Source organism: Kitasatospora sp. NPDC033851 (assembly GCF_055576085.1).
The window spans coordinates 1-57,671 of record NZ_JBVIRL010000036.1 but is presented as its reverse complement, the minus strand read 5'-3'; the positions used below and the strand labels follow the sequence as shown (position 1 = coordinate 57,671).

Below are 57,671 nucleotides of genomic sequence, written 5' to 3'. Positions count from 1 at the left end.
CGAGGTCCGGGCGGGCGGCGCGGACGCCGCGCGGCTGATCAAGCGGGTCAAGGAGCAGCTGCGGCAGGGGCCGGGCGACGGTCTCGGCTACGGCCTGCTCAGGTACGTGAACCCGGCCACCCGTTCGGTGCTCGAGCCCCTCGCGGCACCGCAGATCGGGTTCAACTACCTGGGCCGGTTCGGCGGCCCGCGCGGGGAGCCGGGCTCCCCGGGCGCCGACGGGGCGCCGTCCGGGGTGGACGGTTCCCCGCAGGCCGGCTGTGGCGGCCCGCGCCCGTGGACGCCGGCGGACGAGCACCCGGCACCCGACGGCGGCGTCGACCCGTCGATGCCCCTGCGGCACGTGCTGGAGATCAACGGCTCGGCGCGGGACCTGCCCGAGGGACCGGAGCTGTGCTTCGTCCTCGAGTCACCCCGCGGGCTGCTCACCGGGGCTGAGCTGGGCGATCTCGCCGAGCGCTGGCGGGCGGTGCTCGAGGGCCTGGTCCGGCACGCCTCCGAGGGCCCCGGGGGTCACACCCCGTCGGACTTCTCGCTGATCTCGCTGGGTCAGGAGGACATCGACGAGTTCGAGTCCGCCTTCGGCGGGGCGGGCGGCGGCTGACCCGGGCCCGGTGACGCTGCGGTGCGGCGAAGCGGCGTGGGGTCTCCCGGCCCGCCGACGGGCCGGGAGAGCCTTGGCGCAGCGCGGTGGCGCGCCGGCGACCGGGGGCGGTCTCAGCGCCCGCGCCACACCGGTTCGCGTTTCTGCGCGAAGGCGCGCGGCCCCTCCTTGGCGTCCTCGCTGGCCCGGCGGGCCTGCTCCCACCGGTAGCGGGTGGTGAACGCCTGCTCCAGCGGCAGGTCCACCGAGCGCATCACGGCCTCCTTCAGGGCGCGCTGCGACAGCGGCGCGCAGCGCAGCAGGTCGGCCGTCCACCGCTCGACGCACTCGTCCAGCCGTTCGTCCGGCACGACCTCGTTGACCAGCCCGAAGGCCAGCGCCTCGCCCGCCGACATCCGGCGCCCGGTGAGCAGGTACCCCATCGCGGCCTTGAGCGGGATCTGCCGGGCCAGCCGGAAGGCCCCGCCCGCGCCCGGGACCAGCCCGAGGGTGGCTTCGGGCAGGGCGAAGACGGCGCTCTGCGCGGCGATCACCAGGTCGCAGGCGAGGACCAGTTCGAAGCCGCCGCCGAGGGCGTAGCCGCGGACCCGGGCCAGGACCGGTTTGGACAGGGAGAAACGGTCGGTCAGGCGCGGCCACCCCGGCAGGTCCTTCGAGCCGAAGCTCGTCGGCGGGGCCCCGTCGCGGTCGAGCCGCGCCCGCTCCTTGAGGTCCTGTCCGACCGAGAAGGCGCGTTCGCCCGCGCCGGTCAGCACGACCAGCCGCACCTCGTCGTCGCGCTCGACCTCGTCCCAGACCTCGCCGAGTTCCGTGTGCATCCGCAGGTCCATCGCGTTGAGCACCTGGGGCCGGTTCAACGTCACGCGCGCGACGTGCCCGGCCCGCTCGTAGAGCACGGGCCGGTTCGCCGCAGATGCCTCCTGCACGGGGTCCACGCGGACAGGCTATCGGGGGAGGCGGGCCGTGACATTCCCCTCGTAGCGCGAGTTGTGACCAGAGGGGAAGTTGCGGGCCATGGCGGGGAAGAGGCGCTCGTACGACGCGCAGTTCCGCGCGGGTGCGGTGCGGAACGTGACGGAGACCGGGAAGTCGGCCGCGGATGTCGCGCGGGATCTGGGCGTGCAGCCGAGCACGCTGCGGAACTGGCCCCCCCCCCGGGGCGGGCCCGGGCGAACGCGGAGGCGGCGGGAAGCCTGGGCAAGTCTGAACGGGGCCGGAAACGCAGGCGGTGGGCGTCCTGGGGTGGGGAAGAGCGAAGGGGAGGGTCGGGCCTGGCTGGTAGATCGCTGGCCCGACGGCCAGGCTCCGGGTGTCCTGCATTGCCTTCACGTACATGTGACGTGATCCCAGGATCACGTCACATGTACGCCTGCTCACTTACGGCCGGCCTGGGACTATTGGGCCGGCCCCGCGGGGTCGAGGTCGAGGGGGAACGGGTTGGCGAGCACGGTGGTCTCGCCGGCCTGGACAAGCCGATCGAGGTAGATGCCGCGCTCGAGGTGCCCGAGGTAGAGATGTGGGGCGGGGCCGAGTTCGAGGCGCCATCGTTCACACCGTCGGTCTCGTCAGGGGGTTACCGTTGCGATCTGGCTCGGGGTGTTCTCGGTGATCCAGAGGTTGCCGTCGGAGCCGGTGGCGATCTCCAGCGGGCTCGCGTCCGAGGTCGGGACCGACAGTTCGGTGATCGTTCCCGAGGTCGTGATCTGGCCGATGTCGTTGCCGGTGTTCTCGGTGAACCACAGGTTGCCGTCCGGTCCGGTGGTGATGCCCCACGGGAACGGGAAGAAGGCGGTATCCGTCAGGTCGTAGCCGGTGAACACGCCCGCAGTGGTGACCTGTCCGATCTGTGTTGCTCCGGCGTCCGTGAACCAGAGGTTGCCGTCCGGCCCCGCGGTGATGCCGATGGGCAGTGAGGCCAGTGAGGGGACCTCGTACTCGGTAATCGTGCCGCCGGTGGTGATCTGGCCGATGCTTCCGGACAGCACTTCGGTGAACCACAGGGCGCCGTCCGACCCGGCCGTGATGCTCAGCGGGAAGACGCCGGAGGTGGGGAGCGCGTATTCGGTGACCGTGCCGCCGGTGGTGATCCGGCCGATGTTGTCGGCACCGGGCTCCGCGAACCACAGGGCGCCGTCCGATCCGACGGTGATGCCCCACGGGTAGGCGCCGGAGGTCGGGAGCGCGTACTCGGTGAAGGTGCCCCCGGTGGTGATCCGGCCGATCTTGTCGACGTTCGACTCGGTGAACCACAGCGCGCCGTCCGGCCCGGTGACGATCCCGGCCGGGCCCGCGTTGGTGGTGGGCACCGAGTACTCGGTGAACGTGCCGCCCGTGGTGACGCGCCCGATCGCGTCGGCGGAGTTCTCGGTGAACCACAGGGCGCTGTCCGGCCCTGCGGTGATGCCGACCGGGGCCGAATTGGCGGTGGGTGTCGCCAGTTCGCTGATGGTGGAGGTCAGGCGGGTCTGTGACATCCTCGGTTGGGGGTGCCTCCCCCGGAGGCAGCCGATGAGCCCCGCCGGCCCCCGGTACCGGACGCAGGACTTCACCCACGGGCGCAGGGACCCGGGACGCGGGCGCGAGGAGTCACCGAAGGCGACAGTGCCGGGCGCTGCGACAGCGGCCGTCAGGGCCAGGACGACGAGCGCACGAGAAAGCCGCCTGAGACGGCTTGGACGGTCGGACATGAGACCCCTTTCCGAAGGACACAGCGGGAGCCGGAGCGCCGAACCCGTGGCACCGGCCTTCTCCCCGCCCCGGACCGTGATCGACAAGCACAGCGTGACGGCCGAACGGCCAGGTCGACGGGAGGCGCCCGACCTCAGGATGCAAGATCGTTCCTGCACGCACGAGAGCGTGGAACGCGGCTCGCGAAGCGCACCAGGTTGCGACGCGCCAGCTCACGCCGTGTACCCACGCGGCCCGCGCAAAGACAGGGACATAGGCCGGTGGCATGCTTCCGTACGCCCCACCCGGCCTCGCTGTCACCGGTCACTCCCCGGTGCAGGTCACAGCGACCGGGCCGGGCGCAGCAGCGCGGCGTTGGCCGCGCGGGCTGCCTCCAGCTGGGCCTGGGCCTTGGCCTCTCGCTCCTCGTCGTACCGCTGCTGGTGCAGCAGCAGAAGAAGAAGAAGGAGCGCGGCGGGACGGCGGCCGCGGCACCGACGAGCAGGACGTCGACCAGGCGCATCACCACCGATGCGTAAGACCCTGGCCGCGGGCCTCCTGACCGTCGCGAGCGCCGCCGCGATGACCGTCGCGCCCGCGGCGCACGCCGGATACCCGTTCCCGTACCAGTGCCAGTACACCAACTCCAACGACGACTGGACCTTCAACGGGGGCTTCGGGACCGCCCCCGGCGAGACCATCTGCGTCAACAACTACGAGCTCGCCATGCAGAACGACGGCAACCTCGTCATCTACAACAACACCGCCACCCCGATCTGGTCCTCGGGCACCTGGAACCACTCCGGCGCGACCGCCAAGTTCCAGCCCGACGGCAACCTCGTCGTCTACGCGTACGGTGGCAGCCCGGCGCTGTGGGCCTCGGGCACCTATGGCAACTCGGGCGCGACCCTCGTATTCCAACAGGACGGCAACCTCGTCATCTACGGCCCCAGCCACCAGCCGCTGTGGGCCACCGGCACCTGAGACGGCCTCGGGACTCCGCGCCGACATTCAGCGTCGGCGCGGAGCGCTGAACTCGCCATTGCGGACGGTCCTCCTCCAAGCACTTGAGCGCGGCGGCGGACTCCTCCTCCTGCTGCTCCTGGTGCTTCTCGTGGCAGGGGTAGCAGCGGCCGCCGGGGCGGCGGGTCCACTGTCCGTGGATCCCGTACTCGTGGGTGCTCTCCTCCTTCGGGAGGGTCTGCATCAGCTCGCGGCTCCTGGTGGAGTCGATCCGGTGTCCGGCGGTCGCGCGGGCGGAGGCGGTGCACCTGCTCTGGCACCGGCGCCTGGGGGTCGACCTGGCCGCGCCGCTGGGCGACGCGTATCGGGCGTTCGAGGTCGGTGGGCTCGTCGGCTGCCGCCGGGCCCGGGCGGCGAGCGGGCTCGCGTCTGCCTTCAGAACTGGGGCGGCGGCTGCGGCTCGCTATGTGGCACGTCCGGCGGCCTGCCGGACGCTCCTTTAGCAATGGCTGGTCAAGTCCGCGTTCGCGATCGCTGCAGCCCCCGCGGGCGTGACTCCAGAGCGTGATCATAGGGGAATTCTTGAGAGCCGCCAGCAGGTGAGACTGCGGCACCTCACCGTCCTCACCCTCGACCTGCCCACCGTGCAGACCGGGGCCATCACCCTCTTCCTCGGCCAGGACCGCGACCTCGTTTTCCAGAACGCCTTCGAGCAGATCACCACCGCCTGGCACAACGCCGGCCCCACCCACAGGCTCCCGCGCAGCGGCCGTCGTCCGCACTGACGGATGGGCATGACTGGTATCGGCTGGCCGGGCGTATCCGGTTCCGCTCCGGGTGGTGTCCGGCGGCACCATGGTGGGTGTGAGTGCCCGAGGGTCCGCGCGGGTGCGGCTGCCCCACATCGAGCCGATGCTGGCGACGGCCGGCCCGCTGCCGTCCGGTTCCGGGTGGGTCGGGGAGCTGAAGTGGGACGGGGCGCGGGCCGTCGCGTACGTGCCCGAGGCGGCGCCGGTGCGGCTGCTGGGCCGCTCCGGGGCGGACTTCACCGGACGGTTCCCCGAGGTCGCCGACGCGCTGACGGAGGTCCGGGGCCCCTTGGTCCTGGACGGCGAGCTGGTCGTGATGCGCACCGGCGTCCCGTCGTTCGCCGCGCTGCAGGGCCGTATTCACCACACCCGCCCGGCCGCGGTGCAAGCCGGCGCGGCAGCCGCGCCCGCCCTGTACGTCGCGTTCGACTTGCTGCACACCGGCGAGCGGTCGCTGCTCGGCGAGCCGTACGCGCGCCGGCGCGAGCTGCTGGAGAGCCTGGAGCTGGAGCGGCCGCACCTGCGGGTGCCACCGGTCTGGAACTCGGTCGCCGAAGCCTACGGGTGGACCCGCGAACACCGCCTGGAGGGCGTCGTCGCCAAGCGGCTCGACTCCCTCTACCGACCCGGCACCCGCTCCCGGGACTGGACCAAGATCAAGCACCTGCGCACCGCCGACGTCGTGATCGGCGGCTGGCTACCCGGCGGGCCGACCGGGGACTCGGTGCGCGCCGTCCTGGTCGGCGTCCCCACCACACCCCATGACCGCCTGCTGTTCGTCGGCTCGGTCAGCAGCGGCATGGTCGGCCCCGAGAGACGCGCGCTGGCGGCCGCGCTGCGCCGCCTCGCCGTCCCGGTGTCGCCTTTCACTGCCGGCGGCGGTTTGGGGCTGGCGCGCGGCACCGAGGTCCGGTTCGTCCGGCCCGAGCGCCACGCCGAAGTCGAGTTCCTGGAGCTGACCGACAGCGGCCGGCTCCGGCAACCGGTGTGGCGCGGGCTCCGCGACTGAACTACGGCAGCCGGCCTGGCCCGTTCGGCGGGTCGAAGGTGATGCGATCGGGCCGGCGAGGCCGCCGAGCGCACCCAGCGGGGTCACTGTGCACTACCCGGCTGCGCGGGTACCGCCGCACCGGCCGCCTGCCGAGTCCTGCGGCTCCCGGCCGTGCTCGCGCACTACCAGGAGATCATCCGACGAGCTGAACGCGATCAGCTCACCTACCGCGGCATGCTGGCCGAGCTGCTGATGACCGAGTGCGATAAGCGGGACCGCCGCCGATCCGAGAGGCGCCTGCAGATGGCCGGCTTCCCCCAGCCGAAGTGGTTGTCCGACTTTGACTACTCTGCCAACCCGAACATCAACCAGGCACAGATCGACAACCTCGCCAGCTGCGAATGGATCCGCAAAGGCGAGCCTCTCTGCCTGATCGGGGACTCCGGGACCGGAAAGTCGCACCTGCTGATCGCCCTTGGCTCCGCCGCCGCCATGGCCGGCTTCCGAGTCAAGTGACGCTGGTGTTCGGAGTGGGCTACGGCTGGTATTGGAAGGTGGCGCCGTTGCTGGTGCCGCCCGGGGAGTGGACGGTGACGGTGGCCAGGCCGGCGGCATGGGCCGGTGAGGTGGCCACGACCATGGTGTCGGAGACGGCGGCGAAGGACGCCGGGGCGGTGCCGAAGAGCGCGGCGTCGGTGTAGGTGAGGTTGCTTCCCCTGATCAGGACGTCGTCCCCGCCGGATACCGAACCCTGGGCGGGGCTGAGGGAGGTGATGACCGGTGGTGCGACGTAGATGTAGTAGGCGTTGCCCAGCCCGATGGTGCTGGTGCCGCCTGGTGTGGTGGCCGTGACCAGGACGGTCCCCGTGCCGGCGGGCGCGGTGACCGTGATCTGACTGTCGGAGACCACGTTGGTGTTGGTGGCCGCGGCGGAGCCGAAGTGCACGGCGCTGGTGAGAGCCAGGCCGGAGCCGAAGAGGGTGACGGTGTTCCCGCCACCACTCGGACCCATGGTAGGAATCAGGCCGGTGACGTCCGGGGACGCGACGTAGAAGTAGGGCAGAAGGTTGCTGGTGCCCGCCGAGGTGGTGACCGTGACGTTGACCGACTGCGCGGCTCCCGCGGGTGCCGTGACCGTGATCTGGATGCCGGTGTTGGCGGTGATCGTGGCGGCGTGGGTGCCGAACAGCACCGAGGTCGAGCCCGACAGGTTGGTGCCGGAGATGGTGACGGTGTTCCCGCCGCTGGTCGGTCCCTGGTTCGGGGTCAGGCCGGTGATCACCGGTGCGTTGACGTAGGTGTACGCCACGCTGTTGCTGGTGCCCGCCGAGGTGGTGACGGTGACCGGGACGGAACCGGTGCCCGCGGGAGCCGTCGCCGTGATCTGGGCATCGTTGACCACCGTGAACAGTGCCGAGGCGCTGCCGAAGTGCACCGACGTCACGCCGGTGAACCCGGCACCGTTGATCGTCACCGTGTTGCCGCCGCCCGTTGGCCCGGAGGCCGGGCTCACCGCGGTGATCGCGGGTGTGGCGGTGTAGGTGAAGGCCGCACTGTTGCTGGTGCCCGCCGGTGTGGTGACCGTGACCTGGAGGGTGCCGGAGCCCGCGGGAGCCGTGGCCTGGATCTGCGCATCGCTCAGCACCGCGAACGTCGCCGAGGCGGTTCCGAAGTGCACGGACGACGCACCGGTGAACCCCGAGCCGCTGATGATCACCGAGGTGCCGGCCGCACCCGAGGCCGGGCTCAGACCGGTGATCACCGGCCCGGCACCGTAGGTGTAGGTGACGCCGTTGCTCGTGCCGAGCGGCATGGTGACGGTGACCGCGGCCGAACCGGTGCCCGCAGGAGCGGTGGTGATGATCTGGCTGTCGCTGACCAGTGTGAAGGATGGCACCGGCGCGGTTCCGAACTTCACCGAGGTCGCGCCGGTGAAGCCGCTGCCGCTGATCGTGACGGCCGTACCCCCTGCGGCTGGCCCGTGGTTGGGGTTGATACCGCTGATGACCGGAGCCATCGGGTGCTCCTTTGCATCGCTGATGAGGGTGCCCTGGCCGCCGTAGGCGGGCCAGGGCACAGTGGGTCCGCGGTCGCGGCCCGTCGGATCCGCGCCGATGGAGGCGGTGACGGGAGGGCCGCGCGCCCGCTCCGGTGTCCAGGCTCGGGGCTCGGGGCTCAGACGGTGACGGCGAACTGGTCAGCGGCGACGGCCGGGCTGGTGCCTCCGGGCGTGGTGACCTGAATGTCGTAGGTGGTACCCACCGCCAGGCTGGCGGGGACGTCGAGGGTGAGCGTGCCCACAGCGGAGACGCTGACGTTGTCGGCCGGCACGGCCGCGCCACCGCCGACCGGGGTGAACGTCACGGAGCTGACGTCGACGAAGCAGGTGCCGGCGACGATGACCCCGGCGGTGCCCGCCGGCCCCGTGCCGGGCGTCACGCCGGTGACCGCCGGCAGCTTGTAGTAGGTGAACTGACCGGCCGCCCCGATCGGGGAGCTGGTGCCGCCGGTGGCGGTGACGGTCGCATCCGCCGAGTCGGTGCAGTCGGTGAAGGCGCCGTGACCCGGAGGGGTGACGGTCAGGTGGCTGTCCGACAGAACGGTGGGGACAGCGGTGCCGACCGTGCCGAAGGCCACCAAGGTCGCGGTCGCGAAACCGGTGCCGAAGACGTCGATGGCGCCGGGTGCGGCAGGGCCGATGCTGGGGGTCAGCGACGTGACCGTCGGGGCGGCGACGTAGAAGAAGGCGCTGCTGTTGCTGTTGACCCCGGAGACGGTCGCGATGACGTTGGCCTGACCGGAGCACCCCGACGGGATGATGAGGGTGACGGAGGTGCTGCTGGCGGCGGTGGGCGTGACCGTCCTGGTGCCGAAGTTCACCTTGGTGGTGCTCAAGCTCCCCAGACCGGTGCCGGTGATGGTCATCGTCTGACCCGAGTGGCCCGAGGTGGGCGAGATGGAGCTGATGGAGGGTGCCATGGCGGATCTCCTTCGCTGATGCTGATCGGTTGGGTGCCACAGCGCCTGGGGCGTGAGCACGGCGATGTGGCGCTTTCGCCGTCAACCTGCGGCTCTGTGGTCGAGTTGGGCGCCGTGGGCCGCCCGCCGGCCTCAGCAGGGCGCGGTCAGGGGCGGGGTGGCGGCGCAGTTGTCCGGGGTGTTGCCGGAGACGTTGGTGACGAGCAGCGTGGCGGAGCCGGCGTTCTTGTAGATGCCGCCGCCGTCGACCGTGGCGGTGTTGCCGGTGACGCTGCTGGCAGTCATCGTCAGCGCGGTGTCGGTGTAGATGCCGCCGCCGAACGAGGCGCGGCTGTTGCTGACACCTCCGCCGGTCACGGCGACCGACCCGCCGAGGTTGGCGATGCCGCCGCCCACCCCGAAACCGGCGTCACCGTTATTGATGGCGACCGCGGTCAAGCTGAGCTGACCGTTGTCGGCGGGCAGATGCGAGGGCCCGTCCACCTCGATGATGCGAAACGCGGGCGCTCCCGACGCACGGGAGATCTCGGTGGCCAGCCCGGTCATGGTGATCGGCGTGGTGATGTTCGGCAGCCCCGCCGGTCCACCGGCGCCCCCCGAACTGTGGGCGCTGGTAAGGGTGTAGGTGCAAAACGGTGCCAGGCTCAGGTCCCCGCCTCCGGCGGCGTTGGCCGCATTGAGGGCGCTCACCAACGCGGCTTCGCTGCACGGCACGATCACCGCCAGCGCCGGACGCGCGGTCTGCGCGTGTGCCGCCGGGGCGGTGAACACGAGCGCACCGACAGCGCCGGTCCCGAACAGCGCTCGAAGCATGGTGATGGCTCGCAAGAACGCCTCCTCGGACGTATGAGCCACCCTCGTCAGCCAGTGCACCGAACGAGCACCCCGGCCAACAGCCTCCCCCGATGGGCGCCCTCGCGGACGTGCGGCAGGCACCCACACCACCAACCTGCATGGGCGGCCTTCCCCAACGGAGGGATGGGCGGCCCACCTGATCGGACGCTACGAGTAAGTCATCTGAGCTTCCGTGCAGACAAGAGGGTTGACCGGTAGTTCACCCATTCAGCGGAGCACATCGCGTGTGTCGTTACGGGCGGTGCGGAGAAGGGATGAGCTAACCGCTGCGTCAGAACATGATGTGGCTGCCGTGGCGCGGGGACCGACTCCGCCGAAGCGGTCGCGGCATCGCAGGGCATCGGGGCACTCGGCCGCCTCCAGCGGCATGGCCGCAGGAGCGTGGAGCGGCTTACCGGGACCGCGAAGGTCTCGGCCAGGTGTGACCCGGGCCGCCCCGCCAGGGCCAGGGCGAGCTCCTGCAGTGCGCTCTGCAGGCCCTGGCTCCGCCGACCGTGACGGAGGGTCAGCCCCGCTGCCGGCTCGACAAAGGTCGATCGCGGGCACATCCGTTCACGGCACCGGAACCGTCGGACCCGTACCTGCGACGGCTGGACGACAGTGCGGCGTGTGGGCGTCGGGCCCCGGTGCCGGCGGTGTGGTCGCGCACGCGCTGCCATTCGGCCAGGGCGGCGGCCGCGGTGGCGGCGCTGGATTCGTGGCCGACGTCAGCATGCCGGTCGGCGCACCGCTCCCCGAACCGGGCCTGGTGCAGGGCCTGCTCGCTGGTGTCCAGGGTCTTCCCGGCCGCCCGGCGGCGAACCCGGATGCGGACGTCGCCGAGCAGCGGGTGCTCCTGGGCATCGGGCTCGATGTCGTCGGCCTGGTCGTCGTCGGCGGGGTGCTGGGCCAGGGCGGCGTGCAGCGTCGACCCGGCCTCGGCGTGCACGACGGGTTGGCCGTCGGGGCCGGCCTCGATCACGATCCGGCCCTCCACCAGGGCCACCCAGCCGTCCAGGGCGTCAACGTCCCTCTCCGTCCAGCCGCGGGCCAGACCGGCGCCCTGGTGCGGGGTGCGGATGCCGTCGTCACCGGTCCAGCGCAGCCACATCGAGCCGCGCGCCAGCGGCGAGTCCAGGACCGGGCGGCCCAGATCCCGGCCAGCGGGGGCGGGCCGGCTACGGAGGCGGCCCGCCCCAGCCGCGCGCACGTCGGCGGGGTCGGGGGGTGGTGTCGGTCATCGCGCGGTGCCTCCGGGAGTCGGGAACGGGGTGGGCCGTCCCGGGCGGGGTGGGCCGGGATGGCGAGGCGTACGGGCGGGTCAGCCGGCGACGGTCTCGGCGTGCCGGTGGAGCGCGTCCAGGAGCGCGGTCTGCTGCTCGGTCAGCTTCCCGCCCGTACGGGCCTCTCATGTGGTGTGGGGGGACGAGTTCTGGGCCGAGCTGTCCGGTGAGGACCGGGTCATCGCCCGCAGCCGGCTGAGGAAGCGGCGGCGTAGCGGGCGGGGTCATCGAACGTGATGGCGTCGGCCGCCTGGTGGTGGTCGATGCGTCGCTGCGTTTGACGATGGCGAGGCCCAGGGCGAGGGCCGCGAGGCAGTACTCGACGAGGCTGCCGGTGTATCCGCCGTCGGCCCGGACCAGGGCCAGCAGGTTGTGCGCGGCAATGACCTGGGTGAGCAGGACCTGGGCCGCGGCGCGGTCGCCCACATCCGCTGCGGTGACCATCACCGCGAGCAGCAGGCCAAGGGTGTCGACCACGACGTGCCGCTTGCGCCCGTTGATCAGCTTGCCACCGTCGAAGCCGCGGCTGTCAGAGCCGACGACCGCGTCCGCTCTGACCGACTGCGAGTCGATCACGCCCGCGCCCGGCTCCGAGTCCCGCCCGGCCCGCTCGCGGACCAGGCGGGTCCCACGGTGGGAAGTCGGCAGGTAGGGCCCGCCACTTCGTGCCGTTGTCGACCAGGTAGCGGATCGCGTCCAGCATCGCGCGGTGGCAATAAGCCTCCGGTTGCCCGCCCCGGCCCCGCAGCCAGCCCGGCACCGGCAGCAGTGGCCGGACCACCGCCCACTCGGCGTCCGACATGTCGGTGGGATACCGACGCTCGCGCGCCCCGTGGTCTCTGGCGTTCCCGAACCTGTGAGCCAGACAGTCACACGCGCGAGTGGCCGAAGTGGACCCCACTCCCGCGTTGCCGTAGAAATGCGACAACAGGGCCTCCTGGACCGCACGTTGGCTTCGACGCCCTTCGAGCTACCAAGAGGCCCTGCTCTCATGCACGGCAGCCGCCGCAGTCACCCGATCGACTGACTTCTCGACGAGATCGGGACGACGGCAGTCGCGTCGCTTCTCGTGATCGCTGGGACGGACGAATTCGCACTGCCATCCAGGTAGACGGTCGGCTTGGTGACGCCCCGAGGCCGCCTCGCGGGTTTGAGCCCGGGGCCGCGACTGACGAACCTGGCGAAGAGTCGTGTCTTACCGGCTCGAGGCGCGGCCAACCGCCCCCGCTGTGTCCTACTTCTCCTCCGGCTCCCAGGCGCGGAGCAGGTCGAGCAGCCCTGCGTCTCCGTCAACGTGCAAGGAGTCGGCCTGGATCCGGTCGTACAGGTAGAGGACCAACTCACTGGCCGTGCCGTGGACGGAGGCGCCGGCTGCGTCCGTGTCCTCGCCGGTCGCGGCGGTGGGCGCGGGGATGCGGGTGACGCGTGCGCCGTCGCCGTCGACGGTGAGGCGCCAGGAGCGGCCCTCGGCGGCGTGGAAGTCGAAGGCCGTGGGCTTGTGCGGCCAGGCACTCGGCGTTGCGCAGACGGTGAACAGGAACTCCTCCACACCGTCGAGTGCCAGCTCGACCGGCAGCGGCTGCGGGGCGCCCCCGGCGAGCTGGGCGTCGTAGGTGTGCACCGCAGTCTCCTGGACCCGGTGCCGGGCGGTGCCGCCGGAGGTTTGCGGTGACTGGGACGCGGGCCACCACGTCCAGCAACCGCTCTCCGGTCCTGCCTCGCGCAGGGCGCCCAGCAGAAGCTGCGTCGACGCGTCCAGCCAGGCCAGCAGGGCCTCACGCTCCTGCGGCACTTCCAGCGCGGCGCGCGCGGCGACGGCCTCGGCCGGGGGCGCGTCGGCGGGCCCCGCGCCGACGATGGCGGCCCAGAAGCGGTCTCCCCCGCCCAGGTGCTTCACCAGATCGAACAGCGTCCACCCAGGGCAGGTCGGCACCTGTGCGTCGAGACCGGGCGCGGCGGCGACCACGGCACGGAAGGCGGTCGACCGTTCATCGATCAGTCGCAACAGGTCGGGGAACTCAAGATTCTTTTCCACGCCGGATGTCTATCACCATGCTCCGGTGATCGGACAGCGATTTTCACAGTCGCCGCCGGTTGGCCATTGCGGACGTCCTCGCCTCCCACCGCTCGGGTGACAAGCTGCGCACTGCTGCGAGGACGCTGGTGGTGGCAGTACGCCAGGCGTCGCGCCTGTGGGTGCTCTGGCCTCGCCGTGCGGCCGGGTGCCTCGGCGACGTGACGTCCACCCGGTGCGTGCGGTCATGCTGCCGCTCGATGTGATGGACGCGGAGGTCACGACGGCGGAGGAGGACCGGTCGGGTCGGGAGTTCAGGTGACTCCCGTTCGACCAGCACTCCTCAAGTAAAATGTCTCGTATGCCACACAGTTGGTTCACTCCTGTGAGTGATGGGATGATTCAACTCCCAGGCGTACCAGTTGAGTTATGACGAGCAAGCCGCAGCGCAGAGCCTATCCAAGTGACCTGTCCGACGCCCGCTGGGCCCTGGTGGAGCCGATCCTGACCGCTTGGCGTGTCGAGCGGCAGAAGACCTCACTGGGACTCGCCGGCAGGGCCGCCCACGACGAACTCCTCCCTTCCCGCCGCCGAACGCACGGACCACGGCACGCGAGACACCGCCCGACCCGGCGGACCAGACCCCGGCCGTCGGCACACCGACACCGCACGCCCGCACGGAGGAGACGTTCACCGCCGCCCAGGCCGAACTCCTCGCCGCCGCGCGCGCTCTCGTCACGCGCGGCACGGCCGGCTTCTCCCCCGCCGCCGACCACGTCCTCCAACGCCTGATCACCGCCATCGACCACCGCAACACCGTGGTACTCCCCCATGCCCGCCGGGACACCGCCCACCTCACCCACCGCCGCATCCGCCTCCCCCACACCCCCGCCGACCCAGCGCCTAAGCGAAGCCCTCACGGCTTACCACGCCGCTTGGAACACCACCAGCGACAACGGCGGGTCCGTCTGAACCTCCATCACAACCAACACTGGGAGCGCCCCTCCCACCACGGATCGTCCGAGGCGGAGACCAGGGCGGCCACCTGCTCGCGCTTGGTCGGGGCAGGCAACACCAACCGGCGCGGCAGCGGCAGGCTGGCAGACCACGGCCGGGGGCGGGGACGGGGACGGGGACGGCGCCAGGCAGCAGGGGGCGGCCGGCTGGCCGGCATCCGGGCCGGCAGGAGCGGCAGGGCACTTGGCGGGCCGGCGGCGCAGCTGGACCGGCGAGCACCACAGGGAGCACCACCGGGAGCACCGGTACCAGCCGGCCGGAACCAGAACCCGGCCGGGACGGCGGGACCGCGGGACGGAGCCACCACCACCGGCCGACGGCGGCGTTCAGCGGCACAGGGTTCGCAGGGCGGTGAGGCAGTCCGCAGCACGGCGTTGCGGGTCGGTGTCGGTGCTGGCCCAGGCGATCCGGGCGTCCGGCCGGATGAGGACGGCGGTGACGTCCAGCCAGATTGGATGCGCTGTGTTGGCGTTGACGGCTCCTGCCTGCTGCTCCAGGCCCTCCGTCGGGCACGGTGTCCGCGTCCCGTCGAGGTCCAGCAGTAGGGGTCGGCCGTGGTGCATCAACGGGTGGGCGGTCGTTGCACCTCTCGGGGTGTTCAGGGCGAGGCCGGCCAGTCGGGTGCCGTTCAGCGGGTGCGTGCGGGGTTCGGTGTCGGCGGGGAGCGGGTCGTCGAAACCGGCGATCCGGCGGGCCCACTGGCGGTTGGTCCGTGGTTCGGCGAGCGCGGCGGACCAGACCTCGCGCAGCGCGATCTGCTCCGGGCTCGCTGCCGCGAACAGGGCGAGCTGCGCACGGGTGTTGTCGATGACGGCGCGGGCGGCCGGCCGGCGCTCCGTGTCGTAGCTGTCGAGCAGTCCGTGGGGCGCCCGGCCCTGGAGGGTGGCGGCCAGCTTCCAGCCCAGATTGGTGGCGTCCTGGATGCCCAGGTTCATGCCCTGCCCACCGGCCGGGAAGAACATGTGCGCCGCGTCCCCGGCCACCAGCACCCGTCCGGCTCGGTACCGCGCGGCCTGGCGGGTGGCGTTGCCGTAGCGCGAAAGCCACCGCGGGTTGCGGATGCCGAGATCCCGTCCCAGCAGCGCGCGGGTCTGCTCGCGCACCTCTTCCAGGGTCAGCGGTTCGCCGGTGCCGTGGTGCATGGTGGCCGTGGACAGGCCCGCCAGTCGGTGGACACCGTCGCCGATCGGGGCTGCCAGGAACGAACCGGCCGGCCCGGTGGCGGCGAGCGGCGCGGCAGGTGGATCGTCGAGTTCGACGTCGGCGAGCCACCCGCTCAGGGTGGTGTCCTGACCGGGGAAGCCGATGCCCGCCGCCTGGCGCACCGCGCTGCGGGTACCGTCGCAGCCGACCACCCAGCGGGCCCGCAGGGTCCGGTGGGTGCCGGCGGCCCGGAGCACCACCTCGACGGCGTCCGGCCCCTGGGTGAGCGAGACAACCTCCTCCCCCCGCAGCACTCGGGCTCCCGCGGCGACCGCATGCTCCTCCAGGAGTTGTTCGGTGACGGACTGACCGAGCGCCAGCATGAAGGGGTGCACCGCCCCGACCGTGGAGAAGTCCAGCCGGGTGGCCGCCGCGCCGAAGTGGCCGGTCGGTACCGGGGTGCCGCGTTCGATGAACCGCTCCGCGAGGCCCCGGGTGGCGAACGTGTCCAGGGTGCCGGCCTGCATGCCGACCGCGCGCGACCGTCCGTCCGGCGCCGCCCGGCGTTCCACGACGGCCACCTCCACCCCGTGCAGTCGCAACTCCGCGGCGAGCCAGAGCCCCACGGGGCCGGCCCCGGCGATCAGCACGTCGAGCACGAAAACCACTTCCTCTCGCTTTTCGGATGTTGCGCCATGACGGCGGCGCGCGCCGATGTGCCGGGACGGGGCCGGCCTCGTGTCGCCTGGTGGGAATGTGGCTCAGCGGGCGCTGCCGAGGTTCCGGTCGGTGTCGGCGCCTTCGAGCATGAGGGTGGTCTCCTCGATGCGGCGGAAGCGGCCGTCGGCGGCGAACTCGGCGAAGAGGTAGACCTCCATGCGGACGGTGGAGCCGTCGGTCTTGGTGACGGTCATGGTGTGGCGGTCGGCGTAGAGGTTGCCGGTGGTGAGTTCCTCGTGGACGTCGACGGAGCCGCCGGCGACGACCGTGCGCAGGTAGGCGATGTGGGCGAGGAACTCGGTGCGGTCGGCCCACTCGCCGTCGGTGCGCTGGCGGTAGTCGGGGGCGAAGTGCCGGTCGGCGGCCTCGTCGAGGTCGAGGCCCGGGGTGAGGAGGAGGTCGGTGAGGGCGGCGCGGGCGTGGGTGTGGTTCATGGGGATTCCTTCGGTTGGGTGCGGGCGTGGCCCGCCCTGGGCCAGTCAGGGGATGCGTGCCTTAAGCACGCTTCTGACTGTACCAGGAAAGCGTGTGCCAAGCACGCTAATCTCGAGAGGTGAAGAACTCGACGGGACACGACATCGCCGACGCCCTGGGACTGCTCATGCGGCGGAGCACTCGCGCCCGCCTCCACACCCAGCTGACCGAGGGGCTCGGGGAAGCGGTCGACGACCTCACCTACCCGATCCTCAGCGGCCCGGCCCGGACCGGAGCGTGCAGCGCCGCCGGCCCCGGCCACGAAACCGGACCGGACCGGACCGGACCGGACCACCGTGACCCGCCGCGCCGACCGGCCGGAGCAGGCCCGCCTGCTCCAGCGCCACCCCGACCCGGCCGACGGCCGCGCGTCCCTCCTCACGCTCACCGAGGAGGGCCACACCATCGTGTCGGTCTGTCGCCGCCGAAAGTGGGTCGAGAGGCGGTCGGCGGGAGACACATCCGCGGCGGCGGATTGTCGATGCGATCCTCTGCGTGGTGCGGACCGGGGCATTCAGCGAGGAGCAAGGACTGCCCGGCGACGGTACCCGCTCGTGCCGAGGCCCTGCGCCCGGGCGTCCCGGTACCGGGCTCGGAGAAGCCGACGGTGCGGCACGGGCGCGAGCACCTGCTGGACGTCGGCCGGATCCACGCCGCCTTCGTCACCGACGCCCGCACCCGGGGCGAGGCCTGCCGCCCGCTCGACCTCCTCCCCGCTCCCGAGTTGCCCGCCGGGGGTGGGGTGTACCGGCCCGGCGCCCACCTCGCCTACGCCGCCGGCACCGGCGACGACCGGCACCGCCTGCGCGCCTTCATCGAACGCCACCGCTCCGGCACCGGAGACGAACAGACCGCGGCGCAGCCGGCGGCCTGCGCCCAGGTGCGGGAACAGGCGGGCGAGGACGGGTCGGGCCGGGCGTGGGAGCGGCGCTGGCGCTCGTTCCCACGGCTTCTGGTGGTCCTGGTCGGCACGGCGGACGCCGGGTGCGCTCGACTGTGACGGACCTGCGCCTGGCCGCCGAGGAGCACCCGTCCGTCGCCGAGATGCTCACCGCCGTCCCGACCGGCGCCGCCCGCATCGAGGACCTCATCCAGCGCGGCCCCTCGGCCCCCGTCTGGCACCCGCTCGGCAGCCGAGGCGGGCGGGCGGGTGGACCGAGCTGTAGGCGACGAGCGGGAGCCGCAGGTCGGCCTGCCGCCCCGGCCGCCCACTCTCTCGCCCCTCCTCCCGGCCGGTGGCGCCGCGAAGCGGGGCCGCCGGGCCACCGCGCAGCGGACCACCCGTCACGCCGTCGGCGCGCAGCATCAGGTTGCCGGGATCCCGTCCCCCGCTCCTGCTCTGCGCGCCGACTCTTCTGCTCCTCTTCTTCGACGCCCCGGTGCCCGGACTTCACCCGGCACCCGCCGAAGTGCCCAGGGAGAAGTCCCGGTGTCGAGGGGAACCAGGAGCTCGTCGCCGCACGCGTGCGGCGCAGCTCTGGCAAACGGCCCGTCGACGGGCATCTCGCCGATCCTGTCCGCTAGTTGACGACCTTGGCATGGTGCGCGCGGGCCCGTCCGCCGTCGATGACGCTCCCGCAATCCCCAACGTACCTGCTGCGCGGCCGCGTTCGTGCGCGACGGCACTAATCGGGTTGTGGGCGCCCGCCCTTGAGCGGCCCGCGACGGGATGCTTCACTGTGCCGATGACTGGCGAGACGGAGATGACGGAGCTGTTCGGCGCGGTGCTCAGCAGGCACCGGGTGGACACCGGGGCACGGTGGCAGAACGCCCTGTGGGCGCTGCTGCCGGCTGTGCCCACCGGCTGGCTCGGGCTGTGGGCACTGTTCAGCGCGGACGACACCCGCTCGGGCGGCGGCCGGGCGATCGGCCTGGTGATCGGCCTGTCCCTGGGCGCGCTCTACGTCGCCGTAACGCAGGCCTGGCGCGCGGTGCGGGGCGGACCGGGCGAGTACTTCGAGGTCCACGAGCGCGGCCTCGTCCACGGCTCGCGGCGCGGCGCGGAAGGCTGGGAGTGGAGCCAGGTCGTCTCGATCACGATCCCCGGCACCCGGAGGATCCACGGCCTCGCCCGCCGGCTGGGCAACGACTACCGCTGTCGCCTCGCCCTCGACGGCGGTGCGCGCCTGCACATCGACGGGCACACCCCCGGGGCGTCCGGCCTGGGCCGCGCGGTGCTGGCGCACAGCCCCCACGCGCGGCGGCTGGAAGGGGACGAGTGGCAGGAGCGGGCCGGCGGCTGGTTCCTGGCCGGAGCGATAGTCTTCCTGGCCGTGGGCGTCTCACTGGGCGCCTACCTCGTCAGCCACGCCGACGAGGACGCGCAGAACGTCAGCGAAGGCGTGACCATGGCAGTCGGCCTAGGACTGCCGGTGTGCGTGATCGGCGCGATCACCTGCACCGTGCTGTACATCCGCTACCGGATGTACCGCCCCCGCTGACCCCGACCCGCTGGCCTCCCTCCTGGGGCACGGACGTCTCGTGCAGGCAGGTATGCCGGCCGGCCCCGGGCACAGCGTCCAGGATCCGGGCCACCCCTGCCTGGATCTCGACCCGGAACGCGCCCACCTCATCCGCGTAGACCGGCGCCCCGCCCGCGGTCCGCTCGCCGGCCGATCATGCCTGCGGTGCGGTCGCGCAGGTAGGGGGGGCGGGCCGCAGGAGGGCGCCCGGGCGGTGGGCGTGCAGCCTCTTCCTCGAACCCACAGCCCCGGGCCCGGCCGGCGAACCCGCCCCGTCCCCGCGTTCCGGCAGCGGCGGCACCGGCGGCGGCGACGCCCCGGCCGGCGCGCTGGACCAGGCACCGGCCGTACTGCCCTCGGACACCCGCCCTAGGCGGTCTGCGGGGTGTAGGTGAAGAAGTCGATGACGTCCTGGAGCGCGGGGTTGTCGGTGGTCTCACCCTCGGTGGTGGGGCCGTGGGTGGCCGAGCGGAGGAACATGGCGCGTTCGTGGGCGGCGATCGCCGCGTCCGGGTCGTCGGGGTGCGCGGCGAGGGCTTCGGCGAGTTCGGCCCCGTCGAGCATGGCGAGGTTGGCGCCCTCGCCGTCGGGCGGGGAGAGGTGGGCGGCGTCGCCGACCAGGGTGGCGCCGGACACGGGCTCCCAGCGGTGGGGGATCGGCAGGGTGTAGAGGGGGCGGAAGAGCGGCGGAGTGTCACTCGCGGTGATCAGCGCGGTGAGGTCCGGGGCCCAGCCGTCGAACTCGCGCAGGATGCCGGCGGTGGCCGTGGCGGGGTCGGCGAAGTCGATGGCGTCGAACCATTCGCGCGGCTTGCGCAGCGCGACGTAGGTGTGCAGGGTGGAGCCCTTCTCGCGGTGCGCACCGAGCTGCCTCTCGCCGGGGTCGATGGCGAACATCCCTCCGCCGCCGACCAGTTCGGCGGCCGCGGGGTGGCGGCTGTCCGCGTCGTACAGGTAGGTCTCGACGAAGGACATGCCGCTGTACCGGGGCACGGCGGAGGAGAGCAGCGGCCGGACCCGGGACCAGGCGCCGTCCGCGCCGACGAGCACCGCGGCGGTGACGGGCGGGTGGTCGGTGAAGCTCACCTCGTGGCGGCCCGCGCCCAGGGGGCGGACGCCGCTGACCTTGTGACCCCAGCGGACGGTGCCCTGCGGCAGCGAGTCGAGGAGCATCCGGCGCAGGTCGCCGCGCTGGACCTCGGGGCGTCCGCCGGTGCCGTCGTCGTCCTGTTCGTAGCGCACGTTCGCGTTCCGGTCCAGGATGCGCATGGCCTGGCGGCCGTGGAGGACGAGGGTGCGGAACTCGTCGTCGAGGCCGGCGGCGCGCAGGGCGATCCGGCCGTTGTAGTCGTGGATGTCGAGGAGGCCGCCCTGCGGGCGCGCGGTCGGCGAGGCGTCGGCCTCGTAGACGGTGGAGGTGATGCCGTGGACGTGCAGGACCCGGGCGAGGGTGAGGCCGCCGAGTCCGGCGCCGATGATCGTGACGTCAGTGGTCATGATGGCTCCTTGGCTGGTCGCGGCCTGCCGGGAGGATGCCCGGCAGGCTCTGCGACCAAGGTTCCGGGGCCGTGCTGACACCTCACCGGCAGCGTGCTCACAGCCCCGGCAACCGGCTGACACCCTGCCGCCACCCCGCTGACACCCCCTGACAGCGCCCGGGTGGCCCGTCGATCGCCCAGTTCCGCAACCGGGTGTAGACGCCCTTCCACGAGCCGTACTCGGCAGGCAGGTACACCCACTGCGAGCCTGTCTGGAACGTCCACGCGATCGCGTCGATCACCTCCCGGTGATCGCGCCACCGCCCGCCCCGCTTCGGCGTCCGGTCCGGCAAAGAAGCCGAGCGGCAGGCCTCCCACGCGGTGTGGGCCGACGAGTACGGGGCCACGCTGTCCGGCGAGGGCCGCGTCTTCGCCCGCAGCCGACTCCACCACCTCGACGACCCGGTGGAGAAGCAGCGGGCCACCTGACAGCGGGCGACGACGGCGTCCCGGCCCCACGGCGGCGACGGGACGAGATCCGACCGGTCAGCCCTCTTCTGGCGGCTCCCGATCACAGAACGTGCACCAGTCCCGTCCGGGCGGATCGTCCCGGAGGTGCACCGTGGTCTCGCCGCACCGCGAACAGGGCCAGCCCGGCTCCAGCTCGTCGGCGCACGCGTCGAGGACGGCCACCTGGTTCCGCAGGCGCACCTCATCTTCCCGGGACCCCCCTGAGGCCCGCGGGTTCATGGAAACTGAAGGGTTCTCAGCCGGAACCCGGGGATGGACCGCCGTGTTTTCGTGCGATCGGCCTTCGGGTTCAGTTGAACACGCGGGTGAGCACCGAGCGGACCGCCCCTGGGCAACCTTCTTGGGAACGGTGCTGGCATCGTAAAAGTCATGAGACCAGCAGGAACGACACCAGAACCGGAAACCCCGATGCAGAGCGGCCTCACGACGCTGGGTGAAGTGGCGTGCCGTTATCAGGCAGATGAGATCCGCCCGGAGGAGCTGCCGATGATCGCTGCTGAGGCACTCGCGGCCGGGCTGGACGCCCCGACGCTGTGTGAGCTTGCTGGTTGGCCGCGCAACGCGGATACCCACGATATCCGCAACGCGTTCGAGCAAGCACTCTCCGAGTCCGGGATCGAGTTGCCCGATCCGGGCCTGGCGCGGCGCCACGCCCTGCGCCGACTGGCGGCGGGACTTGTCGCTGGAGACATCGCTCCTGCCGACCTGGCGACGGACGACTGGTGGGAGACGGAGGTCGAAACCGAAGAGGAGCGATCATTCGTGCGGCTGATCCCGCAATGCGTGTGCTGCCTTGAGTACACCTCGAGGCTTGACCAGCAGACGTGGGCAGCCGAGCTGCGGATCGCCGCGCTCGCCCTGACATCGTCTGCGCCGATCGGCCCCGGTTGCTGACCCTGCCGTGACGGCATGCTCACCCTCGCCGATGATGTAAATCCCGGTGGACCGGACTTCACCGAAGTGACTGTTCAGTGGCCTGGCCCAACAGCGCCTGTGCGGAGTCCGCGTAGCGGATGGCGGTCTTCTCCGCCAGGCCGAACGCCTCGGCGAGGTGGAGCGGATCACGGGACCGTACCCCCGAACTCGCCCGCCCCGCAGATCGTTTCGGCAACCAGCGTTGACACCGAATCGAATCCGGCGGAGACCCGCGTTCCCCTACCCGGATCCCGCGATGTGCTCCGTACGCCGCGGAGTTGGCTACCGAAGGTAACGCAGCCGTGGTCAAGGGCGTCGCGTGGCCTTTGGGTTGATAGGTGAGCACTACGCAGCCCCTGGCGCCCTCGACGCCTGCCCTACCCATCACGCGGCTCCGGCCGCCTCGTGCGCCTTGTCGGCCTTGTTCGCCGCCGAACCCCGGGGGCAGCTGGCCGGGCGCTGGCCAGCGCCCGGCCACACCACCTTTACCGTTGTTCTCGAAGGCGTCGATGCCGGGATAGCCGACCTTGCCCTCGTTACCTGGTGAGGAGCTGGCGGTGCCAGCGCAGGTCTTTTCGTTGCGGGCCGCTTGCGCACCGGCTCTGGCCTGCGTAAACGCTGTTCAGCCGAGAAGGCGGCCGCAACGTCCGCTGCAATGTACGGCGCGACCTTCCGGCCCACTGTCCAGGCAAAGGTCCAGCACCCCGTTGAGGCAACCGTCGGACGAGCGGTCACGGTCGCCAGTGCCGCGGGCTCGGCGCTACTGGCCGCCCAGATCCTGGGCGGCCAGGCGCAGCAGGGTGATCGCGTCGTCGGGTTGGCGGAGAGCAGTACTCGGTTGTCGGCGGCGTCGGAGACGGGGCGGGTGTCGATGATCGCGACCCAGGCGTTGTCGTCCAGCTCGGTGCAGTCCAGGAGCCGGCGGCCGTGGTCGAGGCCGCGTTCGGTGGGCGGGGTCCGGTCCGGTCGACGGGCCTGGCGTCAGTTCCGGCATCGCCGGTGGCTGGGGCCCCGGCGGTCGCCTCAGCGGGCGGTTGGGGCGGACACCGCGGCCCGGTCCACGATCCCCTCGACGATCCGCATCAGGCGCTCGCCGGTCCGGTGGATGCTGCCGTTCTGCGTGCTGACCTGTGCGCCTTCGAGGACGAAGGTGATCTCGGCCGCGGTCTGCTCGGGGTCGGGCAGCCCGGCCTGGACGCACATGCCGACCAGTCGGCGGGTCTGACGCTCCTTGTGCTCTTCGATCACCTGCCGTGCGGGGTGGGCGCGGTCGGGCAGCTCGGCGAGGGAGTTGATGAAGGGGCAGCCCCGGTGCGAGATCGCGGGCAGCCCGTCGGCGATGAAGCGGGCCACGCCGAGGATCTGTTCCCCGGGTCGGCCGGGGTGCTCGGCCTCGACCCGGTCGAACGCCGTCTGGTAGTCGGCGGCGACGATCCGCAGCCACTCGGCGACCAGTTCGTCCTTGGTCTCGAAGTGGCGGTAGATCGCCATCTTGGTGGTCTCGGCCTTCTCGGCGATCGCCTGAACGCCCACGCGCTGGATCCCCTCGCTCCGGAAGAGCTCCTCCGCGGCGTCGAGGATGCGCTCGCGGGGCGGCAGTTTGGCCACCCGGGTCGGTCGTCTGGCGGGCGATGTCATGGCTGGTCCGGGCCTCCGGTCACTTGCGGGTCGTCCGTTTCCTGCACGTCTCGCTCTTCCTGCTACGGTACCAGTCCGTTCCACGCGATACCGATCGGTATCGTTGAAGACTGATCGGTATCGATCTCGATTCCAGGAGTGACCCAGTGGACGTCAATGAATACGTGGGCTTCGACGCGGTCGGGCTCGCCGAACTGATCGCCCGGGGCCAGGTGACCCCCGCCGAAGTGGAGGCGGCCGCGCGGGAGGCCGCACGGGCCGTCGACCCGCACCTCAACGCCGTCGTGGAGACCTGGCCCGCCGATGACTCGCCCCGCCCCGGCAGTGCGCCGCTGGCCGGCGTCCCCTTCCTGATCAAGGACCTCGGGGTCACCATGGCCGGCCGACGGACGGAACTCGGCAGCCGCCTCGCGGCCGGGAACGTCGCCGCCGCCGACTCCACCCTGATGTCACGCTTCCGCCGCGCCGGCCTCGTGACGTTCGGACGCACCGCGACCCCGGAGATGGCCTACAGCACCACGACGGAACCCGTGCTGTACGGTCCCACCCGCAACCCGTGGGACCTCACGCGCAGCGCCGGCGGCTCCAGCGGCGGCGCGGGCGCGGCCGTCGCCTCCGGGATCGTGCCGCTCGCGCACGCCACCGACGCGGCGGGCTCGATCCGCATCCCCGCCGCCTACAACGGCCTGTTCGGTCTGAAGCCGACCCGTGGCCGCATACCCGTCGGCCCCGATGTCGACGAGATCTTCAACGGCCTGGCCGTGCACGGCAGCGTCAGCCGCACCGTGCGCGACAGCGCGGTCCTTCTCGACCTGATCGGCGGCCCGGCGGCGGGTGACCCCTACGTCGCCCCGCAGCCGCCCCGGCCGTACGCGCAGGAGGTCTCCCGGGATCCGGGCTCCTTGCGGATCGGCGTCCTCACCCAGGCCTGGGGCGGACACCGCACCACGGCGCCCGTGGCCGAGGCGCTGTCGCGCACCGTGTACCTGCTGGAGTCCCTCGGCCACCGAGTGGAGCAGGCCGAAGTCGAACTCGGCGTCAACTGGGAGGAGTTCGTCCTGGCCAACGCCCGCCAGTGGACGGCGAACCTCACGGTGTCGGTCGACGAACTGGCCGCCGCCTCCGGCCGGCCGGTCGACTTCTCGACCCTCGAACCGCCGATCCTCGCCAGCTACTACTACGGGCGGCGGGTCACCGGCGCCGAACTCGTGGCCGCTCTGGCCGTCCGCAACCGGGTCTCCCGGAGCCTGGCACGCTCGCTGGACGCGTACGACGTCCTGCTCACCCCGACCGTGCCGGACCTCCCGGTGCCCCTGGGCACCCACGGCCGAGGGGCGGAGACACTGGACGGCCCCGGCTGGCTCCGCCGGCTCTTCGACCTCTCGCCCTTCACCGCAGCGTTCAACGTGGCCGGCACGCCCGCCATGTCGGTGCCGGTGACGGCCGACCCCGGCACGGGGCTCCCGGTCGGCATGCAGTTCGCCGCCGGCTACGGGCGCGAGGGCCGCCTCTTCCGTCTCGCCGGACAACTCGAAGAGGCCGCCCCGTGGTCGGACCGCACTCCCCCGGTGTGGGCGGGGAACCACCCAGGCCGCTGAGGGCCCGCCCCCGGGCGCCCTGCCCCCGCCCGGCTCGGCGCCCATCGGTATCGGCCTCCAAGATGCACTCGGTGGTGGCGAACCTATGGCTGGCCGCCGAGGAGATCCGGCGACCGGCGAGATGCCCGCCGCCGTCCCGGCCGGGGCCGCCCGGATCGGGAACCTGGTGCAGCGGGCCCGGCCGCGCCGATCCGGCACCCGCTCGGCAGCGGGGGCGGGCGGCCATGCGGGTGGACGGAGCTGGAGGCAGCGGGGTAGGGGCAAGTCCTGAGGTGCGCGGAGGCCCGCTCCGTGTTCCGGAGCGGGCTGGGGGCCGACCGCACGGGCCCGGCGCCGGGGCCGGGCCGCCCACACGGCCGGCGCCTGGCGGCGCCTCAGGACCGGCTGCGCCGTACGACGGGTCGGGTGGCGGCGGCACGGCGGCATTCCCGGCCTCGGCACGTGCGGCGGAGCCGCGACAGGTCGGCCCCGTCGCGGCCCCGCGGATCACGGCCCCGTGCACCCGGCTCAGCTGCCCAGCGGGCGGAGGGCCGAGTCCAGGGGGTCGAGCGACCAACCTCCACCGCCGAGGCGGCAGCTGAGCGCGGTGTCGGCCGTGTCGGCCGTGTTGGTGCCGGTGTTGAAGTTGGCGTTCGGGGTGTTCGGCAGGATGGCCGTGTAGTGCTGACCGGCCGAGAAGTACACGCACTGGTGGACGTTCAGGTAGCGGCCGGCGGCGAGGTCGAACGCCTTCACCGCCGAGTTGGCGGGCGCCGGCCTCCAGCCCCCGCTCCCCGCGCCGCAGGAGAGCGCCGTGTCCGGCGTGTTGGAGACGTTCGTCCCGGTGTTGAAGGGCGTGTCGGCGGTGTTCGGCAGCAGGTTGGTGTAATGCCCACCGGGGCCGTAGTACACGCACTGGTGGATGTTCAGGTAGCGCGCGGCGAGCCGCGGCCCCGGCGGTCCCGCCACGGCGGTGCTCCCCAGGACGAGGGCGACGGCCCCCGTGACCGCCGCCACGATGATCGACAATCTACGCATGGTGCACTCCTCCCGAACCCACGCCCACCCGTCAGGGCGCGCACGCACCAAGCTAGTGGGGACCGGCCGGTGGGTGTTCATGACCGCACATCGGCAACCCGTTCGGCCCATTGGGCAGACGATATGCCCATCAGATCGGACGACCGCCGGACCACCGTCACACGACATCCGCCGCGCGGGCCGCCTGCACCCGCACGCCCATCGACACCCGCGCCGCCCGGGTCCTCGCCCCACAGCTCGGCCCGCACGACCAGGAGCCAGGGGAACCGCTCGGATTCGGTGAGGTCCGGCCGGCGGGCCTTGTCCCGGATCTCCTGCGCGGCCATGCAGGCGCATGCGCGGAGACCTCTGCGCAGGGACCGCTTGCGTGCGCCATGGCCGGCCATGCGCATGCGCGGAGGCCCCACACCACGCATGCGCAGAGCCGTCGAACGGGCGCGGGATGCGGTGCCGGCTGGACCACCGGGCGGCACCGGACCGGCGGCGCGGCCTCGCGGTGCGCAGCGTCGGGCAGGAGTGCGGGCGGGCCCGCATGTGCTCTGCCCGAACGTTCCGCGCTCCGGTGTGGGAGCAGGCAGGACCGGCGGGCCGGGGCCGGGGCGTGGGAGCGGCGCCCGCAGCTGCCGACGGTCCTGGTCGGCACCGGCGCGGCCGGGGCACGCTCGGCGGTGGCCGACCTGCGGCTGGCCGCCAAGGAACACCCGACCGACGCGCCGTGACCCACCAACCACGGCGCCGCAAGGTCACGCCCTGCGGCCCTTCGCCGGTGGGCGCAGACCGGGCAGCGACCCGGCGGGGGCCTGGTCGCGGCCACCCGCCACCCGGACCGCCCCCTTCCCTTTCCCCGGACCGCCCGCCGTGCGGAGTGTCCGGCCAACGACGGGTCAACGTCGTGGTGGGCCGACACGTCCCACGGCAAGGATGGACGCCGAACCGCCCGCCACCACGCGGCAGTCGACACCACCGCCGGCACGGCCGGCTCGCAACGGATCGTTCGTCCCGTCCGAATCGAAGGGGAAGACATGCAGTTCATGCTGGGGCGCCGAGTCGCCTCCCTCGCCGCAGTGACCGCACTGACCGTCACGGGGCTGGGGCTCGCGTCGGGAAGTGCGTCCGCCGCAACCGGATCCGACTCCAACTCCGCGCACGGCGTGGAGATCACGGGCTGGCACACGTCGGACGAGAACCCGTGGGTGTCCGCCCGGCTGTGCAACTACCAGAGCTCGGCGAACAGCTTCTATTTCTGGATCAAGGACACGGCGGGCGACAACGTCACCAGCCCGGGCCACATCACCCCCGTCCTCGCGCCCGGCCAGTGCGAATACATCTCCGGGGAGGACTACGGCAGCACCCCGATCCAGGTCTACGCGAGGTCCGGAAGCTCCTGGACCTTCGGCACCGACCCGATCTACCTCGGCTGACAGCCGCCCCGCACCCGCCCGCCGACCGCCAGGCCCGGGTGTGGGACCGCCGGGCGGCAGCACTCCCGGGCCCCTGGCCCCTGGCCGTGTGACTCGCCCGCCAGGGCGAAGCCCGCGACCAATCCCTCACCCACCGGTCCCTGGTGACCTTGCGCCACCAGGAACCGGAGCATATCCGCTGCTCGGTCGGGGTCCGGCACGGGCAGTGGCGCGCCGGAAGGCGGGCGGCGGCACCGGGACCGCCGCCGCACCGGTTGCGTCGAACCCCGCGCCGCACACCTGCGGATCGAGGACCTGGCGAGAACAACTGTCTGGTCCGGCCGAGTGAAGCCACGGCGAAGCTCTGGCCCGCAGGCGGAAACGCCGGGGTGCCGTCGCGGGTGTACCACTCGTCGGCGCCGCGGGCCGTGGTCGTCGCGACCGGCATCACCGAGAACGGCGGCCGCGAGGTGCTGTGGCTGATGGTCGGCGACAGTGAGACCGAGGTGTTCTGGGCCGAGTTGTTGCGATCCTTGCGCGAGCGCGGCCGGACAGGGGTCCGCGGGTCGTCGGCGACCACCACCTGGGCCTGGTGAAGGCGATCCGCAAGGTCATGCTCGGTACCGCCTACCCCGATCCCGGTCTTTCGAAGCGGGCATCGGTGCCTCTCGACCCCCGGCTCTCCACGGCTCTCCACGGCACGGAACGGCCGCTCACCGGCCGCGCACGTCGGCAGGCGCGTGCACGACCCGATTGGGCCCTGCTGCGGTGCGGGGCACGAATCGGCTTCGCAGTATGGCGTCTAAGCTTGACTCTGAAGCTTCTATAGATCGTCAAGCTGAGGCGTGCACGGCGCTCCGGCCCCGCGCGTCCACGGGGCCGGAGCGCCGTGCACCTGCAGGGAACCAGCCGGGCGGGGAAGCACACGCACTTTCGGAGCAGCGCCCTTGTCGGTGCCGATGGGCGGAGAAATGCTGGGAAGTCAGACAGCGGTCGCCTTGAATCGACGGTCAAGGCTGATCCCTCAGAGCGTGCACGCACGTCGGGTGTGGAAGCCACATTAAATGCGGAGGCGTACGCCTCCTGCGGCCCCTGTGTCGCCGCGGGGTTCGGTTCCCTAAACGACCCACTGGAGTGCATAAGAAGCCGGCCAGCGTGATGGACTGGAAGCGGTCACCCATCGCGCCCAATTCCCGCTGGGACTTGGCGATCCGGTCGTCGTCCAGGGCGGCCTTCGAGGCGGGCGTCCGCGCCGCCAAGCTCGGCTGGCCGGACTGCCCCCGCAACCGACACCCCTTCCGCAGCGTCCATGCTCGTCGACCGTGCTCGTTTTGATCGGTGTCGGGCTGCACTCCGAGACGAAGTGCAAATTCTGCACCCTGTTCCACACCGAGGCCGCGAAGCTCTTCGGCGCGACGGACGAGGAGATCCAGGAGGCTGTCCACTACGCCAAGGCCAGCCTCGGGTGGAGCGCCTACATCAACGGCATGCAGGAGGACTACGACCAGTTCAAGGCCGAGCTTGACCAGGTCACCGAGTACGTCCGGTCCAAGGCGGCGTGATGCACCTGGAACGGGTGCGGCCCCTGGTGCTGCGAGGCACCTTCCACGCGTACGAGCTGGCCGCCCTGGCGGCGGCCGCTCGTTACGCGGTCGAGGCCGCACCCCCCGACATCCCCGCCGAGGCCCTGGACCAGCTGGGGCAGCTGCTGTCCGAGTACGACGAGCAGGTGCGGAACCTGTCGAATCCCGCGTCGCGACAGGACGAGGCCGGCACGCCCTCCTGACGGCTCGTCGGCTATATGGTCCAGGCCACTTGGTCTTCAGGTCGAACAGCGGGGTTGTGCCGACCCTTCCTGGTCCGCACCCGGAGACGAACAGGGGAAGAAGCTCCAGGCTCTTGCCTCCGGCGGAGTTAGTCATCTTAACTATGCATCCATGGTCGAAGATCCACCGAGCTTCGTCGCCGCTGACCTCGACGGCACCCCCATGCACCGCCCCGGTTCGCCTGTCCCCTTAGTTCCGCTGACCGCCTGTCACCCCACTGTCATGCGCTCGGTCGAAGCGATCTGATCGGGGCGCCGATCGAGGCGATCCGGCCCGTACCACCGGGGTCACCGGCCACTCCCGCCACGTGCCGCCACCGCGCCGTCGATCCCTGCAATGACGCTCCCCCACAGGAAAAGGTCTGGCTTTGTCGGAGACGCACCACCCCCACAGCACCACCACCGACCAGGCCGATGCGCCTCCCGCGTGGAAGGTCGACACCCCGACGGCCGCCGGCCCGCAGCTCCCGGAGCTGGCGTCAGGACAGCAACGGCTCTGGGTGCTGTCACAGTTGGACGGCGCCAACGAGGCGTACAACGAGACCATGGCCTTCACCCTGTGCGGCCCGCTGGACCGCGCGGTGCTCGCCCGTGCGCTCGACGAGCTGGTCTCCCGGCACGAGGTCCTGCGCACCCGGCTGGTCGCCACCGGGGGCGGTGTCCACCAGCTGATCGGTCCGCCCGACTGCGGCTACACCCTTGCGACGGACGACCTGACCGGGCTCCCGGACGCCGCAGCGCGCGTCACCGCCCTGCAGCGTGCGGAGTCCGACACGCCCTTCGACCTGAGCCGCGGCCCGCTGGCACGTGGCCGTCTGATCGTCCTGGCCGAGCAGCGCCACGTGCTGCTGCTGACACTGCACCACGCGGTCTTCGACGGCTGGTCCATGAACGTGATGCTGCGCGAACTCGGAACGCTGTACACGGCCTTCCGGGACGGCGCGGACTCCCCGCTGACACCGCTGTCCCGGCAGTACGCCGACTACACCCGCTGGCAGCAGGAGTGGGCGTCCGGGAACGAACCGGCGGCGCAGGCCGCCCACTGGAGGGAAGCCCTCGCCGGCGCGCCGTCCCTGCTCGAACTGCCCACCGACCGCCCTCGCCCGCCGGAGCAGGACTACCGCGGCGGCCGGGTGCCGGTCTCCTTCGACAGGGAACTCGGCGCCGCCCTCAAGGCGCTCGCGCGGCAGCAGGGCGGAACCCTGTTCGTGGCCGTCCTGGCCGGCTGGTCCGTGGTGCTGTCACAGCTGACGGGTCAGACCGACATCGTCGTCGGCGTCCCGACCGCGAACCGCCGCCGCGGCACCTTCTCGGACCTGATCGGATTCTTCGTCAACTCCCTCGCCGTGCGGGTCGACCTGTCGGACTCGCCGACCGGGTCGGCCGTGCTGAAGCAGGTGCGCGGTGCGCTGCGGGCCGCCCTGAAGCATCAGGACCTGCCGTTCGAGCAGGTGGTGGAGCTGGTCAACCCGCCGCGCAGCACCGCCCACACACCGCTGTTCCAGACCATGTTCGCCTGGCACCCCTCCAGGAAGGGCCTGCTGGCCCTGCCCGAGATCGAGGTCGAGCCGCTCGGCATCCCCTACGCCGGGGCCAAGTTCGACCTGGCCCTGTCGCTGGCCGAGGAGGACGACGGCCGGGTGGTCGGCCACCTGGACTACGCCAGCGCGCTGTTCGACCACCAGACGGCCGAGCGCTACGCGGGCTATCTACGCCGGGTGCTGACCCAGCTGGTCGACCGGCCCGACCTGGGCGTGGACGATCTGGCACTCATGGACGAGGAGGAGCGCCGGCGGGTGCTGTCGGACTGGAGCGGCGCCGACCGTGCCCGCCGGGACGACCGCGCCGACGAGCTCGAAGCGCCTGCCGCTGCCGCCCCGATCGGAATGGTCGAGCGCTTCCAGGCCCAGGTCCGCACCCGCCCCGCCGGTCCGGCCCTGGTCTGCGAGGGGGAGCGGCTCGACTACACCGCGCTCGACCAGCGGGCCAACCGGCTGGCGCACGCGCTGATCGCCCGCGGCGTCCGCCCGGACCAGGTGGTCGGTCTGCACTCCGGGCGCTCGACCGAGCTGGTGGTGGGTGTCCTCGGCATCCTCAAGGCGGGCGCCGCCTATCTGCCGCTCGATCCGGGGCAGCCGGTCGAGCGGCTGGCCGCGATGGTCGAGGACGCCGTACCGGCCCTGGTGCTCAGCGACGCCGACGTCCCGCCCGAGGGCTGGCAGTCCCTGAGGGCGGTCGAGGCCGAGGCGGAGCGTGACGACGCGCCGGGGATCACCGTCGGACCGTCGCACCTGGCCTACGTCATCTACACCTCGGGCTCCACCGGCCGCCCCAAGGGCGTGGCGGTGACCCACGGCAGCGTCACCAACCTCTTCGACACCTGGCTGGCGCGGTTCGGGGCCACCCCCGGCGAGGCTGCCTCCGCCTGGTCGAGCATCGGATTCGACGCCTCGGTGCACGAGTTGCTGATGCCGCTCACCACCGGCGCCGTGCTGCACCTGGTCCCCGACGAGCTGCGCGGCGACCCCGAGGAACTGCTGGGCTGGATGCGCGAGCACCGCATCGTGCAGGCGTTCCTTCCGCCGTCCTACGTCAAGTGGATCGACGAGGACCCCGAGGCACGCCTGGACGGGCTGGTGCTGCGTCAGCTGCTGACCGGGGTCGAGTCCCTCCCGGAGAGGGCGCTGCACCGCATCCGGCAGGCGCTGCCGGGCCTGCGCATCTGCTACGGCTACGGGCCGACCGAGGCCACCCTCTACAGCACCGCCTACACCGACCCGCAGCCGCTGGACCGGCAGTGCCCGATCGGCCGCCCCCTGGACAACACCCGCCTCTACCTGCTCGACCGGCGGCTCCGGCCGGTTCCGACCGGGGTGGCCGGCGAGGTCTACCTCGGCGGGGCGAGCCTGGCCCGGGGCTATCTGCACCGCCCGGACCTGACCGCCGAGCGGTTCGTCGACGATCCCTTCGTGCCCGGCGAACGCCTGTACCGCACCGGCGACCTGGCTCGCTGGCTTCCGGACGGCAATGCCCAGTACCTCGGCCGCAGTGACGACCAGGTCAAACTGCGCGGCTTCCGGATCGAGCCGGGGGAGATCGAGGCCGCGCTGCTGGCCCTCCCCGGCGTGCAGGAGGCGGCGGTGTTGGCCGATCGCGACGCCACCGGCGAACTGCGCCTGGTGGCGGGCCTGGGCCGGGGGGACGCGGAGCCGCGCCGACCGCACGAGTGGCGTGCCGCACTGGCGCGGCGGCTGCCGGACTACATGATCCCCGCGCTCTTCGTGGAACTGCCGCAGCTGCCGCTCAACCGCAGCGGCAAGCTGGACCGCGCCGCGCTGCTGGCCGCGGCCCGCTCCGCGACCCGTGCCCAGGTCAACACCGCGAGCCCGCGGGACCACGTGGAGATGGCGCTGCACACCATCTGGCGGCGGGTGCTGATCCATCCCGGCATCGGAATATCCGACAATTTCTTCGATCTGGGTGGTACCTCCATATCCGCCATCAAGGTGGCCCTGGCCGTCCGCGAGGAGTTCGGCGAGACGCTGCCGATCCGCGACATCGTGCAGAACCCGACCATCGAGGCCCTGGCCGAACGGCTTCGGGCGGGGGCGTCGGGAGCACCGGACGGCAACCTCGTCGAGTTCCGCGAGGGGGACGGACAGCAGCGGGTGGTCTGCATCCACCCGGCCGGCGGCACCGCCTTCTGCTACCTGCCGCTGGCCGCGGCGCTGCCCGACCACGTCGGCGTCCTCGGCGTGCAGTCGCCCGGGATCAATCCCGGGGAGACGCCGCTGCCCACGGTCGAGGCCATGGCTGAGCAGTACCTGTCCCTGGTCGACCCCCGGCCGGACGAGTCGCTGGTGCTGTGCGGGCTCTCCTACGGCGGCCTGGTCGCCCACGAGATGGGGCGCCGACTGGCCCTGGCCGGGCACACCCGGCTCAGCGTGGTGCTGCTCGACACCCACGGAACCGAGGACGCGGAGCAGCTCGCCGCGATCGCGCCCGTGGAGATGTCGGACTTCCGCGACAAGCTCATCAGGTTCAACGGGATGTACCCGGGCATCGAGGACGAGCAGATCGACCGGTACTTCCGCATCTACAACCACAACCGGATGACCGCCCGCGGCTACCAGGCGCTGCCCTCACCGGCCCGGCTGGTGCTGGTCGAGGCCGCCGGGGAGAGCATCGGCGACGGCACCGGGGAAGGGCTCCGGGAACAGGAAGAGCAGCAGGCCCAGGAGCAGGCGCGTGCCGTGCGCGCGTTCTGGCAGCGGCGCGCCGGCGGGGGCCTGCTGGTCGAGCCGGTCGCCTGCGGCCACTGGGACCTGTTGGAGAGCGAGGAGGTGCCCCGGATAGCCGAGCTGATCGCAGCCGAACTGGCCCGGTTCCCGGCTCCCCCGCCGCCGTCCCCGGCTGCGCCCGCAACCGGACAGCCGGCCGCCGCGTCCGCCGTGGAGGCCTGATGCGTACCGAGAGCGCCGTACCCGTCACGCCCTCGGCCACCGGCCTGGCCCAGGCCGTGCACGAGCAGGCCCTACGCACCCCGCATGCCGTCGCGCTGGTCGACGGCGGCGTCCGGCTGGACTACACCGGCCTCGACACCGCCGCGGCGGCGGTGGCCCACGGGCTGGGCCGGGCCGGCGTGCGCCCCGGCCAGGCGGTGGCGGTCTGCCTGCCGCGCTCGTGGCAGCTCGTCTGCGCCATGCTGGGCATCCTGCGGCTCGGCGCCCAGGTCGTCCCGCTGGACGCGCAGAGTCCGGCGGACCGCCGGCGCCACATCCTGACCGACTCGTCCAGCGTGGCACTGATCCACGGCGGGACGGCACCTGACGACCTGCCGGGCCGGGTGCGCCCGCTGGAGGCGGCGGCGCTGCTCGCGGCCGGACCCGGCGACCCCGCGGCGGTCTTCACCGGGGCACCGGTCTCCTTCCTCTTCTACACCTCGGGCACGACGGGCCGTCCCAAGGGCGTCGAGGTACGGGACGCCGGCATCCTGCGGCTGGCAAGGCCGGGGTACCTCCGCATCGAGGAGGGCGCCCGCTACGCCTGCCTGTCCAATCCGGCGTTCGACGCCCTCAGCTTCGAGGTCTGGGTACCGCTGCTGACCGGCGGCTGCTGCGTCGTCCTCGGCGACGAAGCCGTCCAGACACCGCATCAGCTGGCGGCCGCCCTGCTGCGGGAGCGCATCGACACGGCGTTCGTCACGGTGGCCCTGTTCAACGCGGTGGTGGACACGGAGCCGTCCTGCTTCGCCGGGGTCGGACAGCTGCTGGTCGGCGGCGAGCAGCTCAACGCCCGGATGATCCGCCGCTGGTACCGGCACAACGCGACGGCCCCCACGCGGCTGCACAACGTCTACGGCCCCACCGAGGCCACCACCTTCGCGTTGTGCCACCCCATCCCGCGCGACTTCGACGGCGACGTGGTCCCGATCGGACGGGTGCTGCCGGAGACCGAGGCCGTGCTGGTGGTCCCGGGCGGCGACCGGGCTGCGGCGAGCGGCGAGGTGGCCGAACTCCACCTGGCCGGTGCCGCTCTCGCGGCCGGGTACCGCAACCTGCCCGAGGAGACGGAGAGCCGCTTCGTCCGGCTGACCTGGTACGACGACGGCCGCACGACGCACTACCGCACCGGCGACCTGGTGCGCGCCGATGCCGACGGCCGGATCGAGTACGTCGGACGTGCCGACCGCCAGGTGAAGGTCCGCGGCTTCCGGGTCGAGCCCGGCGAGCTGGAGCGGCAGATCGTCACGCATCCGGCGGTGCGGCAGGCGTACGTCTGCACCCGCAGGGCCGGGGAGCACGGTCCGAACGAGCTGCTGGCGTACGTCGTGCTCGGGGATGAGGTCCCGTTCGAGGAGTTCGACCGCCATCTGGCGGCGGGGCTGCCCGGCTACATGAGGCCGCATCACATCTATCTCGTGGACTCGCTCCCGCTGAACGCCAACGGCAAGGTCGACCAGGCCGCACTGCTGCGCCGGGACGACCGGCCCTGGCGCCGCCCGGAAGGCGACCGCCCGGACGCCGCGGCCACCACCGCCCGGCAGCGTGAGGTGCTGGACCTGGCGGCCGAGGTGCTCGGGGTACCGGACCTGCGGCTGGACGACCGCTGGATCGCCTCCGGCGGCGACTCGCTCAAGGCCCTGCGGCTGCGCTTCGAGGTGCGCCGGCGCTGGGGCTGTGAACTGCCCCAGGCGCGCGTGCTGACCGGGGACATGGCCGAGATCGCCCAGGCCGTGGCGGAAGCCGGATCCGCCGCCGACTCGCCCTACCCGGTGCCGCCCGCTCCCACCCGGGCCCGCTCGGCGCCCGCCACCAGCGAGCAGCAGCGCCTTTGGCTGCTGCAGCAGCGGGCGCCGCGGTCCCGTGCCTACGCCGTGGAGCTGGCCTTCCGGCTGGACGGCACGGTCGACGCCGACGCGCTGCGCAGTTCGCTGCGGGCACTGGCGCGGCACCACGCGGCCCTGCGCACCGGCTTCGAGGCCGCGCCGGAGGGCCTGCGCCAGGTGGTCGGGCACGGCTACGACCCGTGGACCGACCCCGGCCCGGAGGCGGCCGGCGCCGACGGCGAGGACGGCGCGCGCGCCGTGGCCGACCGCTTCTTCGCCGTGCCGTTCGACCTGGCACACCCCCGGATGCTGCGCGCCTGCTGGCTGCCGCAGGGCGGCGGAGGGGTGCTCCTGCTCCATCTGCACCACATCGCGGTCGACGGCTGGTCGCTCAACGTCCTGCTGGACGACCTGTCGTCCGGCTACCGGCACGCGCACGACGGCGCCGCCGAGGCTACGTGGCGGACGGACACCACCCCGGTGCCCACCCCGCTGGACTACGCCGCCTGGCAGGCCGACTGGTTCGGCAGCCCCGCCTATCTGGCCCAGCGAGCCGAGCTGCGGGCCCACTACGCCCGGTCGGACGAGGCGGCGGACCGGGACCCGGGGGACCCGGCCGGAGCTCCCCCCTTCTCCGGTGCCCGCCTGCTGCACACCTCGCTCGACGTCGTGCGGCGCGCCGCCGTGGACCGGCTCTGTGCCGAACTGGGCATGACCCGCTTCGAGTTGCTGCTCGGCGTCTTCGCCTGGAGCCTGTACGGCGGGACCGGCGGGACCCGGCTGCGGATCGCCGCTCCGGTGGCCAACCGGCCGGTCCAGGAGTTCGAGGGCAGCGTCGGCATGTTCGCCAACACCGTGCTGCTGCCGCAGGCCGTCGCGCCCCGCGAGGACCTGCGCGGCCAGCTGCTGCGCCTGAGCGCCGGGGCCCGCCAGGTGCTGGACCGTCAGGACGTGGCGTTGGCCGATGTCCTGGCCGACCGGGAGCCGGCCGGGGGCGACTCCCCGTTCGACTACCTGTTCGTCCTGGAGAACACCGACTTCGGTGCGCTGGCCCTGCCCGACTGCGCCTCCCGCCCGCTGTGGTGGGCCCCGGCCGAGGCCAAGTGCCCGATGACGCTGTCCGTGGTCGAGCACGCGGGTGGGCTCGACTGCCTGTGGGAGTACGCCGACGACCGCTTCGACGCCTCCGAGGTGGCGGCCATGGCGGGCCTGTTCCGGCGGGGCCTGGACCTGCTCGCCGACGGCGGGACGGCGACCCCGGCCGAGCTCGTGGCACCCTACCGCCGCGGACTGCCGAAGCCCGGTCGCGGCGCCTCGACGGCGCCGACCTGGACGACGGTGGCCGAGGGCTTCGCCCTGCAGGTCGCGCGCACACCCGACGCACCGGCCCTGATGTCCGAAGGCCGGTCGGTGAGCTACGCCGCTCTCGACGCCCACGCGGCGGCGCTGGCCGCCGAGCTGCGGGCCGACCACCCGCTGCCGGAGGGGGACGACGACCGTCCGTGCTGCGTCGCGCTGCACCTGCGTCCGTCGGTCGAGCACGTGGTGGCGCTGCTGGCACTGGCCCGGCTCAACGTGACCATCGTGCCGCTGGACCCGTCCTATCCGCCGGCCCTGCGCCGGCAGGTGCTGGACCAGGTGGAGCCGCTGTGCGTGCTGCTCCCACCGGGCGGTGACCCGGAGTTCGACGCCGTCGACCCGGGCCGCATCGTGCGCCACCCGGTGGTGCTGTCACCTGCCACCACGGCGGCCGCACCCACTGCCGCCGACCCGGCCGGCCCGGCGCACAGCGGCGCCCGCCCGCTCTACACCCTGTTCACCTCGGGCTCCACCGGTGTCCCGAAGGGTGTGCAGGTGTCCGACCGCACCCTGTGCAACCTGCTGCAGTGGCAGGCGGAGTCGGGAGGACTGGCGGCCGCGGCGGCCACCCAGCAGTTCTCCATGCTCTCCTTCGACGTGTCCTTCCAGGAGGTCTTCGGGACGCTGTGCGGCGGCGGCTGCCTGCACCTGGTGCAGCCCGGCTGGCGGCAGGACGCCCCCGCGCTGCTGGAGCAGCTGGAGACGGCCGGTGTGGAGCGCGTCTTCATGCCCTACGTGGCACTCCAGCTCCTCGCCGAGCACGGCGTTCACCTGGGCCGCTACCCCTCGCGGCTGCGGGAGGTGGTCACCGCCGGCGAACAGCTGGTGTGCACCGAGGCGATCCGCCGCTGGTTCGCGGGCCTCGCGGGCGCACGGCTGTTCAACCACTACGGCCCGACCGAGACGCACGTGGTGAGCAGCCTGTGCCTGGACGGTGATCCGGCCCGGTGGCCGGAGCGTCCCGCCATCGGCCGACCGGTGGCCAACGCGGTGCTGACGGTGGTAGACGAGGCCGACGAGCCCGTTCCCCCCGGCCGCGTCGGCGCCCTGCTGATCGGCGGCACGATGGCGGCGCGCTGCTACCTGGGAGACACGGCGCTCGACGACGAGCGCTTCGTCGAGCTGCCCGGCCTCGGCCTGTGCTACCGAAGCGGCGACCGGGCCCGTTTCGACCGGCAGGGTCTGCTGCACTTCCTGGGCCGGGACGACGACCAGATCAAGCTCAGCGGACACCGGCTCGAGCTGGGACAGGTCGAGGCGGCCCTGCTGCGGCACCCGGACGTCGTCAACGCCGTGGTGGTCCGCGACGGTGAGGAACTGGTGGCCTGCCTGCAGTGCCGTGGGAAGGCGCCCACGGCCCAGGACCTCACCGCGCACCTGGCGCCGCTGCTGCCCGGCCACGTCCGGATCGCCCGCTTCCGGCTGGTGGAGGAGCTGCCCAGGACCCCTAGCGGCAAGCTGGACCGCCGGGGCGCCCTGCGCACTGCCGGGCGGGAACTGCGCCGGCCGACGGCCCGCAGCACCGGCCTGTCGGCGCGCGAAGCCCTGCTGACCGAGGCGTTCGAGGCGGTCACCGGTGCGGCGATCGACCCGGGGCAGACCTTCTTCGACGCCGGAGCCTCAAGCCTGGGACTGATGCGCTTCCAGCTCCGCTGCACCACCGAACTGGGCCTGCGCTTCACCGTCGCCGACCTGTTCGAACACGTCACCGTACGGGCGCTGGCCGACTTCCTGGACCGGTCGGCACCGGCCACGGACGACGACGCCCCACGCGCCGCAACCGTCGTCCCCACCGCTGCGCCGGCCGACGCCGCCGGGCAGATCGCCGTAGCCGAACCGATCGCCGTAGCCGAACCCGTCGCGGTCGACGAGCCGATCGCGATCGTCGGCATGGCGGTACGACTTCCGGGCGCGTCCGATCTCTCCGCGTTCTGGCGGATGGTCACCACCGGCGGCATCGGCATCGAGCACTTCGACGCCGCCGACGGCCTGGTCGGGGCGCGCAGCCAGTTGGACGGCCCACTGGCCTTCGACCCGGACCACTTCGGCATCAGCCGGCAGGAGGCCCGGCTGATGGACCCCCAGCAACGGCACCTGCTGATGAGCTGTGTCGAGGCACTGGCACACGCCGGGATCGCCGACCCGTCGGGTCTGCGCGTCGGCCTGGTCGCCGGAGCCGGTGAGAACACCTACTTCCAGTCCATGCTTCGCGAGGCCGACCCCGAACGCCTGCCCGACGGCTTCCAACTGGCCCTGCACCACGACAAGGACTTCCTCGCCACCAAGGCGGCCTATCACCTGGGGCTGACAGGTCCCGCCTTCACCACCCAGGCGGCCTGCGCCAGTTCGCTGGTGGCCGTCCATGTCGCCGCCGGCCTGCTGCGCCAGGGCGATGCCGAGGTGATGCTGGCAGGCGGAGTCCTGGTCGACCCGACCCTGACCGACGGATACCACCACCAGGCGCAGCACATCTTCTCCGTGGACGGTCTCTGCCGGCCCTTCAGCGACGACGCGAGCGGCACCATCGGCGCGAGCGGCGTCGGCATGGTGGTGCTCAAGCCGCTACGCCTGGCCCAACGCGACGGCGACACCGTCTATGCCCTGATCACCGGCTCGGCGTTGAACAACGACGGCTCCGACAAGCTCAGTTACAGCGCCCCCTCGCTCGCCGGGCAACGCGAGGTGATTCGCGCCGCTCTGCGCCGCAGCGGTCGCAGCGGCGCCGACCTCGGCTATGTCGAGGCCCACGGCACCGCCACCCGGCTCGGCGACCCGGTCGAGGTCGGCGCACTGCGCCAGGCCTTCGACCTGGACCGGTCCCGCCACTGCGCGCTGACCTCGGTCAAGAGCCAGATAGGACACCTGGGCGCGGCGGCCGGAGTCGTCGGGCTGGTGCGGGCCGCGCTCGCGGTCCACCACGGCGTCATCCCGCCCAACGTCGGCTTCCGCGCCCTCAATCCGCAGCTCGGCGCCGACCCCACGCCGTTCTACATACCCACCGAGGCCCGGCCCTGGCCCACGGACCGGGACAGGATCGCGGCGGTGAGCAGCTTCGGGATCGGCGGCACCAACGCCCATCTGGTGCTCGAGGCCGACAGGCCGGCCGCGGGGACGGGGGGCGACGCGGGCCTGGCGGCGGGCGAAGCGGCCCCGGACACCTCCGTGCTCCCCTGTCTGGTGCTCTCCAGCAGCAGCGAAGCGAGCCTGCGCGCCGACGCCGCCCGGATCGCCGACTACCTGGAGGCCCGGCCCTCCGCCTATCCGCAGGTGCTGCGCCACCTCCAGGCGGGCCGTCCCGCACGTCGCCGACGGCTGGCAGCGGTGTGCCCCGACGTCTCCGCCGCCGTGGCCTGGCTGCGCACTGCGGACCAGAGCACGGACGCGGGAGCGGTGGAGACCCGTACCGGGGCGCCGGTTCCGATCGAAGGTCTCACCGCGGATGAGGCGGCCGCCGCCTGGCTGTCCGGCGAGCGGATCGTCCGGCCCGCCGGTCCCGCCCAGGCACCGTGGGACTTCCCGCCGCCCGCCTTCGAGCTGGCGGAGTTCGACTTCCCCCGCGCCGCGGCGGCACCGGACCGGACCGGTCCAGCCGCCGCCGACGTTCCGCAGCGCCTTCCGGAGGACGCCTGGCTGCACCAGCCGCACTGGGCACGGCTGCGCCGCGCGGGTACGGCGATCGGCTCGCGCACCTCCCGGCTGCTGGTGCTGCTCACGGACGGACCGGCGCACCCGGACGCGGTCCGCGCCTTCGAAGCCGCCTACGCCCGGGTGGTGCGCGTCAGCGCCGCCGAGGCGTTCGCCCGGCGGGGCGACGACGTCTTCGAGGTCGACCCGGCCGACCCCGCCTCGGTCGGTCGGCTGCTCGACGCACTGGCGGGCACGGGCGCGGGCGACGACGGCATCGACTGGTTGCACGCGCTGCCGCTGGGGATCGGCGGCCCGGTCGGTCGGGACAGCCTGGCCCGGGCCCGCTGGGCCTGTCTGGACACTCCGGCCGCCCTGGTGCGGGCCATGGCCGACACCGCCGGGCCACTTCGGCTGAGGCCGTGGTGGCTGTCGTACCGGGCGAGGCCGGTGGACGGACCGGTACAGCGGCCGGAGGCGGGCCTGCTGGCCGGTGCCGCCGAGGTGGCACCCCAGGAGGGAGCTGCGGAGGGCCACTGGCTCGACCTCCCCGACGCAGACCCGGCCCACTGGGCCGCACCGCTGGCGGCGCTGCTGGCCGAGGCTGCCACCACGGCGGACGCGGCCGGACTTCCGCGCCGGCTGGCTCTCCGCCGGGGCCACTGGTGGGAACAGGTCACGCTGCCGGTGTCCACGGCCGGCCCCGGCCCCGTCGGGCTGCCCGCCGAAGGCGTGCACCTGATCCTGGGCGGCACCGGCGGGATCGGCCGCAGCATCGCCGCCTGGCTGCTGGAACACGGCGGCGCCCAGGTCCTGCTGCTGGCCAGACGTCCTCGGCTGCCGGAGGAGCTGACGCCCTGGGCCGACCGGGTCGAACTGGTCGAAGCCGATCTCGCCGAGTCGACACCCGAGGAGGTCATGGCCCGTATCGGCCGTCGCACCGGCCGCCTCGACAGCGTGATCCACGCCGCCGGGGTGGCGAGCGGCCGCATGATCGCCCGGCGCGACGCCGAGGCGATGCGGCGTGCCTCTGCCGCCAAGCTGCAGGGTGCCCTGCTGGTCGAGCAGTTGATCGAGCGCTACCGGCCGGAGGTGGCGGTCTACTGCTCGTCGATGTCCGCGGAACTGGGCGGCGTCGGCCAGCTCGACTACGCGGCCGCCAACAGCCTGCTCGACGGCTTCGCCCAGTACCGGTCCGGCGACGCCGAGACCACGGTCCGGCTCAGCGTGAACTGGGACGTGTGGAGCGAGACCGGCATGGCGCTGCGCGCGCCGCTGACCGACGCACGCCACCGGGCCCACTTGTCGGTCGGGCTGACCGTGGCCGAGGGAAAGCGGGTGTTCGCGCACGCCATGGGACTGCAACTGCCGCAGGTGCTGGTCTCCACCACCGACATCCACGAGTCCCGCGTGTTCTACGCGGCGCCCGGCGCCCAGGCCCTCGTGCCCATCGGGACCACCGTGCCCATCGGGACCACGCCGGTGTCTGCCGAAGGCATCACGCCGGTGTCCGTCGAAGGCACCACGGCGGCCGACGCGGCAGGCGGGACCGCGGCCGTCCTGCTCGGCGAGTGGCTGTGCGCCTGGCTGGATCTCGACCACATCGATCCCGACGCCTCGCTCTACGACCTGGGCGTCGACTCGCTGACCCTGCTCGACCTGATCGGCGTGGTGAAACGTCACTTCGACGTCGAGCTGGAACTGTCTCGGCTCAGCCACCGGGTCTCCCTCGCCGAGATCCTGACCCGGCTGGCCGAGGCGGCACCCGCCGGGGCGGTCGATTCGGAGGACGTGGTTCCGGAAGTCTGGCAACAGGGCACCGGACCTGACGTGCTGTGCCTGGTGCACCCGGTCGGCGGCGACATCCAGGCCTACCGGTCCCTGGTGTCGGCGCTGGGCCCCCGGCTGACCGTCTGTCTGATCGCCGATCCCGCGCTGGGACGGCCCGGGACCGCGGACTGGCCCCTGGCCGAGCGGGCACGCCGCTACGCCGCCGCCCTGCGAGCGCGCTTCGCGGACGACACCCGGCGGCTGCACCTGGCCGGTTGGTCCTTCGGCGCCTGGGCGGCGATGGGGATGGCCGCGGAGGCGGAGGCGATCGGCCGACCGGTCCACGGCATCCACCTGATCGATCCACCGCCGCCCGGTGCCGGCGCGCTCTTCCAGGACTACGACGAGGCACAGCTCCAGGCGGTGTTCGCACATGAGCTGAGCCAGGGCGGGTCCGCTTCGGCCGGTCCCGAGGCGCACGGCTACGCCGAACGCCTGGTCCGGTGTTGCCGGGCCAACCTGCGGAGCATGGCCGAGTACCGGATGCCGCTGCTGAGCGCCACCCCCAGTCAACTGTGGCTGGCCGAGCGGTCGGTGAACGGCCTGCCCTCGCTGGGCTCACCGGAGAAGCAGCGGGAGCTGTGGCGCCCGCACCTCCCGGAACCCAGCACCTGGCATCGGCTCGACACGACGCACTACGGCATCGTCCGCCCGCCTCATGTGCACGCGGTGGCCGCAGCGATCAACGAGGAAGTGAGCGACGCGGCGTCGGACGACACGCCCGGAGATCGCATCGACCGCCCCTGGACGTGATCCCGGCGCGCTCTGCGCACCGGGATCCGGGCGGCTCCGGGCCCCGTCCCCGGCGCCGCCCGGGCTCCCGGCCACCCGTCCCGGGCGACACCGCGGCACCGGCCTCCGGCCCGCACCAGTCTCCCAGCCGTCCCACACCGACGTCCCGTCCCCCATACCGACGTTCCGTCCGACCTCCGCCGCCGTTCGACCATCGGAGACCATCCCTCGTGAACCCCTACCAGTCACTACCGGCGCGCTCGTTCTGGCGCTCCGCCGTGGCCGAGCCGGACCCGCTCGCCATCGACGACCTGTGGACGCCCGCGTTCGCGATCGGGCAGGACGACCCGGTCCTCACCGCCGGGTCCTGCTTCGCCGCACACATCGGCCGCGCCCTGCTGGAGCGGGGCATGAACTGGTACGACGCGGAGCCGGCCCCGCCGGGGCTGACCGAGGAGGAGCGCAGGGCGCGCCACTACGGGTGGTTCTCGTTCCGCACCGGAACCATCTACACCGCCGCCGTGCTACGGCAGTGGCTCTCCTGGGCCTTCGGCCGCACGACCCCGCCGACCGAGGCGTGGCTGGAGGACGGCAGGTACCACGACCCGTATCGCCCGTCCGTCGAACCCGGCGGCTACGCCTCGGCCGAGGAGATGCTGACAGCCCGCGGGGCGACCCTCGCCGCCATCCGCGACGCCGTCACCGAGGCCGGCTGCCTGATCTTCACCCTGGGTCTGACCGAGGCGTGGCGGGACGACGCCGACGGCACCGTCTTCCCGTCCTGCCCCGGGACCGTGCGCGGAACCTTCGACCCGGACCGCCACGTCTTCCACCAGTTCACCTTCGAAGAGGTCTACCGCGACCTGGCGGACGCCATCGCACTGGCCCGCGAGGCCAATCCGCGGCTGCGGGTCCTGCTGACCGTCTCACCGAACCCGCTGACCGCGACCGCGACCGGCGGCCATGTGCTCACCGCCAACACCTACTCCAAGTCGCTGCTGCGGACGGTGGCCGGGCAGCTGGCCCAGGACCTCGACGACGTCGACTACTTCCCCTCGTACGAACTCATCACCGGTCTCCCGTTCCGGAGCAGGTTCTACGCGCCGAACCTGCGTGAAGTGGCGCCCGAGGGCGTCGACTTCGTCATGCGCCACTTCATGACCGCGCTGTCGGGGCCCCCTGCCGCTGCGCCACCGGTGCGAACCGGCAAGCCGGCGGCGGAGCTGAAGGGAGGCGACAGCTGTGACGACGCCGTCCTCGACTACTACCGCCCCCGCTAGGTTCCTGCTGCTGGGCGACTCGCACGCAGGTCCGATCGGACGAGCCGCGAAGGCGGCCCGGATCCCGTTCCAGGGCGGTCCGATCGGTGCCGGGCGCGAGTTCACCGACGACTTCTTCGAGCCGCGCGAGCACGACGTGGTGTTCCGCAAGGCCGAGGCCGACGAGTACTACCGGGGCTTCCTGACCGACATGGGCGTCGACGGCCTCGGGCGTCTCGCGGTCCCGCTGGTGTCCACCTTCGGTCTCAGCGCGCACTACGTCGCCACCAGCGAGAACTGGCGCATCTACCGCCACCGCGACGGCGGTTTCGCCCCGGGCTTCCTGTCCGGGCCACTGTTCGAGGCCATCGTCCGCGCCACCGTCCGCGACGCGCTGGCCTTCTACCGCCACGCACTCGGTCTGGGCCTGCGGGCGCTGGCCGTGCTGCCGCCGCAGCGGGTACCGGAACAGTCCGACCCGGCGGTGTTCATGGCCGCGCAGGAGACGGTCCGAAGCGCGCTCGACGCGCTCGGCGTGGAGATCGTCGACCTCCGCGCCCGCACCACCGGACCGGACGGCTTCCAGCGCCCCGAGTTGTGCGAGGCCGACGACTCCATCCACGGCAACCTGGCCTTCGGTCGGCTGATCCTTGCGGATCTGCTGGCCCGCGGGCTGTGACGACACCCGATCCGCAGGCTTCGCCACCGACCCCTACACCACAGGAGCACGTCATGGAGCAGTACGAACTGGACGCCGTCAAGGCCGTCACCACCCGACCCGCCAAGGAGTACCGGACCATCACCGTCGACTCGGTCACCCCGGTGATCGGTGCCGAGATCTCCGGCGTCGACCTCTCGCAGGAGCTGTCGGACGAGCAACTGGCCGAACTGAAGCAGGCGTTCCTCCACCACCACGTCCTCGTCTTCCGTGACCAGGACTTGACGGACGAGGACCACAAGCGCTTCGCCGGGCACTTCGGCGAACTGCGCCCGGTCAACCCGCCCCCGGTCGACGCGGATCCGTACATCCTGGAGATCAGCACCAGCGCCGAGGCGGCGAACGTCGCCGGCAACGGCTGGCACGCCGACGGCACCGCCGACGCCGAACCCTCGCTCGGGTCGATGCTCTACCTCACCCGCGTGCCGGAGCCGGGCAGCGGCGGCGACACCCTGTTCGCCAACATGCACCTGGCGTACGAGATGCTGTCCCCGAGGATGCGCGAGCTGCTCGACGGCCTGACCGCGGTACACGACGGCCTTGTCGCCTTCCAGGGCTACACCCCGCCCAAGGGGTACGTGATACCCAAGAGCGAGCACCCGCTGGTGGTGCGTCACCCCGAGACCGACCGCAAGATCCTTTACGTCAACAAGGCCTACACCGCCCGCATCCCCCAGCTGTCGGCCGACGAGAGCCGGGCCCTGCTCGACCTGCTCTTCGCCCTGCCGGCCCAGCGGCCCATGCTGACCTGCCGCATCCGTTGGAGCCCCAACACCCTGGTGTTCTGGGACAACCGCTGCGTTCAGCACCACGCCACGTACGACTACTACCCGCACACCCGCTACGGGCGCCGGGTCGCCATCAACGGCGGGCCGCTCAAGGGCTGAGCCGGCTCGGACCCGGACCCGGAACCCGAACCCGGACCCGGAACCCGAAACCCGAACCCGGGCTCGGACCCGAGCCCGGGTGCCGGGTCGATCCGGCTCAGGCCGCGTCTGCGCGGGCCAGGCCGGCGGCGAGGCCGTCGGCCAGGCGCGCCCAGGTGGCGTGCTCGCCGCGCTCGTCCTGCCGGTCGGCATGTACCCGCACCACTGCGCGGATCCGGGCAGACGGATAGGTCGCGGCATAGGCGGCCGAGTCCGCCGCCGCGTACGCCGCCGCCACGGCGGCCGCGTTGGCCAGGGCGTTCGCGTCGGCATGGGAACGCACGTTGGCTGCGGTGTTGAGCTCCGCGTAGGTCTCGCCGTACCGGGCAGCCGCGGCCTCGCTGTAGCCGTTCGCCAGCGCATAGGAGCCCGCGGCAGCAGCGGCCGTGGCGTAGGCCTCGGCGTAGGGGTACGCGTCGCGGAAGAGCTCCCGCAGCTCCGGTTCGAGCGCAGTGCGCCACGTGCTCTCGTCGATCGGACCGTCGTCCATGGCCCGTGCGTGCAAAGCCAGTACGGCTTGGTGCTGCGCGGCGGACCCGCCACGCCGTGCACTCGCCTCGGTCAGTATCGGGCCGACGGCGGAGCAGTACCAGTCATGGACCACACTGAACGGCACCCTGCCGTTCAACCGCTCCAACTCCCGGTGCACACGGCGCGCCCAAGCCGTCGCCGTGCCGGCGTCCATTCCGTCGAACAGCACCTCCGACACCTGCGCCAGCCAGGGCGGCATGGCCGGCCCCTCCCCTGATACCCCCGCTCCGCCGGGGGCCCGTGCAGCGGCGCCGAGTGACGAGTAGAAGGCCGAGAAGGTCTCGGATGAGGTCATCTGATCTCCTGAGCTGTCTGTATGCTTCGGGCCGTGCCGTGTCGAGTCGTACGGCTGCGGGTCACCTCGGCCCTGGGTGGCGGGCAGTTCGGACCCCCGGCCTACCAATGCTGACGATTTACCGGCAGGGATGGTTCACCAGACCCCTGGCCTGGGCGAAAACTCCGAATCGGTAGCCCGCGCCACCCTTGCACCCGTTGCGGAAGACGGACCTGTCCGGCAGCGGAGGCGGGTCGGGGAACCGGGCCGCGCGGGCGGGGCGTTGCTGGCTGAGGACACCCAGGTGCGGCGGCTGGTAGGCGCGCTGCGGGGTGGCCGGTCCGAACAGGGAAAGGAACTGCACATGCACGTCACCCTCGCCGAGGAGCTGATGCTGCTCTCACTGGACGACGAGTCCGGTGTGGCGAAGGACAGTTCGAGCGCCGGATGGGCGGTGGCGGGAGGCCTCCTCGCCGACCTCGCACTGGCCGGCCGGGTCGCGCTCGACGAAGGCCGGCTCAGCGTCACCGACCACACCCCGACCGGCGACCCGCTGCTCGACGAGCGGCTGGAGCGGCTCACCGAGTGGGTCGCGCGCAAGGCTCCCGGCAAGGCGAAGGCGGCGGACTGGCTGACCAAGGACCACCCCACGGCGGTCCGTGCCACCGTGGAGCGGCTGTGCGAGCGCGGCCTGGTCGTCGAGGAGCGCCACCGGGTCCTCGGCCTCTTCCCGGTCCGACGCTATCCGGAGGCGGACGGCTCGGTCGAGCGTGAGCTCCGCGAGCGGCTCGCTGCCGTGATCCGCCATCACGGGACGCCCGACACCCGCACCGCGACCCTGATAGCGCTCCTGCACGCCGCCCGGCTGCACGGTCTGGCCTTCCCCGACCTCCCCCGCGCGCGGGTCGAGCTGCGCTTCTCGGAGATCGCCGCGGGCGACTGGGCGGGCGAGCCCGTCACCCAGGCGATCCGGAACATGCGCGTCGCCGTCGCGGCCATCACGGCCGTGACCGTCGCCACGGCCGCCACGGCGGCCGCCGGCTGACGGGCGACAGCCCCGGGCTCGGGCGGCTCAGCGGGGCGGGGTGCGGCGGCGGGACTACAGGTGCAGCTCGACCACCACGGGCCGGTGGTCCGAGATCGGCATGCGGGGCGCCCGCACCGAATCCGGCTGGTGCGGCGCGAGTCCGGCCGCGAGGACGTGGTCGAGCTGCACCAGTGGGCAGTGTGACGGAAAGGTTCGGACCCGGGCCAGCCGGCGCCAACCGGGCCGGGGCGGCGGGGCGGCGGGCCGGGCCGTCGAGGACCTCGCCGAGGAGAGGAGCTCGGCCGCGCCAAGCGCGGCGGCGGGAATCGCGCCGACGATGTTGAAGTCGCCCAGCAGGAGGTGCGGCCGGGGCAGGTCGGCGATCCAGCCGTGCACGGCAAGGAGCTGGCGGACGTTCCACCCCGGGACGAACGACAGGTGCAGCGCCACCGCCGTGAACGGGCCGCGCCGACCCTGCAGGACGGCGGCCAGCGCCGCGCGCGGATGGTCGCGGATCACCGTGAGGCCCCTCCGCCCGGCCACTCGCAGCGGCAGGGCGACGGGAGGCGCGCTGAACCGCCGGGCTCGCCAGCTCAGGACCGGCAGTCGGGACAGCAGCGCGATGCCGTGCGAGGGAGCCTCTCCGTGGTGCCCCGGCGCCCGGGGACCGTACACCCGCAGCCCTGGTTCGGACCGGTCGAGGACCCAGGTCCGGCCCGGTACGGACCGGGCGTGGAACGCCGAGGCGTAGCGCCAGTCCGCGGCACCGGTCGCCTCGGCGATCGCCCGCGCCTGGTCCACCCGGCCCGACCGCTCCTGGAAGCGGTCGAGCTCCTGCAGCGCCACCACGTCGGCGTCCAGGGACGCGACGGCCTCGATGAGCGGGTGCACGGTGGTGGTGTCGGAGGCCGTCGTCGGCGGGCGGCCGTCGTCCAGGAGCTGCCGCCCGTGCAGGACGTTGAAGGTCGCAAGGCGCACCAGCGCGGAGCCGATCATGGTTGGACGGTACAACAGCGGTCCGGGCCGCGAACGTTGGAGGGCCGCAGCCGCCTCGCTCGGTCCGGCAGGCGATCGAGCTGCTGAGGTCCGTCACCAAGACCGGGACGTCAGCCAACTCGGTCACCGGGGGCCGAAGGTGTTGAGGAACACCACCGGCCCGTCGGCGAAGCGTCCGGCCGCGTCGAGGTCGAGCAGCGCGGCCATCGCCTTGGCGGTGTAGGTGAGTTCCAGCTCCAAGCCGGCCTCGGACGCCGCCCGGTCGAGGACGGCCCGGGCACGCGCGGTCGGGTGCGCGTAGCCGGGGCCGAGCCAGCCGCGCTCGGCGACGACGTCGTCCGCACGGAGCCGTATGCGGGGCAGTCGAGCGCCCCGAGCCCGCAGGAGCGCCTGGGACTTAGCCGCCAACCGGGTGTGCGCGGCGCTGTCGAGGCGGAGGGTGTCGTTGACCACGACCCCCAGGACGCGGGTTCGCAGGCCGGCCAGCCGCAAGCCCAGGGCCAGCCCGGCCGCGGTGCCTCCGGAGCCCACCGCCGTCACGACCCAGCCGGGCTCCGGCAGCAGTCCCCGCACCACCTGCTCGGCCAGTTCGAGCGCGCACTCGACGTACCCGAGCGCGCCGAGCGGCGAGGACCCGCCGGGCGGCAGGTAGCGGGGCAGGGCCAGGCCGCGGGTGTGCCGGGCGAACAGCCAGGGCGCGGCCAGCAGCAGCCGGGCCTTGGTGTGGGCGAAGTGGAGGGTGGCTCCGGAGTCGTGCAGCCGTCGCAGCTGGGCGCGGACGTGGTCGTCCACCGGGTGGTCGACCAGCGCGAGTGCGACGTCGAGACCCTGCTCCCGGGCGTAGAGCGCGGTCGCCAGGCCCCAGTTGGTGCCGAGGCCGCCGACGGTCAGGACGGTCCGCGGGCGCCCGCGTCGGAGCTCGGGCAGTAGCCACTCCAGCTTGCGGACCTTGTTCCCGCCCCAACCCCCGTGCCCGTAGCCGCTCTCGTCCTTGAGCCACAGCTCGGACCGGCAGCCCAGGCCCGTCAGCGGGCGCACGGGCGTCGGGGCGTCGCCCAGCGGGAGGTGGGGCAGTGACGCGGCGACCTCAGGCCAACGCCGGTGGATGAACGGACGGCGTGTCATGGGCCGACCGTACGGCCGAACGCGGGTGAGCGCGAGGCCGTCGGCCCGGGCGGGCCGACGGTACGGACCGGGCCGGCTGTTGTGCGCTCAGCCGGTGATGCTGGTCCCGCCGGTCTCGACGTGGCCCGCGAAGCGGCGGGACCAGGCGGGGTCGAGGTCGACGGTGACGGTGAAGTCGTACCAGCCGTGGGTGTAGGCGACGGCGTTGAAGTAGTCGGAGACGCTGCCGCCGGCGGGCACCCTGTAGATCCAGGGGCCGTCGGAGCGGTACTGGTTGGTGGTGATGGTGAAGGTCGCGGTGCGGCCGGAGGCGGCCTGGTTGGTCAGGGTGAACCAGATCGCCTGCTTGCCGGTGTCGGGAGCCGCGGCGTAGGAGCTGGTGGCCTCGGCGTACCGGCCGGCGCCGGTGGCGTTGCCGACGACCCGGCGCAGGAAGCGGTTGGGGCCGAAGAGGCTGAGATCGTACGCGCCGTCGCCGAAGCCCGAGCCGACGTTGAAGTAGTCCTGGGCGGTGCCGTCGGTACCGCTCGCCGGATCGTGGGCGGGGACCGTGTACTGCCAGGGGCCGCCGCCGCGGTGGGCGTTGGCGTAGGCGGAGAAGTGGGCGGGCCTGGTGGCCTGCCGGCCCTCGTTGGACATCCGCAGCCAGAGCAGGATCTTGCCGTTCGGGCCGTACTCGATCCGGTCCACCGAGCCGTTGGGCTGGTACGGCACGGCGCGGGCGGACTTGGTGCCGGGCTCCTGGGCGGGCATGGTGTTGTTGGTCGGGATGGGGTTGGGCAGGAAGGTGCAGCCGGACCGGCCGATCACCGCGCTGGTGTCGGGCAGTGGCGGCAGCCCGTACACCGGGTTGGCGAAGTCGAGGGTGCCGGTGAGGTCGCCGCAGACCTGCCGCCGCCAGTCGGAGATGTTGGTGCAGTGGGCGGGTGTGCCGAGTGCGGTGGTCCACGTCTCCAGGAAGCGCAGCACGGAGGTGTGGTCGAAGACCTCGGAGCTGACCCAGCCGCCGCGGCTCCACGGTGACACCACGATCATCGGGACGCGGAAGCCGAGGCCGATGTTGGTCCCGTTGTAGAACTCCCCCGGGGTGCCGGCGGGCGCGGTGGGCGGCGGGACGTGGTCGAAGAAGCCGTCGTTCTCGTCGTAGTTGAGGAACAGGACGGTGGAGTCGAGCACGTTGGGGTCGGCGGCGAGGGCCTGGAGGACCAGGTTGACGAAGTGTGCGCCGTCGTTCGGCGGGGCGTCCGGGTGCTCGGAGGAGTTCTGGTCGGGGACGATCCAGGAGACCTGGGGCAGGGTGCCGTTGACGGCGTCGGCCCGGATGGCGGCGGCGATGTCGTCGGGGGTGCGGCCGGTCGCCTTGGGGACGGAGGCCATGCCCCGGTCGTGCAGCGGGCTGCCGGCCGGGGCGTTGGCGAACTGGGTGAAGTAGGCGAGAGCGTTGTCGCCGAAATTGTCGTCCGCGTTCTGGTAGACCTTCCAGCTCACGCCGGCGTTCTGCAGTGCCTCGGCGTAGGTCTGCCAGCGCAGGCCCTTTTCCTCTCCGCCGTCGTACGCGGCGCCGCCCGCGCCGGCGGACGGGTCGATCGTGCCGCTCCACAGGTAGGTGCGGTTGGGGCCGGTGGCGCTGAGGATCGAGCAGTGGTAGGCGTCGCAGACGGTGTAGGCGTCGGCCAGGGCGTAGTGGAAGGGTATGTCGGACCGGTTCATGAAGCCCATGGCGCGGTCGGACAGCTTGGCGGAGATCCAGCTGTCCATCCGGCCGTTGTTCCACGCCTTGTGCTGGCTGGACCAGCCGTGGTCGAGCGACTGGTCGCACTGCGCGAACTTCTCGGAGCTGGTGAAGACCGTCGAGGGCGTGGTGCTCAGCTGCCACGGGTACTGGTGGCCCCACAGCAGCCCGGGCTGGGCGAACACCGGGGTGCCGTTGCCGCCGATGGTGACGGCGCTGCGGTCGCCGAAGCCGCGCACGCCCTTCAACGAGCCGAAGTAGTGGTCGAAGCTGCGGTTCTCCTGCATCAGGACGACGACATGGCGCACGTCGCGGATGGTGCCGGTGCCGGTGGCGGAGGTCGCGGCCGCGGCCTTCGGGGCCGCGTCGGGGAGGGCGTCGATGCCCAGCGCGGCGCCGAGGGCGGCGGCCGAGCCGAGGAAGGTGCGACGGGTCAGCGGGGACAAGGGGGGAGCCTCCGGATCGGGGGTGGACAGGGGGAGCACAACCAAGTGGACAGAGTGTCAGCAGCGGGGGCGGCATGAACAGGTCTGATGCCGGGGATTCGCTCAGCCCGCCTGGTTGTTCGAGAGGGGGAGCACCCATTGGCTGGAAATGCGGCAGATTTGCCCAGTGATCGCGCGGCCGCCCGTGGGCGATCCGAGGCGAAGAGGAGCCGGCGCCCTACCCGCCCGGCAGGGCAACCGCCGCCCGTTCACCGACCTGATCACCGACCTCGAACAAGCCCTCGACCTCAAACGCCACCACACCGGCAGCCTTCCCCGCCACGCCCCGTATCTCCACCAGCGCACCGCCGGACGTATCGGAAGCCTCACACGCCTGATCCGCGAAGCCGCCCTGACCGCGATCCTCGACGGCACCGAACGCATCACCAAAACCACCCTCGACAAAGTACGACTGGACCACCTCGCGGAAACCCATCCCCGACAACGCTGACCAGCCGCCCGTCTTCGCTGTCGTGCCACACACCGGCTGAGAACAGCCCGCCCCAACCCCACCGCGAACCACCCACACCACCCAGCCCGGGACCAGAACAGAGGTTCCTTACACCCCATCAACCACCTTCAGACGGAACCAGCACCCCATATGACCAGCCAAAACATGACACCCAGGCGTAACGTCCCGACCACTGACACCAACCTCCCCCCACCATCCTCACGACACCCCCACCAACCCCAGACCAACACCACCAACCCCCACAGCAACCCACCCCAGCCTCGGTCTCAACCAACCCACAACACCCCAGCCCACCCCACCCCACCACCACAACAACACCGCCCTCATGTCACCCTCGGCAGGAACGCGCTGGTGGGCTTCCTGCTGCTCTACGAGCGGCTCGGCCGGGTTCGCAAGACCGCCGGCGGCGAGACGCCCGGCCGCTGCCGGTCGCGCGCCGGACCGCGATCCGACGGCCGGAGGGCCTGTGACCGCCCTCTCGACGACCGCCCCGTCGGTCGTCGCCCGGCTCGCTGCGCAGGCGGCACGGATGGAAGCCGCCACGAACGCCGCTGTCGGCGAGATCACCAAAGCCCTGCCGGTGCTCGGCACCGCCGACGCGGAAGCGGCCCTGGAAGCGGCGGTGCCGATCACCGTACGCGGGGCGGCACGGTTCCTGGAACAACTGGCCGATCACCTGGCAGCCCACCCCGACGCACTGACCTCGGGCAGTTCCCTCTGCCCGCCAGTCCTGCTGCGGCTGGCGCAGGTGCTGCACGAAGCCGGCCATCCGGTCGTTCGCCCCGGATGCGCGCACTGCGGAAAGATCCGGTCTGACCTGCGACAACTCCGTCCCGAAGGGCGGCTCTGCGGATCCTGTGACGCCCGAAGCCGCAACCGCGAAACCTGCGTACGCTGCCACCGAGACGGCCAGCGAGTCGTCGCCCGGCGCCCCGAGGGCCCGATCTGCAACCGCTGCTACCGCACGGACCGCGCCACGTTCGAGGAGTGCGCCGACTGCGGTGAACTCCGACACCCGGTGGTGCGACGCGAGGACGGACGCGGACTGTGCCAAAAGTGCTGGAAACGGCCCATGCACACCTGCGTGAACTGCGGGAAGACCGCAGCCGCCGCCCTCGTCGACGAGGACGGCGCGCTCTGCCACCTCTGCTACAACCGTCACCGCCGACCACGGCGTCCGTGCGGGCGGTGTGGACAGCTCAAGCGCATCGCCCGCAACGCGCGAGACGGGCAGCCGGACCTCTGCGACGGCTGCTACCAGGGCCCCGAGGCGACCTGCTCGATCTGCAGCCGTGTCCGCCCCTGCGTCAGCCGCGACCGGGAGGGCCGGCCGGTCTGCGGCACCTGCTACCGGCACACCCGAACCGGGGAAACATGCGCCCGTTGCGGCCAGACCAAGCCGGTCAACGCCCGATGGCCAATCGGACCGGTCTGCATGGTCTGCTACACCGCCGTGCTCCGGTCACCGGCCGCGTGCCCCCGCTGCGGCACGGTCCAGCCGCTGATCGCGCTGGACGACGACGGCACCGGGGTCTGCGGCCCCTGTGTCGGCTTCGCCGCCGACTACACCTGCCGCCAGTGCGGCCGGGCCGGCAACCCCCACAGCCGCGGCAGATGCGCTCACTGCGTCCTCGCCGAGCGGGTCAACGCCCTGCTGGCCGGGCCCGAAGGCACCGTCGCTCCTGACGCCCGAGCACCTCAAAGTCGGTGACAAGCACACCCACCTGGTCCTGGGCCGTCACCCCGTGCTGCTGCCCCCGTGCCTCGCCGAGCTCCTGCGACGCCTCGCCGAACAGCCCCAGCTACGGCCGCAGCTCTCACGATCCCACCCAGGCCCTCGATGGCTCTTCCCCGCATGGTCCCCGGCAAGCCGATCTCGACACACGGCATGACCCAGAAGCTCAACCGGCACGGCATCCCGGTTCGCACAGCACGCAACGCGGCACTGGCGGCCCTCGCCGCGGATCTCCCCAGCCCGATCCTCGCCGACGTGACCGGGATGCACCGCCACACCGCACTCCGCTGGGTCGCCTGCGCCCGACGCGACTGGGCCGAATACCTCGCAGCCCGGGCCGAGGGCGACGCCCACAAGCGGGCTGAGGAGGCGACCTGGCAGTGAACGGCTTCTCTGGCCCTGGCATTCCTACCGACTCGCCCACACCGGGGCCCGGCAACAGGTCGCCGCAGGTGCCTGACTACACCCGACCCACATGAACATGTACCGGCTGCTACTCGACGCTACCGGTGTGAGAGTTGACTCTCACGAATTGTGAGAGGAGACTCTCACGCCATGGGCTCCAATAATCACCTGGGCGATATCGAGATTACTGACCCCCAAGCCATGCGCGCCTTGGCACATCCGGTGCGTCTGGCGATCCTTGATCATCTCCACCGGCACGGGCCTGCGACCGCGACGCAACTCGCGCCCGACGTGGGAGCGACGCCGTCGGTGACCAGTTGGCATCTGCGTCACCTGGCGAGCTTTGGGCTGGTCCGCGACAGTGAGCCAGGCCCGGACCGACGTCAGCGACGGTGGGAGGCCGTGGCACGCGGCTTCCGATTCGAGGCACCGCAGGACCCGGCCGATGAAGAAGGCCAGTCAGCCGCACGGGTGCTGTCGCAGCAGATGTTCCTGCGCTACGCAGACCTCCCGAGCCAGTGGGCTGCCGAGGTCGAGCCTGGACTCGATCCGGTGTGGCGCAGGCTCGCCGGGCTGGCCAACACCCGCGTCGTCGTTTCGGCTGAGGAACTCGCCGCCATCGAGGACGGGATCGAGCGCATTCTCGCGCCGTACGTGACTCGCGACCCGGCCGAGCGGCCCACGGACGGCCGCGGCGTCCGGCTGATGCGCTACGTCCTGCCGGAAGGTGCCGAGGAGCAGACCGGGCAGACGTCGTGAAGAGCCCGGATCAGGGCGCCGCAATATCGTTGTGGCGGGATCGACGGTTCCGCCGCTTCTGGGCCGGTCAATCGGCCTCACAGTTCGGCGACAGGATCACCGAACTGGCCCTGCCCCTGATCGCCATCAGTACCCTGGGCGCCTCGGCCAACCAGGTGGCGTGGCTGACCGCACTGATTTGGACCCCGAATCTGCTCGCGATCTTCCTGGGGGCATGGGTCGACCACCGGGCCCACAAGCGCCGTCTAATGGTCCTTGCCGACCTGGTGCGCGCCGCTGTACTACTCAGTGTTCCGGTGGCCTACCTGTTAGGGGCGGTGACGCTGGGACAGTTGTACGCGGTGGCGCTGCTGATGGGCGCAGCCGGGGTGCTGTTCAACACCGCCTATCCGCCGTTCTTCGTGCGCCTCGTCCCGCGGGCGTCCTACGTCGACGCGAACAGCAAGCTCAGCACCAGCCGGTCAGCATCGTATGTCGCTGGCCCGGCCATCGGCGGCGCTCTGGTCCAGGCGCTGACCGCACCCGTCACCATCGTTGTGGATGCCCTGACCTTCCTGGTGTCAGCAGCCCTGGTCGGTCGGGTTTCGGTCGACGAACCGCCTGCCGTATCCGGCAATGCAGCGGCGCCCTCGCTGTTGCAACGTGCCCGAGAGGGAATGTCGTTCGTCGTCCGTCACCCAGTACTGCGGGCGGCTCTCGGATGTGCGGCGACCGTCAACTTCTTCACCTTTGTCGCGGGCAGTGGGCTGATCGTGCTGTTCGCCAACCGGGGCCTCGGATTGTCGGCGGGAGCAATCGGCCTCGCGTTCGGGATCGGCGCGACCGGTTCCCTCCTTGGCGCGGTGTCCGCCCCGAAGATCTCGCGACGGTTCGGCGTGGGGCGCAGCATCGTCGTCGGCGCGGTGCTGTTCCCGGCGCCGATCGCTATTGCCGCCGCCGCAGGCGGCCCGCTCTGGCTCCGTGCCGGCGCCTTGACCGCGGCCGAATTCCTGTCCGGCTTTGGTGTCATGCTGTTTGACGTCAACCTCAACTCGCTCCAGGCTGCTGTCATCCCCGACAGCATGCGCAGTCGCGTAGCGGGCGCGTACGGCACGATCAACTACGGCACACGTCCCGTCGGCGCCATCGTCGGAGGGCTGCTCGCCACCCTCATCGGCCTGAGGGCGACCCTCCTCATCGCCGCTGTCGGCGGAGCCCTGTCACTGCTCTGGCTACTGCCCTCACCGATACCCCGCATCCGCTCCCTGGCACCGAACAGCGCTGCGAATGCCGGCGCCGCGGACGACGACCAGCGACCAGTACCTTGTTGACCGGCCGGGCGTGGTCCAGTCCGGATTCGAGCGGATACCTCCCAGATTCGACGGACCGGCACATCCATGCAAGGACGCCGTCGCCCAGCGGCGATGGGCAGGGCCAGACGGTCGTTCAGATTACGCCCCGAAGCTCGCTGTCTGGAGCCATAGAACTCACTCCCCTGGGGCCAATAGGCCTACGGAGCCGGGGAATAGTGCACGGTCGGAATATCCCCCTCCCGCCAGTAGTGCGGGCCCTGACCCGCCAGTGCGCCATCACCACGACAACCGCCACCGGACGGATCCGCCACAAGATCAAAGCTTGTTGTTTTACCTCCGGTGATGATCTTCTGTCGCGTTCGGACTCTCGCCTGCCTGTTCGCTACTGGTTGGTGACCAGGGCGAGTCCGATGTTGTGGTCGGGTGCTCGGTGGCGGTTGGTTTGCCCGGGTGGGGGCCCGGGTCCGGGTCGGGAGGGTCTCGCAACAGCGGCTGGGCAGGGCAGGGTCGTGCGGATGTTGCGGAACCCGCGCCGGACCCGGGCGGGGGTGAGGCGCTCGACGGGCTGGGGTCGTTCCCAGGGCCGGCGGAGGTCGGCGGACAGCGCTCTGGCGAGGCGGAGTTGGGTGTGGGCGGCCAGGACCAGGTGGGTCCAGCGGTCGGCCGCAGCGGGTTCGCGTAGGCGGGGGCGGGTCCAGCC

43 protein-coding genes and 5 pseudogenes (1 of these 48 running past the window's edge) are annotated in these 57,671 nt (G+C 72.2%); 26 read left to right on the top strand and 22 right to left on the bottom strand.

All coding sequences use genetic code 11. The features are described from left to right. Positions 1 to 604: the 3' portion of an amino acid adenylation domain-containing protein gene (locus ACZ51D_RS38730; RefSeq protein ID WP_465664934.1), read on the top strand. 4,346 nt of this gene lie to the left of the window's left edge; the window shows 604 of its 4,950 coding nt (coding positions 4,347-4,950); its start codon lies off the left edge, out of view; its stop codon occupies positions 602 to 604. A gap of 113 nt (positions 605 to 717) precedes the next feature. Here ACZ51D_RS38730 and dpgD read toward each other — a convergent pair whose 3' ends face one another. After that, positions 718 to 1,539, bottom strand: coding sequence for an enoyl-CoA-hydratase DpgD (dpgD, locus tag ACZ51D_RS38725; protein ID WP_465664932.1), 822 nt, complete (start codon positions 1,537 to 1,539; stop codon positions 718 to 720). A 79-nt stretch (positions 1,540 to 1,618) separates the two neighbouring features. On the opposite strand from dpgD, the gene ACZ51D_RS38720 reads away from it, so the two are divergent. Next, positions 1,619 to 1,948 carry a transposase gene (locus ACZ51D_RS38720; RefSeq protein WP_465664931.1) on the top strand — a complete coding sequence of 110 codons (330 nt, stop codon included), beginning with the start codon at positions 1,619 to 1,621 and terminating at the stop codon, positions 1,946 to 1,948. Positions 1,949 to 2,169: 221 nt separating this feature from the next. On the opposite strand, the gene ACZ51D_RS38715 is transcribed toward ACZ51D_RS38720, so the two are convergent. Then, positions 2,170 to 3,078, bottom strand: coding sequence for a Vgb family protein (locus ACZ51D_RS38715; protein WP_465664929.1), 909 nt, complete (start codon positions 3,076 to 3,078; stop codon positions 2,170 to 2,172). Positions 3,079 to 3,802: 724 nt separating this feature from the next. Between ACZ51D_RS38715 and ACZ51D_RS38710 the strand changes: the two genes are divergently transcribed. The 4 genes and pseudogenes from ACZ51D_RS38710 to ACZ51D_RS38695 form a co-directional block, all read left to right on the top strand. Continuing rightward, positions 3,803 to 4,255: a hypothetical protein gene (locus tag ACZ51D_RS38710; RefSeq protein ID WP_465624448.1), complete on the top strand. Its 453-nt coding sequence runs from the start codon at positions 3,803 to 3,805 to the stop codon at positions 4,253 to 4,255. A 578-nt stretch (positions 4,256 to 4,833) separates the two neighbouring features. Beyond that, positions 4,834 to 5,019, top strand: coding sequence for a hypothetical protein (locus ACZ51D_RS38705; RefSeq protein WP_465664927.1), 186 nt, complete (start codon positions 4,834 to 4,836; stop codon positions 5,017 to 5,019). A 79-nt stretch (positions 5,020 to 5,098) separates the two neighbouring features. Continuing rightward, positions 5,099 to 6,052 carry an ATP-dependent DNA ligase gene (locus ACZ51D_RS38700; RefSeq protein WP_465664925.1) on the top strand — a complete coding sequence of 318 codons (954 nt, stop codon included), beginning with the start codon at positions 5,099 to 5,101 and terminating at the stop codon, positions 6,050 to 6,052. 105 nt (positions 6,053 to 6,157) lie between these two features. After that, positions 6,158 to 6,547: pseudogene (locus ACZ51D_RS38695) on the top strand (ATP-binding protein); the annotation flags it as partial. A gap of 22 nt (positions 6,548 to 6,569) precedes the next feature. Here the strand turns inward: ACZ51D_RS38695 and ACZ51D_RS38690 are convergent. The 7 genes from ACZ51D_RS38690 to ACZ51D_RS38660 all read right to left on the bottom strand — a co-directional run bounded on the left by ACZ51D_RS38690 (position 6,570) and on the right by ACZ51D_RS38660 (position 13,165). Further along, positions 6,570 to 8,051: a beta strand repeat-containing protein gene (locus ACZ51D_RS38690; RefSeq protein ID WP_465664923.1), complete on the bottom strand. Its 1,482-nt coding sequence runs from the start codon at positions 8,049 to 8,051 to the stop codon at positions 6,570 to 6,572. 158 nt (positions 8,052 to 8,209) lie between these two features. Continuing rightward, positions 8,210 to 9,013 carry an IPT/TIG domain-containing protein gene (locus tag ACZ51D_RS38685; RefSeq protein WP_465664922.1) on the bottom strand — a complete coding sequence of 268 codons (804 nt, stop codon included), beginning with the start codon at positions 9,011 to 9,013 and terminating at the stop codon, positions 8,210 to 8,212. A 132-nt stretch (positions 9,014 to 9,145) separates the two neighbouring features. Beyond that, positions 9,146 to 9,841, bottom strand: a complete 696-nt coding sequence (locus ACZ51D_RS38680) for a hypothetical protein (RefSeq protein ID WP_465624460.1) — start codon at positions 9,839 to 9,841, stop codon at positions 9,146 to 9,148. Between the two features lie 532 nt (positions 9,842 to 10,373). After that, a complete protein-coding gene (locus tag ACZ51D_RS38675) occupies positions 10,374 to 11,057 on the bottom strand; it encodes a hypothetical protein (protein ID WP_465664920.1) in 684 nt (227 codons plus the stop codon). After that, positions 11,026 to 11,706, bottom strand: a complete 681-nt coding sequence (locus ACZ51D_RS38670) for a transposase (protein WP_465624464.1) — start codon at positions 11,704 to 11,706, stop codon at positions 11,026 to 11,028. The genes ACZ51D_RS38675 and ACZ51D_RS38670 overlap by 32 nt, the downstream gene beginning before the upstream one ends. Further along, on the bottom strand, positions 11,660 to 11,932 hold the full coding sequence (locus tag ACZ51D_RS38665; protein WP_465664919.1) for a transposase: 273 nt from the start codon (positions 11,930 to 11,932) through the stop codon (positions 11,660 to 11,662). The genes ACZ51D_RS38670 and ACZ51D_RS38665 overlap by 47 nt, the downstream gene beginning before the upstream one ends. A gap of 432 nt (positions 11,933 to 12,364) precedes the next feature. Further along, entirely contained in the window at positions 12,365 to 13,165 is an 801-nt protein-coding gene (locus ACZ51D_RS38660) for a maleylpyruvate isomerase family mycothiol-dependent enzyme (protein ID WP_465624468.1), read from the bottom strand. Positions 13,166 to 13,573: 408 nt separating this feature from the next. Here ACZ51D_RS38660 and ACZ51D_RS38655 point away from each other — a divergent pair. Next, positions 13,574 to 13,681 (top strand): annotated as a pseudogene (locus ACZ51D_RS38655) (IS5 family transposase); the annotation flags it as partial. 806 nt (positions 13,682 to 14,487) lie between these two features. Here ACZ51D_RS38655 and ACZ51D_RS38650 read toward each other — a convergent pair. After that, a complete protein-coding gene (locus tag ACZ51D_RS38650; protein WP_465664918.1) occupies positions 14,488 to 15,963 on the bottom strand; it encodes an FAD-dependent monooxygenase in 1,476 nt (491 codons plus the stop codon). Positions 15,964 to 16,065: 102 nt separating this feature from the next. Continuing rightward, a complete protein-coding gene (locus ACZ51D_RS38645; RefSeq protein WP_465664916.1) occupies positions 16,066 to 16,458 on the bottom strand; it encodes a nuclear transport factor 2 family protein in 393 nt (130 codons plus the stop codon). 647 nt (positions 16,459 to 17,105) lie between these two features. Here ACZ51D_RS38645 and ACZ51D_RS38640 point away from each other — a divergent pair. Both ACZ51D_RS38640 and ACZ51D_RS38635 read left to right on the top strand, forming a co-directional pair. Further along, positions 17,106 to 17,498 (top strand): hypothetical protein, encoded by a 393-nt coding sequence (locus ACZ51D_RS38640; protein ID WP_465664914.1) that lies wholly within the window; start codon positions 17,106 to 17,108, stop codon positions 17,496 to 17,498. Positions 17,499 to 18,183: 685 nt separating this feature from the next. Beyond that, the gene (locus tag ACZ51D_RS38635) at positions 18,184 to 18,939 is read left to right on the top strand and encodes a hypothetical protein (protein ID WP_465664912.1); all 756 of its coding nucleotides are present in this window, start codon (positions 18,184 to 18,186) and stop codon (positions 18,937 to 18,939) included. Here the strand turns inward: ACZ51D_RS38635 and ACZ51D_RS38630 are convergent. From ACZ51D_RS38630 to ACZ51D_RS38620, 3 genes and pseudogenes are all read right to left on the bottom strand, one after another. Continuing rightward, positions 18,890 to 19,096: pseudogene (locus tag ACZ51D_RS38630) on the bottom strand (DUF6296 family protein); the annotation flags it as partial. The gene ACZ51D_RS38635 and the pseudogene ACZ51D_RS38630 sit on opposite strands and share 50 nt — an antisense overlap. A gap of 233 nt (positions 19,097 to 19,329) precedes the next feature. Continuing rightward, a complete protein-coding gene (locus ACZ51D_RS38625; RefSeq protein WP_465624470.1) occupies positions 19,330 to 20,457 on the bottom strand; it encodes an FAD-dependent oxidoreductase in 1,128 nt (375 codons plus the stop codon). A gap of 97 nt (positions 20,458 to 20,554) precedes the next feature. After that, positions 20,555 to 20,740, bottom strand: a complete 186-nt coding sequence (locus ACZ51D_RS38620; RefSeq protein ID WP_465664910.1) for a transposase — start codon at positions 20,738 to 20,740, stop codon at positions 20,555 to 20,557. 637 nt (positions 20,741 to 21,377) lie between these two features. On the opposite strand from ACZ51D_RS38620, the gene ACZ51D_RS38615 reads away from it, so the two are divergent. Continuing rightward, on the top strand, positions 21,378 to 21,863 hold the full coding sequence (locus ACZ51D_RS38615) for a hypothetical protein (RefSeq protein WP_465624474.1): 486 nt from the start codon (positions 21,378 to 21,380) through the stop codon (positions 21,861 to 21,863). A gap of 1,044 nt (positions 21,864 to 22,907) precedes the next feature. Here ACZ51D_RS38615 and ACZ51D_RS38610 read toward each other — a convergent pair. Beyond that, a complete protein-coding gene (locus tag ACZ51D_RS38610; protein WP_465664908.1) occupies positions 22,908 to 23,522 on the bottom strand; it encodes a TetR/AcrR family transcriptional regulator in 615 nt (204 codons plus the stop codon). A 146-nt stretch (positions 23,523 to 23,668) separates the two neighbouring features. On the opposite strand from ACZ51D_RS38610, the gene ACZ51D_RS38605 reads away from it, so the two are divergent. Further along, entirely contained in the window at positions 23,669 to 25,120 is a 1,452-nt protein-coding gene (locus ACZ51D_RS38605; RefSeq protein ID WP_465624482.1) for an amidase, read from the top strand. Positions 25,121 to 25,627: 507 nt separating this feature from the next. Here the strand turns inward: ACZ51D_RS38605 and ACZ51D_RS38600 are convergent. Next, positions 25,628 to 26,137, bottom strand: coding sequence for a hypothetical protein (locus ACZ51D_RS38600; RefSeq protein WP_465664906.1), 510 nt, complete (start codon positions 26,135 to 26,137; stop codon positions 25,628 to 25,630). A gap of 77 nt (positions 26,138 to 26,214) precedes the next feature. Beyond that, complete coding sequence (locus ACZ51D_RS38595) at positions 26,215 to 26,463, bottom strand: hypothetical protein (protein WP_465624485.1); 249 nt, start codon at positions 26,461 to 26,463, stop codon at positions 26,215 to 26,217. A gap of 696 nt (positions 26,464 to 27,159) precedes the next feature. Here ACZ51D_RS38595 and ACZ51D_RS38590 point away from each other — a divergent pair. From ACZ51D_RS38590 to ACZ51D_RS38550, 9 genes and pseudogenes are all read left to right on the top strand, one after another. Continuing rightward, on the top strand, positions 27,160 to 27,558 hold the full coding sequence (locus ACZ51D_RS38590; RefSeq protein ID WP_465664904.1) for a hypothetical protein: 399 nt from the start codon (positions 27,160 to 27,162) through the stop codon (positions 27,556 to 27,558). A 401-nt stretch (positions 27,559 to 27,959) separates the two neighbouring features. Beyond that, positions 27,960 to 28,168: pseudogene (locus ACZ51D_RS38585) on the top strand (transposase); the annotation flags it as partial. Positions 28,169 to 28,859: 691 nt separating this feature from the next. Continuing rightward, a complete protein-coding gene (locus ACZ51D_RS38580) occupies positions 28,860 to 29,099 on the top strand; it encodes a carboxymuconolactone decarboxylase family protein (RefSeq protein ID WP_465624489.1) in 240 nt (79 codons plus the stop codon). Next, a complete protein-coding gene (locus ACZ51D_RS38575) occupies positions 29,099 to 29,323 on the top strand; it encodes a hypothetical protein (protein WP_465664902.1) in 225 nt (74 codons plus the stop codon). Before ACZ51D_RS38580 ends, ACZ51D_RS38575 begins: the two co-directional genes overlap by 1 nt. Positions 29,324 to 29,730: 407 nt before the next feature. Continuing rightward, positions 29,731 to 33,825 carry a non-ribosomal peptide synthetase gene (locus ACZ51D_RS38570; protein ID WP_465664900.1) on the top strand — a complete coding sequence of 1,365 codons (4,095 nt, stop codon included), beginning with the start codon at positions 29,731 to 29,733 and terminating at the stop codon, positions 33,823 to 33,825. Next, positions 33,825 to 43,256, top strand: a complete 9,432-nt coding sequence (locus ACZ51D_RS38565) for an amino acid adenylation domain-containing protein (protein WP_465664898.1) — start codon at positions 33,825 to 33,827, stop codon at positions 43,254 to 43,256. Before ACZ51D_RS38570 ends, ACZ51D_RS38565 begins: the two co-directional genes overlap by 1 nt. Positions 43,257 to 43,465: 209 nt before the next feature. Beyond that, the gene (locus tag ACZ51D_RS38560) at positions 43,466 to 44,515 is read left to right on the top strand and encodes a GSCFA domain-containing protein (RefSeq protein WP_465624497.1); all 1,050 of its coding nucleotides are present in this window, start codon (positions 43,466 to 43,468) and stop codon (positions 44,513 to 44,515) included. Further along, the gene (locus ACZ51D_RS38555; RefSeq protein ID WP_465624498.1) at positions 44,478 to 45,173 is read left to right on the top strand and encodes a hypothetical protein; all 696 of its coding nucleotides are present in this window, start codon (positions 44,478 to 44,480) and stop codon (positions 45,171 to 45,173) included. The genes ACZ51D_RS38560 and ACZ51D_RS38555 overlap by 38 nt, the downstream gene beginning before the upstream one ends. A 53-nt stretch (positions 45,174 to 45,226) precedes the next feature. Then, positions 45,227 to 46,099: a TauD/TfdA dioxygenase family protein gene (locus ACZ51D_RS38550; protein ID WP_465624500.1), complete on the top strand. Its 873-nt coding sequence runs from the start codon at positions 45,227 to 45,229 to the stop codon at positions 46,097 to 46,099. Between the two features lie 97 nt (positions 46,100 to 46,196). On the opposite strand, the gene ACZ51D_RS38545 is transcribed toward ACZ51D_RS38550, so the two are convergent. Further along, the gene (locus ACZ51D_RS38545; protein ID WP_465624502.1) at positions 46,197 to 46,964 is read right to left on the bottom strand and encodes a SpcZ; all 768 of its coding nucleotides are present in this window, start codon (positions 46,962 to 46,964) and stop codon (positions 46,197 to 46,199) included. 343 nt (positions 46,965 to 47,307) lie between these two features. Between ACZ51D_RS38545 and ACZ51D_RS38540 the strand changes: the two genes are divergently transcribed. After that, positions 47,308 to 47,988 (top strand): GOLPH3/VPS74 family protein, encoded by a 681-nt coding sequence (locus ACZ51D_RS38540; protein WP_465624504.1) that lies wholly within the window; start codon positions 47,308 to 47,310, stop codon positions 47,986 to 47,988. 54 nt (positions 47,989 to 48,042) lie between these two features. Here the strand turns inward: ACZ51D_RS38540 and ACZ51D_RS38535 are convergent, their stop codons facing one another. From ACZ51D_RS38535 to ACZ51D_RS38525, 3 genes are all read right to left on the bottom strand, one after another. Beyond that, entirely contained in the window at positions 48,043 to 48,966 is a 924-nt protein-coding gene (locus tag ACZ51D_RS38535) for an endonuclease/exonuclease/phosphatase family protein (RefSeq protein ID WP_465624506.1), read from the bottom strand. Positions 48,967 to 49,089: 123 nt separating this feature from the next. Further along, on the bottom strand, positions 49,090 to 50,091 hold the full coding sequence (locus ACZ51D_RS38530; protein ID WP_465624508.1) for a 1-aminocyclopropane-1-carboxylate deaminase/D-cysteine desulfhydrase: 1,002 nt from the start codon (positions 50,089 to 50,091) through the stop codon (positions 49,090 to 49,092). An 87-nt stretch (positions 50,092 to 50,178) separates the two neighbouring features. Continuing rightward, on the bottom strand, positions 50,179 to 52,269 hold the full coding sequence (locus ACZ51D_RS38525; protein ID WP_465664896.1) for a phosphocholine-specific phospholipase C: 2,091 nt from the start codon (positions 52,267 to 52,269) through the stop codon (positions 50,179 to 50,181). Positions 52,270 to 52,435: 166 nt separating this feature from the next. On the opposite strand from ACZ51D_RS38525, the gene ACZ51D_RS38520 reads away from it, so the two are divergent. The 5 genes from ACZ51D_RS38520 to ACZ51D_RS38500 all read left to right on the top strand — a co-directional run bounded on the left by ACZ51D_RS38520 (position 52,436) and on the right by ACZ51D_RS38500 (position 56,989). Further along, positions 52,436 to 52,759 carry a hypothetical protein gene (locus ACZ51D_RS38520; protein WP_465664894.1) on the top strand — a complete coding sequence of 108 codons (324 nt, stop codon included), beginning with the start codon at positions 52,436 to 52,438 and terminating at the stop codon, positions 52,757 to 52,759. Between the two features lie 550 nt (positions 52,760 to 53,309). Further along, positions 53,310 to 54,491, top strand: a complete 1,182-nt coding sequence (locus tag ACZ51D_RS38515) for a hypothetical protein (protein WP_465664892.1) — start codon at positions 53,310 to 53,312, stop codon at positions 54,489 to 54,491. Positions 54,492 to 54,620: 129 nt separating this feature from the next. Next, complete coding sequence (locus ACZ51D_RS38510) at positions 54,621 to 54,899, top strand: hypothetical protein (RefSeq protein WP_465626778.1); 279 nt, start codon at positions 54,621 to 54,623, stop codon at positions 54,897 to 54,899. 171 nt (positions 54,900 to 55,070) lie between these two features. Then, entirely contained in the window at positions 55,071 to 55,679 is a 609-nt protein-coding gene (locus ACZ51D_RS38505; RefSeq protein WP_465664890.1) for an ArsR/SmtB family transcription factor, read from the top strand. Further along, the gene (locus tag ACZ51D_RS38500; RefSeq protein ID WP_465664888.1) at positions 55,676 to 56,989 is read left to right on the top strand and encodes an MFS transporter; all 1,314 of its coding nucleotides are present in this window, start codon (positions 55,676 to 55,678) and stop codon (positions 56,987 to 56,989) included. The genes ACZ51D_RS38505 and ACZ51D_RS38500 overlap by 4 nt, the downstream gene beginning before the upstream one ends. Positions 56,990 to 57,353: 364 nt before the next feature. Here ACZ51D_RS38500 and ACZ51D_RS38495 read toward each other — a convergent pair. Further along, positions 57,354 to 57,671 (bottom strand): annotated as a pseudogene (locus tag ACZ51D_RS38495) (NF041680 family putative transposase); the annotation flags it as partial.

Coding starts and splice junctions, on each gene's coding strand:
- ACZ51D_RS38545 (WP_465624502.1), bottom strand. CDS start 46,964: ATGACCTCATCCGAGACCTTCTCGGCCTTCTACTCGTCACTCGGCGCC.
- ACZ51D_RS38690 (WP_465664923.1), bottom strand. CDS start 8,051: ATGGCTCCGGTCATCAGCGGTATCAACCCCAACCACGGGCCAGCCGCA.
- ACZ51D_RS38590 (WP_465664904.1), top strand. CDS start 27,160: ATGCAGTTCATGCTGGGGCGCCGAGTCGCCTCCCTCGCCGCAGTGACC.
- ACZ51D_RS38645 (WP_465664916.1), bottom strand. CDS start 16,458: ATGAACCACACCCACGCCCGCGCCGCCCTCACCGACCTCCTCCTCACC.
- ACZ51D_RS38715 (WP_465664929.1), bottom strand. CDS start 3,078: ATGTCACAGACCCGCCTGACCTCCACCATCAGCGAACTGGCGACACCC.
- ACZ51D_RS38595 (WP_465624485.1), bottom strand. CDS start 26,463: ATGGCCGCGCAGGAGATCCGGGACAAGGCCCGCCGGCCGGACCTCACC.
- ACZ51D_RS38505 (WP_465664890.1), top strand. CDS start 55,071: ATGGGCTCCAATAATCACCTGGGCGATATCGAGATTACTGACCCCCAA.
- ACZ51D_RS38625 (WP_465624470.1), bottom strand. CDS start 20,457: ATGACCACTGACGTCACGATCATCGGCGCCGGACTCGGCGGCCTCACC.
- ACZ51D_RS38685 (WP_465664922.1), bottom strand. CDS start 9,013: ATGGCACCCTCCATCAGCTCCATCTCGCCCACCTCGGGCCACTCGGGT.
- ACZ51D_RS38535 (WP_465624506.1), bottom strand. CDS start 48,966: ATGATCGGCTCCGCGCTGGTGCGCCTTGCGACCTTCAACGTCCTGCAC.
- ACZ51D_RS38665 (WP_465664919.1), bottom strand. CDS start 11,932: ATGTCGGACGCCGAGTGGGCGGTGGTCCGGCCACTGCTGCCGGTGCCG.
- ACZ51D_RS38550 (WP_465624500.1), top strand. CDS start 45,227: ATGGAGCAGTACGAACTGGACGCCGTCAAGGCCGTCACCACCCGACCC.
- ACZ51D_RS38610 (WP_465664908.1), bottom strand. CDS start 23,522: ATGACATCGCCCGCCAGACGACCGACCCGGGTGGCCAAACTGCCGCCC.
- ACZ51D_RS38575 (WP_465664902.1), top strand. CDS start 29,099: ATGCACCTGGAACGGGTGCGGCCCCTGGTGCTGCGAGGCACCTTCCAC.
- ACZ51D_RS38515 (WP_465664892.1), top strand. CDS start 53,310: ATGGAAGCCGCCACGAACGCCGCTGTCGGCGAGATCACCAAAGCCCTG.
- ACZ51D_RS38530 (WP_465624508.1), bottom strand. CDS start 50,091: ATGACACGCCGTCCGTTCATCCACCGGCGTTGGCCTGAGGTCGCCGCG.
- ACZ51D_RS38710 (WP_465624448.1), top strand. CDS start 3,803: ATGCGTAAGACCCTGGCCGCGGGCCTCCTGACCGTCGCGAGCGCCGCC.
- ACZ51D_RS38615 (WP_465624474.1), top strand. CDS start 21,378: ATGCAGAGCGGCCTCACGACGCTGGGTGAAGTGGCGTGCCGTTATCAG.
- ACZ51D_RS38565 (WP_465664898.1), top strand. CDS start 33,825: ATGCGTACCGAGAGCGCCGTACCCGTCACGCCCTCGGCCACCGGCCTG.
- ACZ51D_RS38510 (WP_465626778.1), top strand. CDS start 54,621: ATGGCTCTTCCCCGCATGGTCCCCGGCAAGCCGATCTCGACACACGGC.
- ACZ51D_RS38540 (WP_465624504.1), top strand. CDS start 47,308: ATGCACGTCACCCTCGCCGAGGAGCTGATGCTGCTCTCACTGGACGAC.
- ACZ51D_RS38600 (WP_465664906.1), bottom strand. CDS start 26,137: ATGCGTAGATTGTCGATCATCGTGGCGGCGGTCACGGGGGCCGTCGCC.
- ACZ51D_RS38720 (WP_465664931.1), top strand. CDS start 1,619: ATGGCGGGGAAGAGGCGCTCGTACGACGCGCAGTTCCGCGCGGGTGCG.
- ACZ51D_RS38635 (WP_465664912.1), top strand. CDS start 18,184: ATGACTGGCGAGACGGAGATGACGGAGCTGTTCGGCGCGGTGCTCAGC.